Source organism: Vibrio sp. TRT 21S02 (genome assembly GCF_050113675.1).
GTDB lineage: Bacteria > Pseudomonadota > Gammaproteobacteria > Enterobacterales > Vibrionaceae > Vibrio.
This window is the reverse complement of record NZ_JBNJOI010000002.1, coordinates 286,934-344,604: the sequence shown is the minus strand read 5'-3', so window position 1 is coordinate 344,604 and position 57,671 is coordinate 286,934. Positions and strand designations below refer to the sequence as shown.

The window sequence follows — 57,671 nt, the reverse complement described above, 5'->3', positions numbered from 1 at the left end:
GGTGGCAAATTTGTGCAAGCTTGGAGTAGTTTTCCTGCTCAAAAATGGGAAGATGTACCGTTATCAAGCCTAAGTCATAAAGATCTAAATCATGGTTCTGAGGAAGAAATGCCATGGAACTTAGAACAAACGCCAGTTCCAACTTCTCACGGTCATCATCAAATGGGAGAGAATGGGAGAGACGTTGTAGAAATAGTGAATCAAGTCAATTTAGATAGCATTGTTAAACAAGCCAAACTCTTAGGATTTCAGTATTATCGGGTTCATTTTCCTCGCTCTGAAACGGGTGTGTTTACTGTTTCTGCAAATACGATGAGCGGCGATATAACCAATCCGACTCATGATCGAACCGTTCATATCGATCAGTATTCAGGTCAGTTATTGGCCGATGTGACATGGAATGATTATAACTTGGTCGCTAAAGCAATGGCTGCAGGAATCGCTTTGCATCAAGGAGATGTTAGTGTGTATAACAAGGTGGCTAATACACTGATATGTATATCGTTCATTGTTCTCGCAATTACAGGCTTGTTTATGTGGTGGGTACGAAGACCTAGTGGACAGGGCAAACTCGGTGTTCCGCCGACCTTTTCTTCCGCAGGTGTATGGAAAACAGGGGTAATATCGATAGTTATTGTTTCAGTGCTTTTCCCTCTAGCTGGGGTTTCTATTATCCTAGCTTTGCTGGTGGACTGGCTGTTATTTAGTCGCTTCGGGCGGTTAAAACTGGTGTTTAGCTGATAAGGTGTAGTGATAAAACAGAAAGCCTCGGAAGAGGCTTTATTGCTCATATATTTCTAAAGGTAAGCCGTCAGGATCTTGAAAGAAGGTAAATTGCTTTCCTGTGAACTCATCGGTTCTAATTGCTTCAACTGATACACCATGTTTGCTCAGGTGTGCAGTGGTTACATTAATGTCTTCTACAGCAAAAGCGAGATGGCGTAAACCCTGAGCTTCAGGATAATTGGGGCGTAGTGGGGCATCTGGAAAGCTGAACAGTTCAATTTGGCTTCCGTCTACAAGGGCTAAGTCCAGTTTATAGGAATCCCGCTCTTGCCTATAATGCTCATGCAAAACCTTTAAGCCTAATACTTCAACATAAAAATGCTTAGAAGTGGGGTAATCGGAACAAATAATTGCGACGTGATGAAATTTATTAAACATGATTTGTAACTGCTTTATATCTGTGTGGTCAGTTTATCTGCTCTACACCTGCTGTCGTATGTTAAATTTGAGAACGGATACAAATAAGCCCGGCCTAAGCCGGGCTTTCTATTAAATAAAGTCGAGCAGTTGAGGAGAAAAACTCCCAATATTAGGGAAGACCTTATCGATATCAGTGGGTGCCACCCCCATCCATTGCGCTAAGGTTGCTCCAATTTGATCGACTGACGTAGTTGGTAGCAAACGGCCTGATGAGTAATCATCTGGGCCCCCATATTCAAGTGAAGGCCATACTCCTGTCGTTCCAGATCTGGCGAGCCCACCATTGATAATCAATTGGTTATTACCCCAACCATGATCAGTCCCTGTTGCATTAGGTACGATACGGCGTCCAAAATCAGACATTGTTACCGTTGTTACGTTGGGAGATACTCCTTCACCGTCTAACGCGTCATAAAATTTAGCTAGTGAAGCGCTAAGCTCGTTCAATAGTCGAGCATGGTCACCTTTCTGATTTGCGTGAGTATCAAAACCATTGAGGCTTACGTAAAAAATTTGACGATTTTGACCGGTGATTTCTCGATGTTGTATAAATTTAAATACGGCATTGAGTTGCTGTGATAAGGAACCAGAATGATTGGCAAGTAATGGATCGCCATGTGTTTTTAGAATGTTTCCTGTTGCTTCTCCTAAAGAAATACTATCCTTCATTACAGTACGAAAATAGTTATGGATATCAGATGAACCTTGTTGTTCAAGTGTATTTACGAAGCTCTCTTTCAACTGGTTGTTTGAAAACCTTAATGTTGACGTTTCATTGGCTGGTAATACATTAATATTGTTGATCCCTTGATACAGTTTAGTACGACCCGAAAAACTGTATAAAGGTGGTATATTGGAAGATCTTGTTGCTAAGTAAGTCATCAACCTAGCACCCCAACCACTGTATGTTTTGTGGTTAGTTGCATCCCCCGTTAGCCACTCTGCTGATTGTGAGTTATGTGAAAAGAGTTCATATGGAGCGAAATCAGTCTGTTCTTTTGACATTGGTTGCTTTAAAACACCACAGTTTAGTACAGCATTGACATAACCTTTGTCGAAAAGGGGCTTGAGTGCTGCCATAGATGGATGCAAGCCTAAGTTTAGGTTTACACCGTCTCTATCTGTTGCTTGAAGTTGTGTAGGTATTAGCTCATGGTGTTTAAGTGCAATGTGTTTGCGAGCGTTTGAATAAGCTTGATAATGTTCTTCATCGGTTGGAATGAGAGTGTTAAACCCATCGTTTCCTCCGCCAAGAAAAACACAAACCAATGCTTTGTAATCACCAGCTGTAGTTTCATTCGTCCAGCCGATGTGGGGAATTAAAGAGGTAGCGGCAATACTACGTAAAAAAGTTCTTCTACTAATACTCATAACTATTAATCCTGAATAAAGAACTCGTCTGAACTAACAACAAGCTCTAATATAAATCTAACCAACCAAATATTATTCTTAACGCCACCACCACGATTATTATTGTCTACATATTCAGTGATTTGTGTTAGTAGCGGCTCGGGCATATCACCACCAAAGAAAACAGTGTTAATTTGTTGAACAAAGAGTTCCGTATTATCTGTTGAACTTGCAAAATATCCATATTCTGGTTTCATGTTGTATGCGTATCCCATTGCAAAAGCTCGGAGATACACGTAGACATCAACATAATCAGGCCAAGATATGATCTCCATTTCTGGTGCGTACTTATTGCTTGGCTTGATTACGTGATCAGGAGAGTAAAAATTAAAAACAGATTTTGCGAGCAATGGTCCCTGATCAACGGTGTAATAAATATTGGTTGCTCCGCGTGCAATTCCCTTGTCAAATTGGACATTCATCGCACGTTGTAGATTCAAAATGGTGATTAGAGGCTCTTTGACTTTGATTGGAGCTGCCTCTGCATTTAATCCAAGTGCTTCTTCATCCAATAGAATAGCTTTAAAAACAGCACCTAAATCACCTCTTATGCCTTTTCCATTATCGATAAATACCTGAGCAACTCTTTCAATGTACTTTGGTGATGGGTTAGAAGTGACTAAACGCTTGATCATTTGTTCCGCAAAAAATGGTGGCGTATTAGGATGATTGAAGAGTATATCGAGGACTTGCGCTATATCCTCTTCGGCAGTTTGTCCCGCGGGTAGCGTGTGGCCAAGAATGTGTTTTTCGGAAGTGTCGTGAAGAGACTCATTTGCAACAATTTGTTGTAATAGCTCTGAGTCTCCGGAGGCAGTATTCCATCCACTAAAGGCTTTCGCTACATTACGGACGTCTTCTTGAACATATGTCTCAATTGGCTTACCTTGATCATCAAGAATAATAGATCCATCATTATTGATGAGATTTAAGCCAATAGTGAATAATTGCATGATTTCACGTGCGTAATTCTCATCAGGTTGAGCTCCGGTTCGCTCATTCTCTTTTTCACTACCGAGCAGAGTAAGGTAATAAGCCATTGCGGGATGCATTGACACATCTTCAAGTAGCTCCCGAAAGTTTCCAAATGCATGACTAGCTAACATATCATTATAATTCGCAAGTGATTCTACGCGGTTGTAGAGGCCACTTGATTGGGAAACGACAAATAGTTGGCTAAGGGCGAACGCAATTCTTTGGCGTAGCTGATCTTCGCCTTTCAATGCTATTTGATACCATGCATCCGCTCGATCTTCACGGCGTCCACCAAACTCCATGGTCATTTGCTGATGGGAAGAAGCAGGGATTTTCATTTGATGATCAATCCATTTCGAAAGATTAATTACTTTACGCGTGGAAAGATCTGAAACGGTTGGTCCAAATGTCGCTTGCAAAAGAAAACGATGATATTGCTTATCTGTTACTTGAGCTGAGTCTATAGATACCTCAGAAACTCCTGCTTGGCCTGTTTCATCGAAATAAGAAATAGTGACTTTATGTTTGCCTGGCGCAAAAAAGCGTAATGCGATCGAATCTAAAGAAATATCGGTTAAAATACCTTCGCTTGAATTAATCTCTGCATTTGTGATAGTGATTTTTTCTTTGCCTATATCTTCTGCTAATGCCGAAGAATTTATGACGATTTCTTGGCCGTAAGGAATAGCTTGTGGAAGGGAATACCGCTCAGTAATCAATGGTTGGATATTATTTGACTCTGGTGATTCAACTGGTGAGAAACTTGAACCATTAGTGGCTTCGCTGTTACAACCCATTATTAACCCAGAGGTTATAAGAAGTGTGATTGCACTACTTAACGTTGTTAATTTCATGCTTACTCCGATTTAATACTTTTAGATTATTTGTTCGTATTTCTGATTGCTTACAAGGCTCGGATTTAGCTTGTCTATCAGTGTTGATTAATGTGTTAATACATTAATTATGGGCTGCAATTTCACCATTTTATTAGGGTCGTAGGGGTGTTTGTTGTGAAAAGTGGAATCAATGTCATGCTAAATAATACTAACTAGAATGCCACTAAACTATAGTGCTAGTATGGAGATTGCTTATTCCAATGGATAATAATGTCTATATATAAAAGATGTATGGTATGGTCTTATTTTTGGGTCTTACTCTGTCTCAAGTTTAATACGTAAGTGGTGCATTTTTACTGATATGAATTAATTTCAAGTGATACTGTAAATATAAATTCATTAAAGGTTTGCGAAGACGTAATTAAGATTATTGAGGAGAAGGTTTTTGTGTGGCTAATAGAACAAAAAAATCGTTCTTAATGTGGTGAATTATTACCAATTTTATTTTATTAAAAGTTACTGATTAATATAGCGATAATAAGAAAAGGATTAGAATTTCATCTCATGTTGCGCAAAGTCGATAAAAGCTCTTAAGCGAGCTGGTATGTATTTACTTTGTGCGTATTGCATCGCTATTGCACCATGGTAATTGCTCTTTATTGTCCAGTCAGACAGTACCCTTTGAACATTCCCTTGCTTCAGTGCATCTCGTATGACAAAGTCATGGAAGATGCCTATCCCTAAACCCGCTTTGACGCCATTTAAGCGCATTTGTGAATGATTAACAGCATAATGGCCTGATACTGCTACAGAGTGGAAATCATCATCTTTAAAAAACGACCAAATATTGTCCCTGTCATTTTCTGCAAGGTATAAGCAGTCATGTTGGGTCAGTTCAGTGGGGTGTAATGGCTCTCCTTGTTTTTCCAAATATTGAGGGGAAGCGCAAAGAACGAGATTAGTTTGAGCGATTTCTTTCAACACTAGGTTTTCGTCTGGCTTATCCGTGAGTTTGAAGGCAACATCAATGCCATCACGAAGTATATCGATCTCACCATCTGCGACTCTCAGTTTTAGCTGAATTGCAGGGTATTTCTTTAAAAACGGAATAACAAAAGGCTGTAGAACGGAATTTAAAAAGGCTTCAGGAGCTGCAACAGTCACTGAACCTGATGCTTCATCATGATCGCGAGCAGAAAGCTCTACGGCTTGTTGTGCGGCATTGAGCATGACGACGGATTGCTCAAAAACCTTCTGCCCAGTTTGAGTAATGAGTAATTTACGCGTTGTCCGTTGAAAAAGCTTTACTTGAAGCGCCAGTTCTAAACGTGTTACGAGTTTACTTAACGCTGACGGTGTTACCCCCAGTTTTTTTGCAGCAGCGGTAAAACTGCCTTCGTTTACAATTTCGACGTAAGCAGCAAGGTCGGGCAACAGGGCCAATAGTTTTTGGTTGACCATAGTAAGAACTCAGTAACAAATTACTGGTAAGAATTATTCCTTAAAACGATACAAAAATCACGTTAGAAAAAAGCCCTGAATGACAGGGCTTTGTGAGGTTAAACTTTGAATTCCGCGACTAAGTCATCCAACTTCTGACATTGCTCTGAAAGACTGATACAAGCGTTGTCCGCGCTGTTTACCATCTCGACCATTTGATGGCTATTATCGGCAATTCGTTGAACATTCGCATTTACTTCGTTACTGACATGAGATTGTTGAGTTGCAGCAGTTGCGATCTCGGTGTTCATCTGATTCATTTGTCCTATCGATTGACGAATAACGCTAAGCGAATTAGTTGCGGTTTCTGCCATCGTTATCGTGCTATCACTGCTGTTTTTACTTGAAGCCATGACAGTAACAGCTTGTTGCGCTCCTGCTTGAAGCTTTTCGATCATGGCCTGAATCTCACCGGTACTTTCCTGTGTACGACTGGCTAGGGAGCGGACTTCGTCAGCAACGACAGCAAAACCTCTACCTTGTTCACCTGCGCGTGCTGCTTCAATGGCTGCATTTAGCGCGAGTAGGTTTGTTTGGTCAGCAATACCACGAATAACATCCAATATAGAGACAATATTATTGACATCACTATCGAGGTGATGAATTACGTTGCTCGCATTTTCAATATCTTTGGAAAGTGCTTGAATCGATGTAACGGTGTCTTGAAGTGTCTGGTTAGTTTGGTTGGCCTCAAGGCTTGCGTTATCACTCGCTGTAGCGGCTTCATTTGCATTTTGGCTCACTGTTTGGCTCGTGACTTCCATTTCGTTAACGGCGGTTGCTACAGCATCACTTTCTTGCTGTTGGTCACCACTAAATTCGGCGATGTGCTGGGTCAGTGATTTAATATTCTCCATTTCGGCACGTACGGCGTTTGATGAAATAATCACTTCTTCTACTGTAGTGTGGATTTTACTCACAAATTGATTGAAAGAAGACGCCAACGCACCAAGTTCATCCGACGTGTTCACTGGGATTCTTTTCGACAAGTCTCCTTCGCCTTGCGCAATATCAGCCATCATATGTTCAATTTCTTTAATCGGTTTGATTACGAATTGTCTTGCGATGAAAAGTGCAAATAGTGCAGCGATAACAATGATTGCCGACAGTAGGGAAGAAAATAGTGTGGTTGTTTCAATTGACTCAGAGACTTGAGTTCGAAGCCTATCTTGCTCTGTTTCGATCAACTTACTGATCGTTTTGAGTTGTTTTCGAATAATGATGAATTGAGCTTCAAAGTCATTCAGGTTGTTTTCATAGTACTCAAGAGCTTGGGTAGGGTCTGCAAACATAGGTTCGTAGAGGTTTATCCATTTAGATGTGGCTTCAACCAATTTGCTCAGTTCCGCAGCCCCTTCACTAGGCAAAATTCCTGCTTCGAAAAGTGTCGCGACTTTTTTCATTCGTGGTACGGCTTTGTATGCGTTGTCTTTAAACTCAAAAGTATGGTGCTCAATTTCTTGGTCGTTTTCTGCCTGAGCCACTCCGTTTGCGGCAACCATAACTTGATAAAGATCGCGATAGGCATCCTCTAAACTTCCAAATACGGGTTGGACCTGCTCATTAAGCTGAGAGTTTAACGCCTTCTGCTTTTGACCTTGAAAGACAACCATACCAGCGGAAATGATCGCCACGGTGAGTATGACCGACATAGGTATAGTAATTTTGTTTGAGATAGATAACTTCAACATAAAACTTCCTTGTGTGAATTCTGCTGGTTCTATAAGAATAACTTAAAAGAAATTTAACGATGTTAATGTGACCAAACCGTATATTAAACAGTTAGATAGAGAAAAATGTGTCATGTATGACACACGGTAAGATGAATTTGTGCCCATCATTCATGAATGTTTTTCCATTTGGCAGGATAATGAAAAGCCACAGCTTGATTTACACTCGAGTGAACGACAAATGGCTATTAAGAGCCAGAAAAGCAAGCCACACGCTTGCGCTCACAATAACTAGGAAGGAATTTGAAATGTCTTCTGCATTCTACCAACAGATCCAACAACAACTTGAAGAAGTAAAGGCTGAAGGTCTTTATAAATCAGAGCGTGTCATTACCTCTCAGCAACAAGCGGAAGTAAAAATCTCTACTGGCGAAGAAGTACTGAATTTCTGTGCCAACAACTACCTTGGTCTTGCAAACCATCCAGCACTTATTGAAGCGGGTAAAGAGGGTATGGATGTACATGGTTTTGGTATGGCATCAGTGCGCTTTATCTGTGGTACTCAAGACATCCATAAAGAACTAGAACAAAAACTATCTAAGTTCTTGGGTAAAGAAGATACTATCCTTTACACCTCTTGTTTCGATGCTAATGCGGGTCTGTTTGAAACCATTCTTGGCAAAGAAGACGCGATCATTTCTGATGCACTAAACCACGCCTCAATCATTGACGGTGTTCGTTTGTGTAAGGCGATGCGTTTCCGTTACTCAAACAACAACATGGAAGAGCTAGAACAGCAATTGATCGCGGCGAAAGAAGCCGGTGCTCGCAACATCCTGATTGTCACTGATGGTGTATTCTCAATGGACGGCGTGGTGGCTAACCTTCCTGCAATCTGTGACCTTGCAGATAAGTACGGCGCACTCACTATGGTTGATGATTCACACGCCGTTGGCTTCATGGGCAAAACAGGTGCTGGTACTCACGAATACCACGATGTTGTAGACCGTATCGACCTAATCACAGGTACGTTAGGTAAAGCGATGGGTGGTGCTTCAGGCGGTTACACTTCTGGCAAAGCGGAAGTGATCGATTGGTTACGCCAGCGTTCTCGTCCATACCTATTTTCTAACTCAGTGGCTCCTGTAATCGTCAATGCTTCAATCCGTGTTCTTGACCTGCTTGAAGAAAGCGGTGATCTGCGCGACCGTTTATGGGAAAACGCAGCGCATTTCCGTACACGTATGGAAGCGGCTGGCTTCACTATGGGCGGTGCTGACCACGCAATCATTCCAATTATGCTTGGTGACGCAAAAGTCGCTGCTGAGTTTGCTGAGCGCGCTCTTGAGAAAGGTATCTACGTCATCGGCTTCTCATTCCCTGTAGTACCAAAAGGTCAGGCACGTATTCGTACACAAATGTCAGCTGCACATTCTCGTGAACAGCTAGATCGCGCTATCGATGCGTTTATCGAAGTAGGGCGTGACATGGAGATCATCAAATAATGAAAATTAAAGCACTATCAAAACTAAAGCCTGAAGAAGGCATCTGGATGACTGAGGTTGAAAAGCCGGAAGTTGGTCACAACGACATTCTGATCAAAATTAAGAAAACTGCAATTTGCGGGACTGATGTCCACATCTACAACTGGGACGAATGGTCACAAAAAACAATTCCAGTGCCTATGGTTGTTGGTCATGAATACGTGGGTGAAGTGGTCGAAATTGGCCAAGAAGTTCGTGGCTTTGAAATCGGTGACCGTGTTTCAGGTGAGGGCCATATTACATGTGGTCATTGCCGAAACTGCCGCGGTGGTCGTACTCACTTATGTCGCAATACAGTGGGAGTTGGCGTAAACCGTGAGGGGGCATTCGCCGAGTATTTGGTGATCCCTGCATTCAATGCATTCAAGATACCGGAAGGCATTTCTGACGATTTAGCCTCTATCTTCGACCCGTTTGGTAATGCTGTACACACCGCACTTTCTTTTGATTTAGTCGGTGAAGATGTACTGATCACAGGTGCAGGCCCTATTGGTATCATGGCTGCGGCAGTCGCGAAACACGTTGGTGCTCGCCATGTAGTGATCACTGATGTGAACGAATACCGTTTAGAGCTTGCTCGTAAGATGGGCGTAACACGTGCCGTCAACGTGGCTGAAGAAAAATTAGAAGATGTAATGGCTGAATTAGGCATGACCGAAGGCTTTGACGTAGGTCTAGAGATGTCAGGTAACCCAGCTGCATTTAACTCAATGCTAACGACGATGAACCACGGTGGCCGTATTGCACTACTAGGTATTCCGCCATCTGACATGGGGATCGACTGGAACCAAGTTATTTTCAAAGGCTTGGTTATCAAAGGCATTTATGGGCGTGAAATGTTTGAAACTTGGTACAAGATGGCTTCATTAATTCAATCAGGCCTAGACCTAACTCCAATCATCACACACCACTTCAAGATTGATGATTTCCAACAAGGCTTTGATATCATGCGCAGCGGTATGTCAGGCAAAGTGATTCTAGATTGGGAATAACTTTCATAAATGAAATCTTCAAAAGGCCAAGCACAAGTGCTTGGCCTTTTTCTTTCTCCTGGGGCAGACGCGGAAACACCACTGAAAACAAAGTAAATTATTAATTTCAGTTAAACATCGCTATCAGTTCCATTTATAACCTGAAAACAAAGTTTGTATGTTGTCACTTTTGCGCTTGGTGTGTTTACCATAATTCTGAAATTCAGTTGGTCTATTGCAAGGAGATAATAATGAAGAAGACAACAGTTGCTTTTTTGGTTACGGCATTAACAAGCGGTATGGTGAGCGCTTCTGAGTGGGGATATAAAGGAGATCATGGTCCGGAGCATTGGGGGGAATTTGCAAGCGAGTGTGCAGTAGGCAAAAACCAAAGTCCAATTAATATTGAGAGTGGTGTTGAAGCCAAGCTAAGCAAGCTCCATGTTGATTACAAAGGCAATGTGGTTGGTCTAATGAATAACGGACACACACTACAAGCCGTTGTTGATGGAAAGAATACGTTTACTATTGACGGTAAAGAATTCAAATTAGCACAATTTCACTTTCATACGCCGTCAGAAAATTTAATTAAAGATAAACAGTACCCATTAGAAGCGCACTTTGTTAATGCGGATAAAGATGGAAACTTAGCGGTCTTAGCCGTCATGTTTGAAACGGGAAAAGTGAGTACAGAGCTCGCTAAGTTAACGGAGATCATGCCAAATAAAGATCAAACGGTGACATTGAAATCTTCTTTTGCGGTTAAAGATTTATTGCCAGAGACGGGAGAATATTACCGCTTCAATGGCTCTTTAACGACGCCACCTTGTAGTGAAGGCGTGCGTTGGTTTGTATTGAAAGATGCACAATCACTCACCAGTGAGCAACAGCAACAATTGGTGAATGTTATGGGGCAAAACAATCGTCCGGTCCAAGCGAAAAATGCACGAATTGTGCTTGTTAACGATTAAAGCCGACTAAGAAAAAGAGCCCACACGGTGGGCTCTATAAATTATGGAACAACAGTTCGAACCTCAGTGTTACCATCGCTTCTTGATACCTTTCTACGTCAGGCTCTTCCTTCCAGTTGTACTCTGGGCGAATTTCGTAATAGAGCCAATCACGCCAAATATTTTGTCGATAGCTGATGGCAATCCGCGTATTTTCCAAATAATGATAGGGACGATTTGTACCTGAGATACTTGCTTGGTAGTTGATGGCTTGTTTATCAGAAATATGCTGGAACAATGTTACACCACTGCCTAAGTTCCAGCCTTTGATATCGTCTTCGTACGTGGCCAAATTTGTCCAACGTAAGAGAAACGTTGGATTCAATGAATGGTCAATGTCTAATTGAGTCGATTCACCCGTCAGGCGCTTTTTTTGGTATATCTTCTGGGTAATCCGCGCTAGCGTGTCATCCGAAAAGGGATAAGTATAGCGATATCGGGCCTCGATACCGGGTCTGGCGGTCACTTTGATATTAAAGCTCTGCTTCGCTTCACTATACCAGTCATAACGTAGGCCTAACGTTTCTTCCGCATCTGAGCGTGTGGAAGGTAATAGCTCAGTAAGGTCATCTTTCTCATCGGATTCAAAAACAAGCTTGAGTCGTTTCGTTGCCTTAGGTAAATGCAGACGAAAACGAAGTTTAGTTTTAAACTGATACCCTTCATTTTCAATATATGAAAAATCGTTGTACCAACGGACGACAGTTCCTGCTCGACCATCTTCATCGGCCCGTTCATCAACAAAAAAATTATCAAACCAGAGGGCAGGTTGGCAAAACTTGGTATTAAGGTAATGAAAGGCTTTATCAAAGAGATGTGATTGGTCCTGTTGACTGTGGCATAGATCTGTTTCGTTTGGTTCGTTCGAAGCATTGTTAGCCCAAGTCGAGGTAGCGTACATACCAACAAATAAAATGGAGATGGATACAACAGAAGTGTGCATAGGGGAGACCACCATCCTTGGTGACAACTGAATCATATAAACAACGATAACTTAAATAACACAATAAGTTGTCGATAAACCTTTATTTTTGGGATGCGTCATTCTGTTGCTCATGGATTTTCGCGTATTGATGGAGCAACTCGGTTAGCTCTTTCGTCCAAGCAAACGCATCTTTTGGTGCTTTTTTGATGATGAATTCCACATGATTGCAATGTGTTTCAAGTGGGATTGTGTTTGCAAGATGGAAAGATACGGCATAAAAATGCCACAACAACAATCGCGTCATACGCAGTGTATTTTGCTGCGCATTTTCTGATCCGGAAAACAGAGCAGGGACTTCGCCCAGCGCAATAGCCGTCATGCGCAACATGGCATCAAATTGAGCCGCCTGATATCGCTCCTCATTGGCAACTTCCTCTTGCTCGAAGGTAAATAACTCAGACATCGACTCTTCAGGGAGCAAGCGATGAATTAATCGCATGCTCAGTGTTTCTAGTTCTTCAGGCGATGCTTGTTTTAACGAGGCGTATGTGTAATCGCGTTCCATTGGTGTATTTCTGTGACGGAAAGGGGAGGCATATTGTAGAGAAGTGCAGAAAAATTACCACTTCAACGATTAATTGGATGTTTGCAACCTTGGCTGTATCTAGATCCTAAGGTGAATAATTCAAGAGCTAACGTTAGATAAAAAATCACTAACACTTGATGATTGATAGATTTGATAATTAGCTGAATTAAATAAAAAATCCCCCCAGCAAGCTGAGGGGAAAGAATTGGTACTAAGTGTATTATATGGTTACTACTTGACGTTGTTAGGAATCAACTTGTAGTACGTTAGTTTGCGTTCTTGTAATTTAGCGTCCAAGGAAAAAAACCACAAACTAAATCAGGGATTTGCTTCAAGTTGTAGCTTTAACTGTGATCTTAATTCATAGTTTAAAGATGATTTTTTAGTAAAAAAGTGATCTGTTAATAGTCAATTTATGTGCATCTTAATTATGAGACTTGATTTTTTTGTTCAAACTATAACCGCTTGAACGTTTGCGTTAAAAAATGTGATGAATCTCTCTTTTTCTTCGTTATACTTTCCGCCCGGTTAAGAGTCTGACTCTGCCAATACAAGCCGTCACAGGGAATAGTGAATGACCCCACGGACCGGACCAGCTAAATTTCTCTGCTTGTATAAGGTGATCATAAGTGAATATTTTATTCGGATTAATCGGTGTTGCTACCTTGCTTTTGTGTGCGGTGCTGTTGTCGGAAAGTCGTCAATCCATCAATTGGAAAACAGTGTCTCGTGCATTACTACTCCAAGTGGGATTTGCCGCTATCGTGCTTTACTTCCCATGGGGACAAGCTGCTTTAACTAGCTTAAGTAGTGGCGTTTCTAGCTTATTGGGATTTGCTGATGAAGGTATCGGCTTTTTATTTGGCGATTTAGCTAATACTGGTTTTATCTTTGCCGTTCGTGTCCTGCCAATTATTATCTTCTTCAGTGCACTTATCTCCGCCCTTTATTACTTGGGCATCATGCAAAAAGTGATTGCGTTTATTGGCGGTGGAATCCAAAATTTCCTTGGTACAAGTAAAGCGGAATCTTTGGTTGCGACGGGTAATATCTTCCTTTCTCAAGGTGAGTCTCCACTTTTAGTTCGTCCTTTTCTCTCCCGAATGACTCGTTCTGAGCTGTTTGCTGTAATGGCAGGTGGCATGGCCTCTGTTGCTGGTAGTGTTCTTGGTGGATATGCGGGCTTAGGTGTTGAATTAAAATACCTGATCGCAGCAAGCTTTATGGCGGCACCCGGAAGCTTGATGATGGCAAAAATCATCGTACCAGAACGTGATACACCGATTGATCAATCAGATATTGAGATGGATAAAGCACAAGAAAGCAACGTTATTGATGCGTTAGCAAGCGGTGCGATGAACGGTATGAAAGTAGCCGTTGCTGTTGGTACGATGCTAATTGCATTTGTGAGTGTGATTGCCATGGTCAACACGGGCTTAGAAAGCTTAGGAGAGGTTGCTGGATTTAGTGGTATTACCTTACAAGCACTATTTGGCTACTTGTTCTCTCCATTAGCATGGGTCATCGGTGTTCCAACAAATGAAATGTTGATGGCTGGTTCATATATTGGCCAAAAAATCGTAATGAACGAATTTGTTGCTTTTATTGATTTTGTTGAGCACAAAGCCATGTTGTCAGAACACACGCAAGTTATTGTTACGTTTGCGTTGTGCGGTTTTGCAAATATTGGTTCAATTGCAATTCAGCTAGGATCAATTGGTGTGATTGCACCTGAGCGCCGTGCAGAAGTGGCAAACCTAGGGATAAAAGCGGTTTTAGCTGGTACGTTAGCGAACCTGATGAGTGCCTGCTTAGCGGGTATCTTTATTCTGCTTTAAGCCAAGTATCAAAAACTATTCAATACAAATGCCCGAAGCTATTCGGGCATTTTTGTATCAATCATTTTAATAGTGATGAGCTTTGGCGTTGGTTGAGGTTTATTCATATTAAGCGTCATACGCCAGTGATTGCCTAAAAGATGATTTATAGCAAAAAAAATCAATATTTAAGGCGTAGTATGATCTGACAGTCATACAAAATATTTAAACCCAAAATGGGTTGTCTTGATATCTGAGAGATTGTTATGAATAACCTTGTTACCCGCTTTCTGCATTACGTTACCTTTGATACCCAATCCAAACCTTCAAAAACATGTTGTCCTAGCTCTAAAGGGCAAATGGTCTTTGCTGAATATCTAAAAGATGAACTAATCGCACTTGGTTTAAGTGATGTTAGTTTGGATGATAACGGTTACCTCATGGCGCGTTTACCTTCGAATGTAGACTATGACGTACCGCCCATTGGTTTCGTTGCTCATATGGATACGGCGCCTGATGCATCAGGTAAGCATGTAAAACCACAAATTGTTGAAGATTACCAAGGTGGTGATATCGCATTGGGGAAAGGGGACGAAGTCCTATCACCGATACAATATCCTGATCTACACAAGTTGCATGGATATAACCTGATCACGACAGATGGTACAACACTACTTGGCGCAGATAACAAAGCCGGAATTGCGGAGATAATAACTGCAATTGCAACCTTAATTGAAACGCCGTCGATTCCCCATGGTGACATCTGTATTGGCTTTACGCCTGACGAAGAGATCGGTCGTGGAGCGAATTTGTTCGATGTAGAAAAGTTCGGTGCGAAATGGGCATACACCATTGATGGAGGCCCTGTTGGCGAACTTGAGTATGAGAACTTCAACGCGACCAGTGCAGATGTTATTTGTCATGGAACCAATGTTCACCCTGGTACGGCAAAAGGAAAAATGGTGAATGCGATGAATATCGCGGCCCAATTCCAGTTAATGATGCCAGCGCAAGAAACGCCGGAATGCACTGAAGGGTATGAAGGGTTTTATCACTTAAAATCAGCCGAGATGTCAGTGGCTAAAAGTGAATTGGGTTATATCATTCGAGATTTTGAACGCGATGGCTTAGAAGCACGCAAAGCCTTTATGCAGCAAAAAGTGGATGAACTGAATGCTCAATTAGAAAAAGGACGGGTAGAGCTGCGTTTAACCGACAGCTACTTCAACATGAAAGAAATGGTTGAGCCACACCCTCAGGTGATTGAGTTAGCCAAACAGGCGATGGAAGCATGTGATGTCGAGCCAATGATTAAGCCGATTCGTGGTGGTACAGATGGGGCAAGATTGTCATTTATGGGGTTACCATGTCCAAATATTTTCACTGGCGGTTACAATTTCCACGGTATTCATGAGTTTATTACAATTGAAGGCATGGAAAAGGCAGTGGACGTAATTGTGAAGCTGTCAGAAAAAACAGCATTAAACTTCAAATAAATACAACCAATTCACCTGATAAATTACAACTTTTCGTGTACATTTGAGTCATAAATAAGTTTGACGAGAGTGCATCAGCGTGAAGACTGTTTTCTTAATCCTTTCACACCTTATTTTTGGTGCCTTGGGCTTTGCGTTAGGAATATACGCATTGCCCATTCTTACTCAACCAACCTCACCCTCTATGGCAATCATAGAGCGGGTCAACCACGAAGCTTTATACACAGGATCATTTCAACGAGATCGAACCGATAGTGATTTCCTCCATTGGGGAGTCGGTTCTGTTGCGATAAGCAAGAACAATATTGCGTTTGTCGGTGAATTAGCACCTGGCCCGGACTACAAACTCTATTTATCCCCTGTATTTATTGAAACAGAGCAGTCGTTTGCTGCAAATAAAGATCAAATGGTACGCATTGGCGACGTGAAAACGTTTGACCGTTTTACACTGCCAGTAGATGAAGAGGTGAATGTATCCAATTACAACACCATTGTCATTTGGTGTGAGACATTTGGTGAGTTTATTTCTTCGGCTCGTTACAAATAAAGCATTAAGTTCAACATTATCCATAGTAAAAAATGGTGCTTCTTAATAGTGCTACATTTTTGACACAGCAGTGACAATAATATGGCTGTTGCATAGATAATGCGACATTGATCCATATTTGTCATCTCCCCCTGACAATTCAGAGCAAAAAATTAACCTTAAAAAATCAAAGCGTTATCAAGCAGGAAACAGTAGTGAGTCTAAGCAAAACAGTAAACCGTGTATTGTCTCTTATGTTCGTTTGTCTGATCTTTTTAGCTTCTGCGGCACAGGCAGCGGGAGAATTGGTGGTTGAAGTATCACCTCGGACAATGCAGTACGAAAGTGGTAAGGAGATCACCTACACGGTGACCATCCAAAATACAACCACATCACGATATACCGATATTTCTGTTCAGGATTTACTCTGGGATTCGACTGCCACGACGGAATCTGGATCTGCTAAAACGTTTTCTGAACTCACGATCACTTCTAGTCACAGTTGGGGATCGGATGAAGGTTCTTACTCAGACAATAACACCAACTTAAAAGCAACGGGAGTGACGTTAGCACCTCTTGGAAAGGTGACCTACACCTTTGTTGGAAAAGTTTCTGATGAAATCACGGGATCATTTGAGCTTAATACGACAAAGGTGAATGCAGATACTGATGGAGATGGAGTAGGGGAGTTGTTTGTTCCTTCTACGTTTGCCACTTTTACTCCTGTACCTTACTCCTACTCAGTCGACCTATCTGTTGATAAAGCTCAGTATCAGATTAATCAAACGCTAGTTTATACGCTTAGAGTCTCTAATACTGGCAGTTATGCTGTACGTGGCCTTGATATTTCCCAGCCATTTGCTTCCCTTGTTGCAGAAAACAGTGACGGGGTAAACATTGCAACATTTAGTGATGTTGCCATTGTTGGTAGCAAAACGGGCTCTGAAAGTGAACTTGGTAACTATAGTGCCGCGGGAGATCTGTTGGTAACAGATGCCACGATAGGTCTTGGCAGAACGTTAACTTATACCATTACGGCGAAAGTGAGTGATGGGTTAGTTGGGGATATTATTACTTCGGCAAGTGCGCATACAAAAGATGGTGATGTGAGTTCTAATGTGATCACGACGCCTCCTATTGATGCTTCAGTTTCAATTTCACAACAGATAAATCATTCGCAGCCATACCTTATTAATGGTGAACGAGTGTTTACGGTGAAAGTTGAAAACACGGGGTTGGGAATTGCCCATGATTATCATGTTAAACACAATATTGCCTCTTTAGAGTCTCGTTTAGGTTTAGGCAACAACTTACAACCGGCATTTAATCATGAGGATGTTTCAGGCAATTTATTTGTCAGTTGGAAAATCAAAGTCATTGACTCAGGAGCCAATACGACGTCTGCCTATTTAACTGCAGGTGAGCAAAGCAATATAGATTTTGATGACACAGTATCGATTTATCCGGGCGAGTCGATTACTTATGAAATTCTAGCAACTCTCTCTCAAGTCGCGATTGGCAATATTCAAGGTGCCAATGCCGCGTTATTTGATAACAACGGTAAGTTTATTGAAGATGCTCAGATCTCAGACAGTATTCCCGCTGAAAAAGTACTGAATGTCGAAGACCCAGAGATCAAACTGAAGAAAACGACAAGTGCTTCCCAATATACTCCAGGGAATGAAGTCATCTACGATATCTATGTTTCGAATAGCTCTTCAAAGTACTTTGCCAATAACTTGGCAGTGATTGATGACATGACCTGTATTCAGACAGAGCAAGCGGGTGGAGCTGGTCCGGGGCAAGCTTTCTCTGAGTGGAAACTGGACGTGGTGTCTGGTGAAGATGCTTTGGGCTCTGATCCCGGAACGTATAACTATGGGACTTGGTTAACCTCTCCAGTGACAGTGTCACCCGATATTGCTCCGGGTAAAGAAATCCACTACAAACTCACCGCCAAAGTAAGTGATACCAGTGTTGGACTGATTTTAGATAATAATCCAGCGTGTTCTGACAACATTACTGAAGATGGCTCTGGTATCCAAATGCCAGAAGATAACTTACGTGCAAGTAAGGACGTCGACACGCGCTACTATTCTTCTGGAGATACCCTTACTTACACTATCCGCATTGACAATGATGGGGATGGCTACGCGAACCAAGTTCGAGTTGTTGATGACGTTTCTAAGGTTGAAACGGTCGATATTCATGGATCATCCATCAATGCATTTCGTAGCTGGACGATTACAGCACAAGCGTTCCATGCAGACGGTACTGTTGCTACGTCAACGGATACTGGTGTTTCGGGTTCGATCACGAGCCCAGACATTCTTGATGTAGAAGCAACCATTGAACCTCATAGTTACATTGTTTACACCATTCAGGCACAAACAGAGCCATTAGCTAACGGACACATTCAAAATAGTGTGACGGTGGATGATACGGTTTATGCTGACCGCGGTTCCGATCCCAAAGACTTTTCTATTGCTCTCAATAAAACAGTGAAAACCAACACTGACACTGGTTTTCATGGTGACAAAACCAGCTACTCAAAATTAGAGAATGAGATTTCGTACCAGCTACATGTGAAGAATGAGAAAGGGAATGGTTTTGCTACCAATGTAAAGGTCAAAGATCCTATTTCATCGATTCAAGCAGGCATATTGGAGCCGGATAGTCAAAGTAAGCCCGTCTTCAAGTCTTGGACGATTTCTGCGGAAATTATTTCAGACAATCCGTTGCTAAATGGTAATGCAACATACACGGATGTTGGTACGTTTTCGGATAACGCAGATTTAGATACCGTCGCTCAAATTCCACCAAACGTAGAGGTTGTCTACACCATTAATGGTCAAATTGATCGTAGCAATGAAGATGAAATCATCTACAAGAAGATTGAGAACACGGCAACAGTAGAAACACCGGATTCAGATTCACAAAGTGAGACGTCAGATCGTGTTGTCGTCTATCCAAAAGAACCCAACGTAGTTGTTATTAAAACAACACCGGATGAAGCGTTGATTCCGGGCCAATGGGTGACGTTTGATATCACCGTGTATAACCGTGGTGCCGGTTATGCGAATGAAGTGTCTGTTAATGATGACATTATTGGATTGGATGCTTTTTCAAAGTGGACAATCACATCTAATACGGATGACAACAATACGCCCTATAAAACAGGCAGTTATGCAGGTTCGAAGTCGAATTATCCTGATAACGGTAACATCAATACCAAAATTGATATTGACCCCAAAACCCCCGAAGGCATGGGTTTTGTTAGCTATACCGTATACGGCTTGGTGAAAAACGATTATGCCAAGCCTGAGATCGCAAACACGGTAGAAATACATGACCCAGTGAATAACCTTGATCAATCTGCATCGGCTGAGATTGGCGGTTCTGGTCTAGATTCATTGAATGTCTCTATTCTTAAAACAGCAGATGTGAACCATTTTGTCCCGGGTCAGTTTGTCGAATACAGCATTATCTTGCTAAACAACAGCCCAAGTGTGGCGGACAAGTTAAAAGTTGTTGACCCGCTTACCGCGATTAAGTCTGTTTTGGCCAATAAAAAGGATAACCATTTCGCAGACTTTGAAGATCAGTCGCCATTCGAATATTGGCAATTTGACTACGGTGATGGTGCTGGGTGGCATGGCAAAACAAATGAAGATCTGATTTATCCTGAAGGTGATAAAACGCAAACATTCTCTCTAGCAGGGGGAGCGCAGCGAGTCCTAAAAATTAGGGCAAAAATCAAGGACAACGTCATTGGTTCGCGTAATGCGGGTGGCATTCTCGAGCAAAAGATTGCCAATGATGCGTATGTCTATAGAGAGTTTGGCTATGTGAGTCAAAAGTCACACGTTTCCCATCATGAAATGGAAAAAGCCCAAAATGGCGCTGATGTGGTTAGAAAACTCTATGTTAATGGTAAAGAAAGCCGTTATTACGCACCGGGTGATACTTTGAAATATACCGTCAAAGTGTCTTCGCAAACGGGGTATGAAAATAATCATCGCGTGACAGAAGACATCAAAGGCGTTCAAGTTCAGCTTCTGGATGGCAGCAAAGCGAATCCATTTAACGATATTTTCACCGTTGCAGTGGAGCGAGAAAATGACAATGGTGGCGATGGAACAACGGATGGCAAGCTCGATGGAACGGTTGCTAACAATACGAACATTGACACTACTATTGACGTAGCTGGAAAAGACTATGTGTTGTACACGGTTGAAGGCATTGTACGTGAAGATGCTACCGGAGATATCACCATTGGTGGTATTACGGTTAACCCATATGAGTATCATCTGAAATTTAGTAAAACGGTTGATCAAAAGAACTATGAGCCGGGTCAGAATTTGGTATATCACCTGACCGTAAGTAATGATGGGAAAGGAAATGCCTATCAGATTGCGCTCGTAGACAGAATTTCAAACATAAAGACAGAGTTGCTGGATGGTTCTACGGGCTTTGCTTTTAATTCTGGTTGGACGATTGAGCCGACAGTCGTTGGTGGTAGTAAATGGGCTCAAGTCGATCTCGATGGCACTATTGAGAACAACAAAGATATTGATACACATATTTCTGTTCCGGCTGGTGAAACCATCGATTACAAAATCACCGCCAAAGTAAATTCACAAGCTGTAGGTAGTATTGTTAACCTGCTTTCTGTTGATGGAGATACGGTTAGTGCTGAAACCAAACCGAATACACAGAAGTTTGATTTCGAAAAGCATGTCGCTAAGTACCTTGATAAAGATGGTGTGACAGAACTTTCAGGTGGCTACACGCCGGGCGGTTATGTGGTCTATCAGATTGATCTTAAAAATAAAAACAACGTCCACTTAAAAGACATCTCGATTAAAGATGATATCTCGGGGATCACGACCGATTACTTTGACGGCACGACAGGCCCTGCATTTACCAACTGGACAATAAAGTCAGAGGTTGACTCTAGTTCATACAGCTCTGCTGGCACCGTTAGTGACAACAGTAACATCGATACCCACTTTAACCTTGCAGGTGCCTCATTTGTACCCGATGGCACTTATGTGCGTTACGTCATTACAGCGAAGGTGTCTGATAAAGCGGTAGGCGAGTTCCGAAATAGTGCCGTTGTGGATGGTAGGCACACGCTAAATTCTGAGCGCTCAAGCATGTTGCCTGCAGAGTTAAAGAAAAAGCACGCAGCTTATACTGATGCGGCGTTTGGTACGTTAAAGAAAAACTACAATCATCTTCCTGAAGAGCAAAAAGTCGTTTATCACCTAAGAATTGATAACCAAGGTAAAGGGACAGAATACAACGCTAACTTACTGGAAGAATTTACTAAGCTGAAAGCCAAAATTGCACAAGACGCAGCGGGTGAAGTGGATAATCAACATGGGGTTGTTTATGAACCAGCAACTTGGCAGGTCAGCGTTACTAAGTCTGATGAAATCACCACAAATATCGGCACATTTGTAGGTGGTGCAAATTTAGATATTGATATTCCAAGGCTCTCTATTGCTGCTGGTGGTTGGATTGACTTTAAGGTCGAATCGCAAATTCGCGATGACGCAATGACCGCTATCACCATCCAACCTAAATACAATGGCACCAGATTTGGTAAATCTCAGATTAACCCAGATAAGTCAAAGCTAGACGTTGCTAAAGAGATTATTTCCATTGGGGGGCGACCGTATTCCTCTGGTGCGACATATAAACCGGGTGAAGAAGTTGTTTATCGATTTACGGTGGCAAATACAGAACCAGTTTGGAAAGACAATAGCGTCTTGAAAGATCTACTTTCTGCTGTAACGGTGGAAGTGTTAGGTGGTGGTGTTGAACCTGCATTTTCTCATACGGAAATTACGCATACGATCTCGCAAGGTATTGATAGTGATGTAGATACTTATCTCCCTCGTTATGACACTAACGGTGATTTAGATATTGTTTCAGATATTGCGCCGGGTGAAACCATTACTTTCACCATTAAAGGGACGATACGAGATGATGCCCTTGGTGTAATTGCAGCAAACCGTGCGACTGGTGGGCAGCATAGTGTTGATACCGACGAGATACCGCCAGTTGCTCCTAATCTTACCTTTAATAAGGTCGTCACGAACACCACTGCTGACGGTAACCACTGTACGTTCCCGTCATCAACCGGAACCGGATGTGAGTATAATCCAAGTGGTCAGGTCGAGTATCAAGTTACGATTGAAAATAACGGTGAGGGCATTGCAAATGACGTCCATGTTGTTGATAAACTGAACGCAATTATGACCTCAACTGGTGCTAAGGCATTCAATAGTATTTCCACTACGATTATTGAACAGCCACCAGCGGATCGTTTTTCCATTACCGGCAACTATCACGGCGACAAGCCGCTTGATGCAACCTTTGATCTCATGCCGGGTGATAAGGTGGTCTTCGCACTATCTGGTACCGTTGATGATGACGCAACAGGAACCATCGCCAACATTGCAAAAGTGAATAATCTCGATTCCAATGAGGTGGTGTTGGCGCAGGGCGATGCTGAAGTCCTCGCGATGAAAATGACGGATACACCAACCTATACCCCAGGTGGTGAAGTGCGCTACACCATGTATATCGCAAATAAAGCCGATACAAACGCAGATGTACAAGTGTTGGATGAGATTTCCAAATTCCAAGTAGAAACTGCAGATGGAAGCATGCAAACTGCCCTCGAAAGTTGGACCATCAGTGCCAATGTCATCAGCAACGTAGGTGCTGCTCACAATGATATATCTGCAATTCCAACTAGCGGCGACATTAATGCTCTGGTCAAACTGGGTGCGGCAACCACCGAGCCAACGGTGGTTAAAATCGATGTTGTTGGTAAAGTGCGAGCTGATGCGGTAGGTAAGTTTGGCAATACGTTATACGTGGACGGCAAGCAATATAACCTACAACAACACTTCATTTATCCGGTTCCCGGTGCGATTTCTGTGGACAAAGAAGCGTCTATTTCTCCAGCCGTGTATGCACCTGGTGATGAGATTGGTTTTGATATTGTCGTTGAGAATACTGGAGCAGGCTACGCAAAAAATGTACGCATCGAAGATCTTGTCACAAGTGTACGTGCAGATGCGGTTGGCAGCTTAATCTCTGCTCGCGTGTTTGATAAATGGGACCCATCGAAGAGCACTGTCAAGGTTGTGGATGCAGGTAGCAGCAAAACCCATGTTATTTCTGAAACCTCAATGGACGCGACTGACGCTTTCACTGGTGTCTACAATTTGGCTCCGGGAAGTAAAGTTGAACTGCATCTAGTTGGAACCGTGGCCTATAACATTGTTGGCGAGATTCGAAACCAAGTTGATGTAACAGCAGATGATATCGATGCGGCGAGTGATGATGCAATATACCAACCCGTTGATGCGGTGCTGAGTGTGTCGAAAGTCGTAGACAAGCCTGTCTATCTGAGTGGTGACACACTGACTTATACCATTGTTATTACGAATACAACACGAGCTTGGGCGTCTGGTGTTCAAGTCCAAGACTTTGTTAATCGCATCACCGCCGAATCGATTCATGGCGATACAATTTCAGCCTTTGAGTCTGGAAGCATTCAAATTACAGGGCGATCTGATAAGGGCACTTTGCTTCCAACGTCGGTGGATGATTTTATCGATGAAACCATAGATATTGCTCCATCTGACACCATCACGGTCACCATTAGTGGCAAGCTCAAGCAAGAAATCGTTGGTGACGTTACCAATAACGTGAGCGTCGAATTTAATGGTAATACGTTGACTGATGAAGCTGTAAGTTCTTTGTTGGTACCAAATATTACGATAACTAAAACACCAATCGACGAGTATTATTCGCCGAGAACAGTGAATGGATTCAAGATCCTTATTGAAAATAAAGATGCGGCATTTGCGAACGATATTCGATTGGAAGACATCATTACCAATTTGAATGTCGATACAACAGAAGGCAGCCCACAACCAGCTTTCTCCAACTGGTTAGTAACTTATAAAGCGGGTGATCCGGCGACAGAAGTTGACGTATCGACGTATTCTTGGAATCAAGATATTCGCCATACTATCGATTTAGCACCAAACGATACGATTGAATTTACCGTGCGTGGTGAAGTTAACAAGAAAGCCATCGGTATTATTGATAATGAAGCCAAAGTAACCTTTGACGGCAAAGCCCAAACAAGTGCTGCACAGCTAAAACCAAAACCTGCGGTAATTACAATCAGTAAGTCTGCTGATCGCGAGTTCTATCAAGCGGGTCAATTAGCACAATTCAAGGTTCGTATTGCGAATGAAGGGGATGGTTTTGCTGACAATGTGGCCATTCAGGATTTGATGAATGACGTCACAGTCAGCTTGGTCGACGGCTCAACAGGGACTGCCTTTGAATCATGGGATATTGATACGTATGTCAGCCATCCGCAAACAACGGTTGCGACAATGCCTGATGGTAAGAACCCGAATATTGATACATTGGCAGATATTGCGCCAAATAGTTACATCGAGTTCACTATCCTTGGCACGGTTAACCGTTATGCAACGACGGATATCATTAACCAAGCAAAAGCTCAGTACGCAAGCGAGCCTGAACAGACGGCACACGCGGTGATCAAACATCGCCCAATATCCCTGACTCTTAATAAGTATGTGGGTGAAACTGGCACAGAAACTGAGATGACTTATGAGCCAGGAAAGTCTGCAACATTCCGTGTTGTCTTAGCCAACCAAAATGAAGCATTTGTTGCTGGTATTCATTTAAAAGACCTAATCTCATCGCTCAAAGTCGATACAGTCAATGGGACGTCTGAGCCGATTTTTTCAACGTGGTCGATAAAGGTCAATAAAGGCGATGCGCTAACAACTGTCTCACCGGATCCCTCAGGAAGCGGTAAGGACATCAATGCAACCATCGATTTAGCACCGAATGACACTGTGGAGTTTGTCATCCAAGGTATCGTCAACGGATATGCGATTGGCCGAATTGATAACAAAGCAACCATGTCCGTGAATGCGACCCGTGCTCAGCGCTTTACTGCTGAAGCAAGCTTATTGCCAGAGCCAGATCATGTGGTGATCACTAAAGAGGCGGATGACCCTATCTATGTGGCTGGTGAACAAGCGGTATTCCGCATCAAGCTGTTGAATGACAGTAAAGGATTTGCAAATGATGTACTGCTGCGTGATGCCATGTCCCGTATTAAAGTTCAAACTCAACCGGATTTATCTACGGGTAATCGTGAGGTGGTGAATGCGTTTACTCAGTGGAATGTTGAAGTAAAAAGCAGTGATCCAAGAACGGTGGTTGATGCCGGTTCCTTGGGCGCAAACAGTGATATCAATGCTGCTATGGATATAGCACCGGGTGATACCGTCGAGTTTATTATTACTGGGACGATAGACCCGCGAGCAATGGGTGAAATCGTTAACACCGCACATAAAATTGATGAGTCGGCGACAGCGACAAGTGCGATCTCAAGTCGACGAGCAAATGCGGCTACCAAGCAACAAGCCAGTATTGAAAGTGTGAGCGCGATGATCACGCCAAGAGCGGTTCAGCTTGTTGTTGATAAAACGACATCCAAAGGTGAAAACGCTGAATACACCAATGATGATTCAGGGCTAACTTACCTATTGCGTGTCAGCAACCAAGGTTCTACCCAAGTGACGGGGGTGCAAATGGTGGATGAGATCAGTAAGCTTACTGGTTCAAACGGCAACCCACTATTCACGTCTTGGAAAGTTAGCATCAAAGAGTGGCCTTCAAACCAGATTAAAGCTGAGTTCACTGACAAGGACTTAAACTTGCCAGAGGGCGGCGTATCACTCGATCTCTTGCCTTATATGGGTAATGGTTATGTCATTGAAGTCACGGGTGAGCTCAACAAAGGGTTGGATGACGATATTACGAATACGTTTAGTGTTACTGACCCAGCGACGGGAAGTACAGCGTCGGATGATGTCACCATTCATGTCAAAAAGTTTGCTGACAACGAAGGTGAATTATCAGTAACCAAAGAAGCGCTGAAAACAGATGCTCAAGTTGGGGACGTGATTGAGTATGAAGTGATCATCCAAAATAATAATGACTCAGAGTTTAAAAACGTCAAGCTCGTCGACCGTTATCCTGCGGGCTTCGAGTATGTCTCAGGTTCGACGGAGATAACCAACAGTGGCCCAGACGGTGCTTTTGATACGGGCGATGATGTTGTGAGTACTGAAGAACCCGCAGTGACCAACTCACTTACGTTCAACATTGGTGACATGCAAGCCTACGGAACACCGGAAAAAACCATCACGGAACAAGTCCGTGTGCGTTATCTGCTGCGTGTTAGCGTGGGTGCGACGTTTGGCAAGTATGTAAACACTGCTGTTGCAATGGCGCCACCAGAAGGTCAAAGCTCGGGCGCATTAGAGCCAAAATCTAAAACTGCATCAGCAACGGTGGAAGTGGTCCCTGATAAGGTGTTTGATACAGCCTCGATCATTGGCAAAGTCTTTGAAGACCACAATAAAGATGGATTCCAAGCCGACGCCACCGCATCTAATATCAACGTGCAAGCGTATGTTGCACAAGCTGACTACGTACCGAACTCAACCGTGATAGTTAAAGATGGCAAAGAACGCACTATCAAGGATTTAGCCTTTAAAGCTAAATATCATGTTGGTCATGTCTATGGCTTAGAGCAAAAGTTAGAACAGCAAGCGTTTAGCTATCTGCATGGAAAAAATAAAACGGTGCGGCGAATGGACTCACCTCTGGTAGCTGGCGTGGAAGTAGACGAGTTGATGGGAATTTCGTCGAATCGAACTTTACCTGAAAGCAACCAAGTAGCGTTCCAACTTAAGACGCGCTCTCGTCATGGTTTTGATGTGGTCGTGACCACAGATTCGGGTACACGCATCGAATTCGATGCTGAGGGACATATTAAAACAAACCACAGTGGTGATCGTGCATCAGGACTCTCTGCTGAGAACTTAAATATCACGCGTAATCTATATAAAGATGGCGATCAGTTCCTTTGGGAAATCGTCATTGAGAACAAGGGGATCTATGAAGATGGTATTCCTGGAGTTCGTTTATTGACCGTTGAAGGCATTGTGATTGAGACGGATCAATATGGCCGTTACCACGTTCCGGATCAGTGGGTGCTTGATAAGAAAGGCAAACAGTTCCTAATCAAAGTGGATACGGACTCTTTGCCAACCGGTATGAAAGTGATCAGCGAAAACCCGAAAGTGCAGCGCATTTCGCCAAACCAGTTAACCAAATTTAACTTTAGCGTTTCGGTCGAAGAAATCGAACAACCGTAATAATAACAATGACAAGGGCTCATGAAACATGAGCCTAAACTCGGTAAGTATTTATGAAAACGTTTAAAAAGACTCAACTAGCAGTGTGTGTATTTGCAGCGTTACCTGTGGCGGCGCTGGCTAAAGATACGAGTAAACTTGAAAAGCTCGATACCGATTCAACGAACATCGAAGTGACGCCTCATAAGCAAGAGGAAAGCTCGCGCATTTATCTCGAAGAAGGGGCGATATGGGCCAGTCGTGATATTACCCGTTTTAATCCGGTTATGGATGTGAGCGTTGGCGATGAGTTGGAAGTGGCCGATGGAAAGTTGAATGATGAAGTTAGCTTTACCATTACCACAAACTACAGTTACTACATTACCCGCTATCAGCTTGAAATTTTTCGAGGTGAAGATCGCAGCCTTTCTCAACCATTAACGATCATTACGGGTGAGAAGCTCGCAAACGATTATGACATCAGTTGGGATGGTAGTAGTGATGTCGACTATCGTTTTATTTCGGGTAACCAGCTACAGTTTCGCTTCAAGGCTTGGGATAAAGACGGAAATATGGACGTGACGACCATTGGTGTGATGGATCTAGTGCGTCCAGACTCCGAAGTGGAGCTTGAGCGTAACGAAGGAGAAGAACCCATTGGGCGTAGTTTTGGTAAAGCCAAATTGATGCGTCACAACATTCCAACCAATGCTGGCTTAGCAAAGTTCATGGGAACAGGGTTAAAAGGCGTGGATAAAGTACAAATTGGTGAGGATGAGTTTGAAGTTGAAGATGGTGAACTATATGCAGAACAGTTCCTACCCGCGGACGCTTATCTATTCCCAACCAAAGTGACCTTTGATAATGGCGATGAACGTCGTTATCAATTGTATGTTCGTATCCCCGATACCTACTACTCGCAGGCTGGTCTTGCAGACTTTTACATCGGAAAGAATAAAGTTACGGGCAATACTGGGGCGTTAGGAGTTAACGAACAATATCAAGATGATGTCTACAACCAAGGTCGTTTGGCGTATTTTGGACAAGGTAAATTTGGTGACAAGTTAAGGGTAACCACCCATTTTGATACTAAAGACAGCGATATTAGAGATATGTTTAAGCACCCGTTTGCCGCTGATGATTCGAGCGTGTTTGATATTCTAGAAGATGACGACGAGCTGTATTACGGTGATTATGGTGATGGTGCCAATATTCACAAGGTAGTGAACACTAAAGGCAAGGTGTATCTCGACTTAGAATACGATAAATCGCAGGCGCTTTGGGGGAATTACAACACAGGTTTAACTGGGACGGATAACAACGATTATAACCGTAGCTTATATGGTTTCAAAGGTGACTATCGTACCCGCTCGACCACCAAGTTTGGTGAAGATCGTTTGAACATTGTGGGCTTCACTGCATCGTCTGACTCACTATTTGCTCATGACGAGTTTTTAGGTACGGGTGGCTCTTTATATTTCCTACGTCATGGTGAAGTTATTCCCGGCAGTGACAAGGTTTATGTCAAAGTCATTAATAAAGACAGCGGGATCTCGGAACGTGAAGTGCCTTTGCAAGAAGGGAAAGATTACGAAATTGATGCGTACCAAGGTCGAATTATTCTGACTCGTCCACTCAATAACATTATTTCAGATAGTTTTGGGAGTGTTATCAATGACGATCCAAGTGACGGGTATGAAAACTATCTGGCTGTTGATTACGAATATGTGCCGCAAGGTAAAGATAGCAAAGACGCTCTAGCCTATGGTGGCCGTGTTAAAGGTTGGTTGAACGATTACATCGGGCTCGGTGGTTCTTATGCAACGGAAGAGCGTGATGCTCAGGATTATGAGTCTTATGGTACGGATTTTACCTTAAGAGCAACAGAAGGGACGTATTTGAGAGCGGAATTTGCCCATAGCAAAGGGCGCCAAACCGATTCGAATTACGTGTCGTTTGATGGCGGTTTAACCTTTACACCAATTGCGACGGATTTAGAGCAGCGCGAAGGTGACCTAATTCAGGTGAAAGGTGTCGCGAACCTCTATGATATAGCGCCAACAATTTTCTCCGCCGTTGGTAACGATGTAAAAGCTTGGTATAAATCCAAAGATGCCGGTTATAGTTATGCAAGCCAGAGTGACAACCTAGCTCAGGAATCATTTGGTACTGAGCTGCGTCTACAAGCGACGGATCGCATTAGTATTGCGACTCGTTATACATCGATGGAAGAAAAAGAACTTGATGGCACGCTTAAAACCGATACTGAACAAGTTGAATTAGAAGGCCAACTTAAAGTCACTGAACACATCAAAATCTCCGCTGCAGGCAAACAGGTCGAAGAGCTAAATCGCGACAGTATCAAAGGTAAAGGTACATTGGCGGGGCTACGGGCTGATTACATATGGGACAGTGACACGAATGTCTATGTAAAAGGTCAAACCACAGTCGATAAAAACGGTGGCTATGAAGATAATGACAGCCTGTCAATTGGTGCTGAAGCGCGACTGTTTGAAGACGTTAAACTCGGCGGGGAATACACCACTGGCGACAGAGGTGATGCCGCTGAAGCAACACTGACATATGATGTGACCGATGATTATTCTACTTATCTGACTTATCAGGACGATAACTATGAAGGGAAGAATAATGTTATTGTTGGTCAACGAGCAGATCTCACATCTAATGTGGATTTTTACCAAGAAAATCAATTTGTTGATGAGAATAACGGTAAAGGGCGTATTGACTCATTCGGATTTGGTTACGACATGACCGATGATGTTGATTTTGGTATTGGTTATCAACAAGGTGAGATTGAGAAAACAAATGAGCTGGGTCAGATGGAAGTGACAGAACGACGGGCCGTTACCTTTACCGCCAACATCGATATTAACGATGTTAACCTCAAACATAAGGCCGAATATCGAGTCGATAAAGGAAATGACAATGTTGACCCAAGCCGCCGACGAATTGATCAGTTTGTTACCACCAACCGATACACACACTATCTAACCGAAGAATACACCCTGTTTGGTAAATACAATTACTCGAAATCAGTGAGCAAAGACACTGATGAAACTTTAGAGCGATTTGTAGAGGCCACGGGTGGCTTGGCTTATCGCCCCATTTATAATGACCGCCTCAACCTATTAAGTCGATACACCTACATTGCCGATCAAGATAACCTTGACCGAGAGGTAGATTATACCGATGAAGAGAGCCATATCGTTGAAATTGAGGGGATCTATTCAGTCAATGCCAAAGTTGATGTGGGAGCGAAATATGCTCATAAAGACAAGAAAGAAGATTTCGAGCGCGCCTCTGGCAATGTAGAAGTGGTTGAAAGCAACATCAATCTTTATGGCGTGAGCACCTCCTACCATGTAATGAAAGATTGGGAAGTCACCGGTGAATATCATTGGAAAACTGACACACTCAATGATGAGCTAGAACATGGTGCTCTTGTGTCGTTCAACAAGCATCTTTCAGACAACTTTAAAGTGGGAGTGGGTTACAACTTCTCTGGCTTTGATGGCAATCTCGTTAATGACGATGATTATGATGCAAAAGGTGTATTTATTAACTTGGTTGGTAAGTTATAAGGGCTTCGTATGAATTTCAGTAAACTGATCCAAAATATCTTGTTGGCGTTTGCCAGTTTAGTGTTGTTTGGATGCTCAACCGATACTTACGTAAGTAAAGAAAATATTGATAAGTTTGGCGATCCTAAAGTTGAAAAATTCTTAATCAGAGAATGTATTGTGCCAGAGCGCGATATCCGTATCGCAATGGCATCACACTTTGATTTTGACAAAGCAGAACTCAAGCGAGAAGACAGAGCGTCGATCGATAAACTCATTGAAGGTATTCAAAAGCTTCATGGGCAAATTTCAATCGTAGGGCATACCGACTATCAAGGGAGTGATGCCTATAACGAGAAGCTATCGTTACGCAGGGCAGAGGCGGTTAAAGCCTATATGCAAAGTAAGCTTGACGCGACTCGATATGATTGGGAAGTGAAATATTATGGTGAATCGCGCCCGGTTGCATCTGGTGATTCATTAGAAGCGAATGCTCAAAACCGAAGAGCGTATGTACTGTTTGAACAGACGCAAACCCAACAAGAAAATCCGTTCTGTGATCCTCCGGAACCAGAAAGGAAAGTACTGATGGTGATGACGTCGCATTTTGATTTCGACAAATATGTGTTGCCCCAAGCTGATCTCGCGTCATTAAATGAATTTGCTGATAATTTAAAAGGTTTGCAAGGCAGAATACTCATTGCTGGGCACACCGATTTACAGGGTTCGATTAGTTACAATGAAAAGCTTGCAGAGCAAAGAGCCGAATCTGTGTTGCATTATTTGCAGTCAAAGCTAGACCCTAGTCAATATGTATGGGAAGTTAAGGCTTTTGGCGAGCTTGATCCTTTGACACAGGAGCAGAGTGAGGATGCGAATGCGCTAAATCGACGTGCTTTTGTGGTGTTTAAGGAAGGTAAGCTGCCAATTGACGTAACTACATCAAAATAAGAATCAAAGGGGCCAATGAGCCCCTTAATCATAACAGGAGTTGGGTATGGAGAAGTTTCAGGCCGTAATCGATTTTCTTCTCACTCATAAATTGGTCTTTACTGCGTTGATTATTTTCCTCATTTGGGGAATTAAGCGCATTACGCTTTCCAAGATTCGAGGCGAGGCGGCTTTCGTTTCAGAAGAGCAGCGCATGTGGATGTCTCGGACCAAAAACGGTGCATTCACTATCACGATTTTAATACTGTTTATTCTATGGCAGTCAGAAATAAATGAATTTGCACTGTCGGTGACTGCGATTGCGGTAGCGATCGTTGTGGCATCGAAAGAAATCATTCTTTGTTTTACCGGGTCAATTCAACGAGCAAGTTCGCGTTCATTTCGTATCGGAGATTGGATTGAGGTAGGGAAATTATGTGGTGAGGTGATTGAGCACAATATGATGGCAACGGTCATACAGGAAATCGATCTGCATCATGGGCAATATCATTACACCGGAAAGACCGCGACATTACCCAATAGCATGTTTTTTACCTACCCGGTGAAAAACCTCAATTTTATGAAACGCTATGTTTACCACAATTTCTCGATTGTGGTGCCAAAATTCGTCAACCTTTACCCACTTGTTCCAGAGATCACGAACAAGATTGAAGAGCATTGCAGTTATTTTATCGATGTCGCAAGACGTTACAACACAATGATAGAGAAGCACGCAGGGGTCGATTTGCCGGGTTCAGAGCCTCATATTCATATTACCAGCGCTTCAACAGGGGAGCAGCAGGTGCACTTTATGATTTTCTGCCCTACGGATAAAGCTGTACACTTAGAGCAATTGATACGGGAAGATTTTATGACGCTTTACGCGGTGGCATTTCCTGAGGAAATATTAAATCCAACGACTTGAAGCGATTCAAATATATAATTCATTTGTTAAAGGCATGTTTAATTAAGCATGCCTTTGTTTTATCTGATATTTAATATGATGAAGAGAGAGAAAAGGGATGATTGCATTGGTCGTGTAGTCGATTGAAATATTCTTCTCGTTTATAGCTTAATATTTCTTTAATTATTTCTTGTTTAGCCGATTCACCAAAATGTGTTGCGTGATATTGGATACGTTCAATATCTGGTGGAGACAGGCGATACACTTCTTTTTGGAGTTTCTGCTGTGCTTCGCTTTTGATGAGGCCTTGAGATTGAAGCAACTGAATAAGTACTTTATCAAATGGGTGATTTCTTTTTGACATAACATCACTGCTAGTTTTATTTCATTTTACTTAAATAAAATATTATAAAAAACTTAATTAAATTCAGAGTTTTGTTAGGAATTTGTATTAAATTGGTTTTCTAATAATTGATATTTTAACGAATATTAAAATATATTACTTATTTTAAAAGATGCCATTCATATTAGAAAGTAAAAAAAACTTATAGGCCGATAATTAATTTATCGATACGATAAATTATTTGAATGGACGAAATGAGTGCAAACAGATAATGTGCGCGCGCGTAACCTGAGAGACCATTTTTCCTTAATTACTCAAACATGCTTGTCGTTCGACAAAGAGTAGCAGGGAGTCAGTATTATTAAGAATTCACCAAAGAGTGTCACTGAAGGATTCTCAGGGAGCACCAGTTGGCGCTGTTGAATGATCAACCTATGCAACAAGCATTGAAACTCATGGACTTAGTTTGCGACGGTTTCCGATTAGGCTTTGCCTGAATGTTGTTGGATTATTAAGTCATAAATGAACATAAAACCTGTTTACTTCTTTCTTACGAAAGTATCTGAGAACGCGTACCTAAATGGTCTATGTAACGTTTTCGTAATGCTTTTGCCGGTCTCTTTAATGTCGGTATTTACTATGCTGCTTGGCAACGGTGCAATGCTGCTGGGGCTTGAGGGTGTCTCAGCGTTTCTGATTAACACTAGTGGGCTGACCTGGAAACTATTTCCATTTTTGCTAGTTGTTTACTTCTCGAACTTTCTGTCGACGTATCATAAGTTTTCGCGGGCAACGATTATCACTCCAGCTTTGCTGATCTACGTTATCTTGTGCTCTGAGTGGGGATGGTTACATCCGGGAACGGTGAGTCCAACGAACTATCCGTTAGCCATCATAGTGCCGCTTTTGGTGTGTTTCTCTGTAAGGTTTATGCACCGTCATAAAGTGTTCCTAGAGTCAGAATTACCTAACGTTGTCGATCAGTCGCTGAATCTTGTTGGTGCGACGATTTTGTTAGTAATTTTCTACTCTTTGGTTGGTTATGCCGTGAAAGAGTTGGTTGATGTGCTAGGTGGTATTAGCCGGTTGATCCCTGACTTGAATTCGTACGCTTTGTCTGATGCGCTGATTTATGAATTTTTGCGTAACTTGTTTTGGTCAATGGGTATCAATGGTCACATCATTTTTTCACCATATAAATCAGAGTTGTATGAGTTTACGCGTCAAAGCTATGAATTACATGAAACGATGGGGGCTCCATTACCGATCCTCACCAGTAATTTTTATGACATTTATGCAGGTATGGGTGGGGCAGGTAATTGCATGAGCTTAGTGCTTTGCATGTTGTTCTTCACGCGTAATAGAGGTTACCGAACTTTAGCTGCCGCAGTGCTCGTCCTCAGCATTTTTAATATCAATGAGCCCATTTTATTTGGCTTACCTGTGATTTTTAACCCGGTGTTAGTCATCCCATTTTTAACGGTTCCGTTAGTGAGCCTGACAGTGGCGTATTTTGCAACGCAACAGGGCTGGGTACATCCGGTGTCAGAAATCATCAGTTGGATGACGCCTCCGCTTGCAAGCGGTTATATTGCAACGGGTCATGATTGGTCTGCGGTTGGGTTACAAATCATTATCTTGGTGATAGGAATCTTGATCTATTACCCATTTTTTAAGCAGATGGATAAGGTGGTTGGAAGTCATACCGTGTTTTCTAAGGGCATGTCGGATAACTTTTTTAACTATCAAGAATTGGGCAGTAGCCGAAATGTGATGGGGCTGCTACCGCAAATGAGCAGCAACTTGGCGGCGCAGCGTCATGTGAGCGATTTACAGAAAAACGGGGACTTTATCTTGTTTTATCAGCCACAATACGATTGCGGCAAAGACTGCATTGCATCATTGGAGGTGTTGATTCGTCACCGAAGCAACGATGGAGTCATTAGCCCTCCATCTTTCCTCACCAGTTTTGCCAAGCTTGGGTTAAATAGTGAAATGGATATGTGGGTGCTTAAGACAGCCTTGGAAGAAGTGGCACCACTTGCTAAAAATCCAGTCTTCCGGATATCGATAAATATATCGCCAGAGACCTTTCTGGTTCCCGATTTTGCACAAATGGTGATCAAGCTGATTAAAAGGAGCGCTCTGTCGTTTAATCAAGTGGAGTTTGAAATCACCGAAGAGTTGCTCATTCAAGATGAAATAACAACGTGGGCGGTATTTCAAGAACTGCGAAGTTATGGGATAAAAATTGCGTTAGATGATTTTGGATCAGGTTATTCCTCCATTGGTTACTTGAGCAAATTTGAATTTGATAAAGTGAAAATTGACCGCTCTTTGGTTCTCAATCTGAAACGCAAAAATGGCAGAGAAATGTTCCGCTTAACCAGCAAGCTGGTTAAGTTAACGGGCGCAGACATTGTTGTAGAAGGGGTTGAAACACGAGAGGAAGTGGAGTTTATCCTTGAGCAAGGAATTAAACTTATCCAAGGTTACTACTTTTACAAGCCCATGCCATTTGAAGACGTCGTGGCAAATTTGAATTTTTGCTGCTCTGAAGAGGATACAGAATACGAACACTACACGATGTAGTATTGAGCCCACCTTTGGGTGGGCTCTGTGCAGTTAATAAAGTGAAATCATGGCTGTTGGGTGATCCCCATTTTATGTGGATAGCGTTGCTTCATTTTAAGTGCAACGTTAACCAGTGCGATTAACACGGGTACTTCAATCAATGGTCCGATAACGCCAGCGAATGCTTGGTCTGAGTTGAGTCCGAACACAGCGATGGAAACTGCTATTGCCAGCTCAAAGTTATTACCAGTAGCAGTGTAAGCGATAGACGCATTTTTATCGTAAGCAATGCCCATTTTTTTGCCAATAAAGAAGCTGGTGAAGAACATCAACACAAAATAAAGCGCGAGAGGGATAGCCACTCGAACAACGTCCATCGGCAATTGCAGGATCATCTCGCCCTTAAGGCTAAACATCAATACAATCGTCGCAAGTAGGGCGATCAGAGTGATTGGTGAGATAGCAGGAATAAAAACCGTGTTGTACCAGTATTCGCCTTTTATCTTGACCAACCATTTACGACTTAAATAGCCAGCTAGGAATGGAATACCTAGATAAATTGCAACGCTTTCAGCAATGTCTAACATAGAGATATCAACGGTAAATCCTTGATAGCCAAGTAGCGGTGGCAATACCGTAATAAATAACCAAGCCATAAAGCTATAAGTTACAATTTGAAAAGCACTATTTAATGCGACGAGAGCAGCGCCGTATTCTTTATTTCCGCCACCAATATCGTTCCAGACCAATACCATGGCAATGCATCGAGCAAGCCCTATCAAGATAATACCGACCATGTAACCCGGCTTGTCGGCAAGGAAAGTAATGGCTAAGACAAACATCAGAATTGGGCCGACGATCCAGTTCATAATCAAAGAAAGCGTGATGGCTTTGCGATCTTTAGATACTTCACCTAACAAACCATAATTCACTTTAGCTAAAGGTGGGTACATCATAAGAATTAACCCAATGGCTAAAGGGATGTTTGTTGAGCCAACACTCATGGCTTCGTTCCATTCACTCACTTCAGGGAATAGGGCTCCGATTGCAACACCGATTGCCATTGCGAGGAAAATCCACAATGTGAGGTATCTATCAAGGAAGCTCATATTTGGCTTTGCGTTGTGATTCATAAGGAATCCTTAAAAATGTTCAATTGCTAACTAGTAATCGTCAATCGTCGTTTAACGATTATTTAAAAGAGATTAACCACCTATGGTTAGATAGGGCATCAACTGTTAAGAGAAAATACCGTTAAATAGCGTTAGGTATTGAGATAACTGACCTTGGTTGATTCGGTAACAGGTCTTTGGTGGCATCGGTTCTGTCGTAATAAAGCCAGCCGATTTTAAAATGCGAAGGTGCTCCGATACGGTAGATTGTGCTAAACCCAACTCAGAGACCAAGTCGCTATTTAAGCAACCATCGACTTTGTCTAAGGTGTAGAGAATCTTAAGGATGCGGATACGGGCAGGGTGCGAGAGCGCTTTTGACTGAAGAGCAAGTGTTTGTTCATCAAACAAATCTGATTCGCTTGTGCTCAGTGCAGAGTTATTCGTTGTGTTACATTTTGTCATAATAGATAGTTAATCGTCGAAAGGCGATTTATTCTGACCTGATTCCACATGAATAACAAGGAAAAGATCGCCTAAAATAGATATTTATTAATTATATAATATCAACGTTTAGTTTTATAAATGATACATAAGTGTGGGTTATATTGTCGCGATACCAATAACAAGCAGTATGGCTATGAAAAAACTATTTCTTTTGATGTCCTTATTTATGTTGGGGTGCTCGCAGTCCAACACATCTACGCCGATAGAGGCGGACCCGTTGTGGGCTCAAGGTGAGCTAGATAACGGTTTGAAATATCACATTCGCTCTGTTGATGATGCGCCTGTTTCATTAAGACTTTTTTTCCATATCGGTTCTTTTGAAGAAACAGAGCAGCAACTAGGCTACGCCCACTTTGTGGAACACATGGCTTTTAACGGTAGCAAACATTTTACCGCAAATGACGTCATCACCTTATTTGAGAAATCTGGTGCGACATTTGGTGCGGACATCAACGCTCATACTGATTATCACGAAACCGTTTACAAGCTCGATCTTCCTGATAAAACGGATCTAGATACAGCTTTACTTTGGTTTAGAGATATCGCTGACGGTTTAACGTTTCCCGCTGATGAAGTAGAGAAAGAAAAAGGCGTTATTCTTGGCGAATTCCGCCGTCATCACCCGGAAAACAAGTCACTTGCGGAAAAAGTCTATGAAAAAATGATCGCAGGTAGTGGCTATGAGCATAGAGATCCGATAGGAACCAAAGAGATTGTTGAAGCGGCCACGTCTGACTCGTTAAGTGCGTTTTACCAACAGTGGTACCAACCCCAGTATGCAGAAATTGTTCTAACGGGTGACATTTCTGCTGAGCAAGCAAGGGCAATGATTGCGGAGAAATTTAAAGATTGGCAAGCAACGCACGATGAACCACTGCCGAAAAAACCAAAGCTGAAGCTAAAAACACAAGATTTTGTCGATGTTGTCAGCGAATTTGAATCGCCAAGCTTAAGTATCAATATTCACCGTGGTGATGGGGTTACTAACACCCGTTCATCTTTGATCGAATATTGGTTAGATGACATCGCCCAACAGTTGATTGCTCAACGTTTAAATAATGCATTCACAGACGCAGCCATTCCAGCGCAAAGCATATATTCTGAAACCTACTATTCACATGGCGAGCGTTATAGTGTCACTGGTACATCATTTCCAGCAGCCGATAGAGCAGCGGCTCAAGGGTTATTTATCAGGGAATTGGCATCACTAAGAGATCATGGTGTATTTCAAAGTGAAGCGGATGCAATTTTGTCGTACTACCATGAGTTACTCAAGCAGGTTGCGTTTGACTGGAGCAAACTCACCGCAGTGGATTTTGCAGAAGAGCGATTAATCTTCTTGTCTGTCGGCCAACTGAACCAGTCTGAAGATGATTATCGTCAAAGCCTAAAACAGCTACTTAATGAAGCAAGTTTGGAGCGACTAAACCAGCAAATACAGAGTTTATTGAGTGGAGAAAAGAGCTTTGAATTAGGGCTGGATGAAAGTGAATCCATGGTTGAACTACAAAGCTCATTGCCTGATTTGAAAGCAGAGTTTGCCCTTGCAGGTGTCATGCCGCTTGCCATGGCGGTCAAAGAATCTGGTTTGAAAGAGCCAGAAAATATGGGTGTTATTGTTTCAAGAAATGATGAAACGGACAATTTTGTGATTTGGAAATTGTCGAATGGCATCGAAGTTTGGTTTCAACAGGACCAAACAGCGGGTGATACTGCAAATGTATTCTTGACCAGTATCGGTGGTAAGGCGGCTCTGGAGCCTGATTTATTTGCCGCTGCTGAGCTGGCGATCCCTGTAGTGACACGCAGTGGTATTGCAAACTATTCAGGTGCGCAGTTTGATTCTTACCTGAGAACCAACAACATCAGCGTGCACCCGTTTATTGGTTTCACTCGTCATGGTATTGAAATTGTCACCCCAAAAGACAAGATCGGTGAGGCATTAAAGGTACTTTATAATATTCATACGGATATTAAGGTAGAACCTAAACAAATAGAAACGGTTAAAAAGGAGTTCTATCAAGATCTTGACCGTTATTACAACTCGCCAGTAGGGCAGTGGAATAGACAGATAAACGCCAATACTTATCAACCACTAAGTCGGCACCATGCATTGACCAATCCTGATCTTGCCTTGGTTACTGATAAGCAAATCCAAGACGTACACACTCAATTGTTTGGAAAGTTACGTAACAATAAGTTGGTGATCATCGCGGATTTAGAGCCCTCTCAACTGATTCACGTATTACGCACCTATGCTGCGGCAATCAGCTTTGAACCTGCTGATATTCCGAGCTTTAATGTTGCTTATATAGAGTCACCGCAATCACGTATTCAGATGGCAGTAAACAACGAACAAAGCACTAACTATTTATTGCGAGTAACCAACCGTAGTGCCACGCCGGGTAATGCAAGGCTGGCATTCGTCGATGATTTGATCCAACGTTTATTGGTAAAAAGACTTGATAGTTATGTGCGAGAAGAGCTTGGGCTTGATTATGCTCCCACTGCTTTTTCAGCTAGTCAAGATAGCGAACCAAGCACGGACTGGTTTATTGAAGCTCAGGTTGATCCAAGCGATGTCGTGAAAATTGAAACTGCCATCGACAAAGTAGTGCATACGTTGGGTGATAACATAACTCAGGAAGAACTGAATATCGTTGCTAAGCAATTGGCAATCGCTCTTAGAAGTTTAGAAAACGAAACGGCAGATCGAGGTTGGTTTTATAGCCGTTACCTGATCCACGGTTATGGTATTGATATACTTCAAAATGTTGAGGCATCTTCATACAGCATCACTTTGGACGAAGTGAAGCAGCGGCTTAATGAGGCATTTGGTCAGGATGCGATGTTTGTAAAGTATGTATTGAGTCCTGAATAGCATTATCGAGCGTCACTAAATCCCAAAAGCCCTCCTACGAATGGAGGGCTTTTTGCTTATTGCTTTAAGCTGAATAATCTTTGAGAAACTGCTTCAATATTGGTAGGCCAGATATACCATTTTGTTCTGCTTTTAAGCAGTGATATATCGCGGTTTCATGAGCTGCGATCAGAACAAGTGCTTCATCATCTGATGCTTCTTGTGACCATAAACGGTATTTGTTTTCGTAAGGTTCAACCCAGCTGGTTAATGTGTCAATTAACGCGTTATACGGGAGCTCTATCCATTTAGCTGCATCAGCAATGCCTTTGTTTATCATGTCTGCATCATGACGGTTGTAGCTGATGTGATGTTTTTCTAACTCGATTTCTAGTAGATCTGCTGTTCGTATCTCAACATCAACTAAGTGCTGCCAAAACAATGAAGGAGATGCGTGTTGGTAGTGATTAACAAAGTGCGTGAAAAAAGCAATGCCATAGACTTCGCCTTGATAGGCACTGAAGATACGTTGAGTCATAAGGAAGCTCATCAGGACTAAAGGGCTGATGGTAAATGTTTGTGTTAATGAATGGAAGTGATAGTCAGAGCGGAGTTTAACGGCGCAATGAAAGATTGTGAGACTAAGTGATAGCGCACTGTTTTATGCTAACAGTGGCTTATTATATAGGATTCAAGGATTTAGTCGCAGTGACTTTCCGTAGTGTGTGGTCACGGGAGTATATGGATGAAACTGATAACCCCTTCGTTTGAATTAGAAGCAGAGTTTAGTGCGTTTTATCATGACTTGTTGCTCAATGATAATGAAAACGCAGAATATTACCAAGATAGTGCCGTGGATTTTGACCATTATGTCCAGCGTTTAATAGATGAATCGCTTGGTCTGAATTTACGTGAAGGGTACGTACCTTGTAGTCACTTCTGGTTGGTGGATGAGTCACAAACAATCATAGGTATTGTCCGTGTTCGACATAATATCGATACCGATTTTCTTGCCCGGGAAGCAGGGCACATTGGTTATTGTGTTGCGCCTGCTTTTCGTCGTAAAGGGCTTGGAACTTTGATGTTAAAACTGGCTTTGTTAGAGGCTCAGAAGCTGGGGATCCAATCCGCTTTATTAACCGCAAATGAGTTTAATATTGGTTCACGAAGGGTGATTGAGGCTAATGGAGGCAAGTTTAATAAGGTGATTCAGGGAGAAGTTATTCGAGCGCCCATCGTTCGCTACTGGATCTCCTTATGAGGAAACCTATACAGCCAGCGTTTAACGTTGGCTTTATAGGTTTCTACAACTTGATCAGAGTACTTGCTGTTTTATCACAGTTAAAACGCCCGCATCGATATTGCTTGGCGCTTCAAATCGAGCGATCTCTTTGACTTTTGGGTGTGCGTTTTCCATCGCATATGAATGATAGCTAGCTTGTAACATCTCTAAGTCATTCAAATAGTCACCAAAGCTCATGGTTTCTTCATAGGAAAAGCCTAACGTATTTTGCAAATGTGCTATGGCTGCGCCTTTTGACGCTTTAGCGTTCATGACATCAAGCCAAATTTTTGCGCTGACAACCACTTGATGACTGTTGCCAAACTGTTGGTTGAACGAAGGGTAAACTAACGCTTCAGTTCCACCAAAATGACAAATCGCGACTTTGATGAAAGTGTCTTCAACAGAAAGTAAATCTTCAACGTATTGACAGCGTTTGTAATATTTATTGAATTCAGTCAACGCTTTAGGATCTTGTGTTTCAATATAGGCTGAGTTTTTTCCGCAAAGCACAATGTACGCATCAGGGATAGCTCTGGCTTGTTCAACGATGTTTATAATTTCTTCTTTACTAATCGAACAACTGTAAAGCTCCTCGCCTTTATGCATTACCAATGTGCCATTTTCGGCAATAAACATCATGCGATCTTTTATTGGTTCAAAGGTGTCGATGAGGCTGTAATACTGTCGACCAGAAGCAGCGGCAAAGATAACGTTGTTTTGCTCTAATTGTTGGTGGAGGTCAAAAAACTCAGGGTTTAACTGGCTGTTTTCATCGAGTAGGGTTCCGTCCATATCGGCGGCGATAAATTTTATATTGGGCTGTGACATGAAATAGATACTTATTTTATTATGTTGAATTGTGACAGGTGCGTTGTGCTGCAGTCATACTCCGTTAAAGTACAACAATTCTTCGATTTCTCAACCATTATCTAAGCAAATATTTGAATGTCTCACCTGCATCGTTGCGGTGAATTAATGATGCTGCGAATGTCGAAACTCATCGTTGCGAATAAAGTATTCTATTTGCTTTGGTACAAAGGAGCTGTAGATAATGCTGGTATGAGTTTGTGGGATTTCTAAGTGATCTGTCATGCCATCAATTTTTGTTTCTTCAATGGTTACAGTACCATCAGAAAGGTCATTGCCATCCATCATGAGTAAGGCTCTTGCCCCAAATGGTACCGTTCCAGCAATGCTGCCAAGCTTTTGTGGATAAATCCATTTGTCTTCATGTGTTGTTAAACCATGTTCTGGGGAGTTTCCAAGCATGGCACCAAACCCCAGATCTTGTATTCGTTTAACAATGGAAGCCCCCTGAAGCGGGGAGCCCAATGCAATAACATGAGAAATTTGCTTAGCTGTTGGCTTCCGTGCAGCAAGATAATGCTTAATCATTAATCCACCAAGACTGTGGCCTACCAACACGTTAGTTTCAATTTGGCTTAACGCTGCGTCTATGGCATCAAAAACTTTATGTTCATTAATAGCGAGGGTGTTATAGGTGAGTACTTTGGTTTGGTAACCTAGCTTGCGAAGTTTTTGGCTGAGTGGGTGCATCACTAGCCCGTGCATATATAGGCCATGGAGAATGATGATTTTCATTACTGCCTCCTTCCCAAATAAGTGAGCGCTTCTCCAAGGAACACGTTAAGCTTTGTTAAAGTGTTTTTGGATACAAATACCGTATTGAAAATGCAGAAAAAGAGCAATGGAAAAAGTGTCAAATTTTGCCCTGATTCCATTGCTTAGACTGAGTTTTATATTGCGGGTTAAATAAATATTTTACCGTGAGAGTAGAGCACCGCATCACCTGAGATTAAAACTCGCTCTTCAAGTAAATGACAGTATAAGACGCCGCCACGCTTTGACGCTTGGAAGGCTTTCAGGTTGGATTTGTTGAGCTGCTCTCCCCAGTAAGGGGCAAGTCCGGCATGAATTGAGCCCGTTACAGGATCTTCATCTCCACCATTGGCAGGCCAAAAATAACGAGAAACAAAATCAAAGCCAGTTTCAGAAGGAGCACTCACGACTACATCATAGGGAGCCAGTTTTTTTAGCTGTTCACTGTTGGTTTGGATGCTCTTCACCTGCTGCTCATTTTCATAAATAGCGAAATAAGCTTGCGAGCTTTTTAGTACCTTTACCGGAGCGATGGAAAGTCCTTCCAGAAGTTCGACTGGTGGTTGTGCCACATGTTCAGGCTTACGGTTAGGAAAGCTCATATGTATACGGCTGTCCGGTGTCTGTTCTACCGTCAATACACCAACAGAAGCAGTGTCAAAGGTGATTTGCTGGCTGGCATCAAAGTGCTTAAACAAAACAAACGCAGCAGCCAAAGTTGCATGACCGCAGAAATCGACTTCGGTTAATGGTGAAAACCAACGAATCTGATATTCATCATGACCTAATTGCTTTACAAAAGCGGTTTCAGAGAGGTTATTTTCAGCCGCAATATTTTGCATTAATTCATCGCTTAACCAGTCCGCTACGAGAATGACTGCTGCTGAGTTTCCTGAAAACTTCTGGTTGGTGAATGCGTCGCACACAAATATTTCTAGTTCCATTTCAGCTCCTTTGAGTTGTGATGCCACAAACATATGAGTTTTTATGCATTTTATAAGTGATAAAATGTAACGATGCGAAGCATGTTGCCCAAACTGACGATGAAAGAGGACTTAAGTAAATTCAGGCCCTAAAGCATAGAGCCTGAATTTTAAAGAATGGGCTATTTTGCATTGGATACTTCATCAACCAAATACAATATTGATTGGTAAGGCACACCACTGTGGTGAGATAAGCCAATTTCACACGTGCGACTGTTACTAAAACCACGCTTACAGTGTGACGGGACTTGAGATTTCAATGGATGCACTGCCGCTTCATTTAATTCTGGTGTGGTAAACCCTTTGTCACCAGCCCAGCCACAACATTGGATGTGTTCTGGAACAATTACCTCAGACACACACGCTTGTGCCAACTTCAGCATGTCGTTTTCCAACCCCATTCTTCGTGAGCTACACGTGACATGAAGCATGACGGTTTCTTGTTGTGGTGTGATCTCCAAATGTTCGAGCAAAAATTGGCTGACAAAACCTGTCGGCTCATAAATTTCGATTGGTTTACTAAATTGCTCAATACTGCGTTTCGCACATGGGCTGGTGTCCATCAATACAGGAAGTTGGCCTTGCAAAGTCGCATGCCAGAGCAGTTCTTCGAGTTGCTGGGATTTGCGCTTTGCAATGTCGTTCATACCTTTGCTGTCGTAGGGCATTCCACAACATTGTTCTGTGAGTTGATTAGGAATAATAACGTGGTATCCGGCTTTCTCCAGTAACGAAAGAGTCACTTCAGTCAATGGCCGTTGATCGGCGGCACTCACTTGTTGTCCCATATTCCGGCTAGCGCAAGAAGGAAGGTAAACAACACGTTTTTCTTGAGTGTGGTTTGTGATGATTTCTGGTTTATGAGTATTGGCTTGTGGCATCTCTGCTAGCCAGAAAGGGGTTGCACCTTTGGTTAAGGTTCGTAACCCATTAGTGAGTTTGCCGACGTTGTTTTCCCCCAAGACTTTAACGGCCAGTTGATTGGATTTTAAGCCGGCGCGGGCAAGGGTGGTCGTAGTGGAGAAATGGTTAGCGGTCCAACGCGCAATTGGTGTGAACTTCTCATACTTTATTGTACGGAGTTGTTTTACCAAATCGCCTGTGTTGATCCCAACAGGGCAACGATCAGCACATAAACCTGTGGCTGCGCAGGTATCAAGTCCCTGATATTCGAATATTTTAGCCAGTTCAGATGCTTCTGTTTGCTCTCCGGCCGCTTGCCTACGCTGAAGCTCGCGATAAAGCACAATACGTTGTCGTGGTGAGAGTGTAAGGGTTCGAGAAGGGCAAACAGGTTCACAGAAACCACATTCGATACAACGGTCGACTATCGGGTCAGCCGCAGGCATCGGTTTTAGGTTTTCGATATGTGAGTTCGGGTTGGTATTGATGATTACACCAGGGTTTAGCAAGCCTTCAGGATCGAATAAGGCTTTGATTTTTTGCATCAGCGCATAGCCATCTTTTCCCCATTCAAGCTCCACATACGGGGCCATATTTCGGCCTGTTCCATGTTCCGCTTTTAAGGATCCTTGATATTTGACGGCGACTAAATCGGCCACATCATCCATAAATCCGCCATAGCGTTGGATTTCGGTTTGTGAGTCGAACCCTTGGGTAAACACAAAGTGAAGGTTACCTTCAAGCGCATGACCAAAAATGATGGCTTCATTGTATTGGTATTTATCGAATAACGCTTGTAAATCACGAACTCCATTGGCCAAGTTATCGACAGGAAAGGCGACATCTTCAATGATCACCGTTGTACCCACTTCTCGCACAGCACCTACTGCGGGGAACATACCTTTGCGGATACCCCAAAGCGTGGCGACGGTTTTTGCTTCAGATGTAAAGGAGACAGACTGAATGATGTTGTAACTGGCAAGTGAAGCCATAATGGATTGGCATTGAGTATCCAATTCATCTTGGTTTTTTGCATGAGACTCAACGAGCAGCGCAGCAGCTTCTAAGTCTAACGCTTGCATAAAGTCAGGCATTCCAGCTTTGTCTGCTACTGAACGCATTGCGCGACCATCCATGAGCTCGACGGCAGCAACAGGCGTTTTCGATAAAGTTGTTACAGCGCGGCTCGCTTCTTCGATATTTGAGAAAACGAGCAAAGCAGAGGCTTTATACGCATGTTCAACAACGGTGTTGTAGGTAATTTCAGCGATGAACCCTAACGTACCTTCTGAGCCAATCATAAGGTGTTGTAATACATCGATTGGGTCTTGATAGTCGACCAACGCATTGAGGGCATAACCGGTGGTATTTTTAAGCCGATATTTATGGCGGATACGCTCAGCCAGTTCAGTGTTGCTGGTCGTTTCTTGGCAAAGCTGCGTGATGCCTTCAATAAGATCAGGTCGGGCGGTTTTAAATGCAGTCACACTTTCTGAGCAGGCGGTGTCTAGCACTGTTCCGTCACAAAACACAACTCTCATACTATCAATGGTGCGATAGGAATTCTGCGCTGTACCACAGCACATACCACTGGCATTATTTGCAGCAATACCGCCAATTTTGCAGGTATTGATAGAAGCCGGGTCCGGCCCAATTTTTCTCTGGTAGGGTGCTAGGTATTTGTTGGCGTCAGCGCCAATCACACCGGGTTGCAATAGAATTTTGTTCCCATCATCAAGGATTTTATGATCGCGCCAGTCGTCGGTTAATGTGATTAGGACAGAGTCCGATACCGCTTGTCCTGATAAGCTGGTACCAGCGGCACGGAAGGTGAAAGGGATACTCAGCTTTTGGCAGCATTGGATGGTATAAATGACCTCTTCTAAATTCTTAAGCCGTAAAACGACCTTAGGTATCAGACGATAAAAGCTTGCGTCAGTGCCATAAGCGAGGCGCTTAGCCTCCTGCGTGATAATACGTTGTTTGTCTATCTGCAGCGCAAGTGTTTCCTCTAATTGTTTGTATTTAGCGAGGTCTTGTATGTCTGCCATGCTTTGCTTCCTTGTGTATTGATTCTTGCTTTGCCCAAATCGCCTTAAAGCGCTCAGGTGTATTGTTATTTTTTGTTTTAAATCAGCAAGTAAAAGGTGTCACAGATAGAAACGATTTGCTGTGACACCCAAAAGGTTTACTTCATTTGCACCAATGAATCTTGAGAAAGATCAGAAATCTGCTTGGCTCCGGTTAAAGTCATGGCAACTCGCATTTCCTTATCATAGAGCTCAAGCAGGTTTTCAACACCGGCTTGACCATGGGTGGCTAACGCATAAACAAATGAACGTCCGAGTAAGGTGCAATCGGCACCGAGGGCAAGCATACGAACCACATCGAGCCCGGTTCGTATTCCCGAATCGACTAAGATTTTTAAATCACCTTTGACGGTATCAGCGATTGCCGGAAGCGCTTTTACAGAAGACATAACGCCATCTAATTGTCTTCCTCCATGATTAGAAACCACAATGCCATCAGCTCCAAAACGCACGGCATCTTTCGCATCTTCAGTATCTAGGATGCCTTTGATGACCATTGGACCATCCCAAAAATCACGAATCCATTCTAAGTCTTTCCAGCTAATTGATGGGTCGAAGTTAGCGCCTAGCCATCCGATGTAGTCTTCTAATTTGGTTGGCTCACCACGATAAGTGGATATATTTCCGAGCTCATGAGGTTTACCGAGTAGCCCAACATTGACCGCCCAGCGTGGATGGCGCATTGCTTGGAAAACACGTCTCATCGCTGCATTTGGGCCGCTCATGCCAGAATGCATATCGCGGTAACGTGCACCGGGGACCGGCATATCGACAGTGAAAACCAGCGTTGTGACCCCAGCGGCTTTTGCGCGCTCCAATACGTTTTTCATAAAGCCTCTGTCTTTAAGAACGTAGAGTTGAAACCACATTGGACGAGCGATAGTGGGCGCGACTTCTTCAATAGGGCACACCGAAACCGTTGACATGGTAAAGGGAATCCCCTTGTTATCTGCGGCTTTTGCTGCTTGAACCTCTCCGCGGCGCGCGTACATTCCGGTCAGACCTACAGGGGCTAATGCAATGGGCATCGACAGGTTTTCGCCAAACAGTTCTGTTTCTAGGTTTAATTCGGACATGTCATTGAGAACACGTTGACGCAGTGCAATATCGGCTAAGTCGCCGGTATTTCGTTTTAAGGTATGCTCGTTATAAGACCCGCCATCAATGTAATGGAACAAAAACGGGGGGAGCTTTGCTTTTGCCGCCGCACGGTAGTCAGTTGAAGCAGAAATAATCATAAATTCAGTCCTGAAATATCAAAATAACCAAATACGCCACAGAGTTGGAAATTAGGTCACATATACAAAAAGAGGTAGTGCTGATACCCGCGGTTATACATTCTCAATTAACTGGGAATGTTGGTACTTGTCGGGGATTGGATATCAGCACCAATGTCGCTATCACATAAGCGCGTCGGTGGCGCCGAAGCTGTAAATAACCAATAGGCCAATCACCCCTGTTACAACTAAATAGTAGAAGGTTGGAATAACAGTCTTGCGCAGCGTTGCGCCTTCACGTCCGAGTAATCCAACAGTGGCTGAAGCGGCAACAACGTTGTGTATGGCAATCATATTGCCTGCTGCGGCTCCCACCGCCTGAAGTGCAATCACGACGGCACTAGAAATACTGAGGGTTTGTGCAACTTCAAATTGAAATTGGCTAAACATCATATTGGAAACGGTGTTTGAACCAGCAATGAAAGCCCCTAAAGCTCCAACGGTTGCACTAAGGGCAGGGAAGGCCTCGCCAACCAATCCTGCCGCAAAATTAGCAGTGGTGACTGGCATGCTGGCGAGTTCTGCGCCGTTGACACCTGAGTTAATGAAAATACGCACCATCGGGATAGTAAAAATCAATACAAAGCCTGCGCCGATTAAGGTTTTGCTCGATTCACCAAATGCTTTGCCCAGATGCGCTAGGCTGCGAGACTGGATCATGACAGCAAGCAAGGCGACAAAAACCAGAATGCCTCCTGGTAAATACAGCGGTTGAATGGCGGTACTTACTCCTGCTTCACCAAGAATGTTACTGAAAGAAAGGCTGACACTTTTAAGCAGATTTTTGAAATCAGCACTGACGCGACTGGCCACCAGAATTACGGCAAGTAACACGTAAGGTAACCAAGCTACGACCATGTTCATTGGTTTGGTTTTGTGCTCATCCAAGTTGATTTTGAGTGAACCCAACCATTCTTTGGGCCATAGTGCTTCTTTCTCAAAATCCCATGTTGATTTTGGAACAAGAAACCCCCTTTTGGCAGCCGATACGACAATGGCAAGGCCAACTAAACCGCCAATCAAAGAAGGAAATTCAGCGCCAAGGAATACACCGGTTAATGCATATGGAATTGTAAATGAAAGGCCAGCAAAAACGGCAAAGGGTAAAATGTCTAAGCCTTCTGTCCAGCTTCGATTTTTGCCGAAAAATCGGGTTAACATCATGGCCATCAGTACGGGTATTAACGTACCAACACAAGCATGGAACAGTGCGACATTCGATGTGATTTGTTGCAGGTAGACTTCCCAGCTTGAGCCGTTTGTAGCTAAGGTCTCACTGATATTATGAGTGTCCAGACCTTTGTTTACACCAACTATGATTGGCGTACCCACTGCACCAAATGATACAGGTGTAGATTGGATCATCATTCCCATGAGCACGGCGGCTAAAGCGGGAAAGCCAATCGCAACCAGTAGCGGGGCGGCAATGGCTGCCGGGGTACCAAAACCGGAAGCGCCTTCTATGAAAGACCCAAAGCACCAAGCAATGATGATGGCTTGAACTCGTCTATCGGCAGAAATATTGGTGAAACCGTTGCGAATGGTAGTGATGGCGCCAGTATGTTTTAAGGTGTTAAGCAAAAAGATAGCACCAAACACAATCCACAACACAGAAGCGGTAATGCCTAAACCTTGAAAGATTGAAGCAAGAATACGGCTGGTTGACATGTCCCAAAATACAGAAGCAATGACAACAGTTATTACAAATGCCACTGGCATGGCTTTTTTAGCAGGCCAATTAAGGCCAACTAATAATATGGCGGCGATCACAATGGGTGAGAAGGCCATCAAGGCTAATAGGGTTTCGTTCATCGGTACATCCTCGTACGGGCTGATCCTTCCTTCTTCCGGAAGCTAAGTTCACTTAATTTTTATAGTTGTGATGTTTTTGTTAATACGGAGTAAATTTACTTCTTCCTTTTTTTTCGATATAGAGAAATAATGAAAATGATTAATTCCAAAAATGACATAATAAGATGCGAGCCGACGACTTAATCTTATTTTCACAGGTGGTGGAAATGGGCAGCTTTAGCAAGGTGGCTGAGATAAATAACCTTACAAATTCAGTAGTTAGCAAAAGAATTGCAAGATTAGAAGAAGATATTGGTGTTCAGTTATTATATCGAACTACGCGTAAATTGACGCTAACTGAAGCTGGCAAGGCATTATTGGCTGGCGCAAAAAATGTGAAGCAAGCCGCTCAAGAAGCCATGGATGCCGTCTCCGGTTTTGGTGAACGCTTGAGTGGACACATTAAGATGTCCGTCCCTACAATCTCAGGAGACTTAATTCTCGCTGATGCGGTAGCTGAATTCTGTAACATGCATCCGGGTTTGTCAGTGGACATGTCGTTAGACAATCGCTTTGTTGACTTAATCGCTGGTGGTTACGATCTGGTTATTCGTACTGGATATTTAGAAGACTCAAGCTTGATTGCCCGCCACATACTCGATTCGCAATGGGTGGTTTGTGCATCGCCATCTTACATTGCTAAAAATGGTAAACCGTTGCAACCGCAGGATCTTTCTAATCACAATTGTTTGCAATACGCATATCAAACGACTGGGGCGTCAGAATGGGAGTTTAAACGCAGTAGCGGGAACTACATTGTTAGAGTCGATGGCAGTTTTTCAACAGATAATGCTACTGCGCTGCGTAAAGCGGCATTGGGGGGCCATGGTATCGCTTATGTTCCTCGTTGCTTGGTTTATCATGATATTCGAAATGGCCAATTGGTGGATATATTTCCAGAGCAAGTGGGTAAAAAGCTTGGGGTTTATGCTGTCTATCCATTTACCCGACAACCACCGCAAAAAGTGAAATTATTAATCGAGCATATTAAGACGAGGTACTTGGCCATCTCACACTATTTTTAGAATATTAAACTGCGTAAAGCAAACTAACGACTGCTAATGATAGTTAATGGCTTTTAAATTGAACTTTATTGCTATGTTGATATGGTTTAATTGGGTATTTGGTCAATAACTTATCCAGCTATATGGTCAGATGATTGAAAGACGCATTCTAGGGATAGTGGAACCTCATTATGAGTAATTGCGATATTTTTTCATATAGAAATTATCAGGACGCAGCCAATAAAAAGAGAAAAAAAGACGTTCAACTGAAAGAGAAGAAAAAAGCGGAGACGCGAAGAAAAATAGAGCTCAAGCTAGAGGATATGGCTTTAGACAAACAGTTTACTTTGTAATCTTTCACGAGAAAAATGCCGCATCCATGCGGCATTTTTGATTCGGCGGCCAAACCGAAGTTTTCTTTGACGTTGTTATGGTATTAACTAAGCAGCCACGCTTTCTTCATCATCAATATCAAATGAAGCATTGATGAGCTTTCGCGTGTAGTCATGCTTTGGTTGATGGAAAATTTCTTCGGCAGTGCCGTGTTCCATCACTTCTCCTTTTTGCATCACTAGTACGCGGTCAGATAGCGCTTTGACAACGCTTAAATCATGACTAATGAACAAGAAGCCGATGTTGTGTTTCTTCTGAATATCTTTCAAAAGATCAATGACGGTAAGTTGTACTGAGCGGTCCAACGCAGAAGTCGGCTCATCAAGCAAGATGAAGGAGGGCTCAAGTATCAACGCACGTGCAATTGCAATACGCTGACGTTGTCCACCTGAAAACTCGTGCGGATATCGGTTAATAGAGTGGGGCTCGAGTCTTACTTCTTCCAGCGCTTTTCGTGCACGTTGCATACGTTCAGCTTTGCTTAGATGGGGTTGATGGACAGTTAACCCCTCTGTGATGATATCACCGACGGTCATACGTGGAGAAAGTGAGCCGTAAGGGTCCTGAAACACCATTTGAATGTCTTTCTTTAATTCAAACTTTGCTTTTGCAGATAGCTGGCCAATATCTTGCCCTTTATAATGAATGTCTCCGGTGCATGGTAACAAACCGATTAGCGCGCGGCCCAGTGTTGACTTCCCAGATCCCGATTCACCGACAATACCTAAAGTTTCACCTTGTTTAAGTTCGAGGGAAATCCCTTTAACAGCTTCAAAGTATTGGCTTTTACTGGCAATAAAATGAGGTTTGATTAGAAACTTAACACGAATATCTTCTGCTTTTAGCAGTGGCGTTGCGCTCTCTGCGATCGGTTCTTTCTGCCCGCGAGGGACAGAGTTAATTAACATTTTGGTGTAGTCATGCTGAGGCGAAGCAAATATTGGTCCGCAATCTCCAGTTTCAACTACGTCGCCCTTACACATCACAATAACACGGTCAGCAAGGTGCTTTACAACACCAAGGTCATGGGTGATGAACAAAATCGCCATTCCCATCTTGCCTTGTATCTCTTTAATAAGGTTGAGAACCTCTGCTTGAACCGTTACATCAAGTGCTGTTGTTGGTTCGTCAGCTATCAAAATGTCGGGCTCATTGATGAGTGCCATTGCGATCATGATCCGCTGCAATTGGCCACCGGAAAACTCGTGCGGATATTTGCTGTATGCGGTTTCAGGATTTGGTAAATGGACTAAATCAAACAGCTCTAAGACTTTTTTCTTTGCTTCTGACCGACTCACTGAACGGTGACACATGATGGCTTCAGCAACCTGAATACCCACGCGCATGTAAGGATTGAGTGAAGTCATCGGCTCTTGGAAAATCATCCCAATACGATCACCACGAATTGCTTGCATCTCCTTTTCGCTTTTCTGAAGCAACTCTTCACCTTCAAAAACAATACTTGCGTCTGGATTCACGATGGCGTTATTTGGTAACAAGCGCATAAGTGCGTTTGTCGAGACTGATTTACCGCTTCCGGACTCACCAACAATCGCCAGCGTTTCACCGGTAAAAAGATCAAAGCTAATGTCTTTTACCGCATCGACGATACCGTCATTGGTTGTAAAACTAACGGAAAGGTTCCGAACATTGAGAATAGTGTGTTGTGACATTGTACGTCCTTATCAATTGACAACATGGGAATAGCAAGACTCGGGTTGGTAGCTCTTTAGGGCACTGAAATGGTGATGAGCTTTCTGAACATGTTCAAATTCCAGCATCCATTCAGCATTTCTCTGTGCACTACAAAATGCACCTAAATGCTTCATGAGATCTTCACTATGCTTATGAAGAATGTTGGCAGCGGATTCAACCAGAGGCAGCGTCTCAATTGAAATGAATTGGAGCAAAGCGTAAGCGTGATTGAGCACATCAAACGCGTGTTGTTGTTGCCCCATTCGGTTAAGAATTTCTGATTGGGAAATGGCTGCGTCTCTCAACCCTGTGAGTAAACAGACAAACTGACATGGTTTGGTCTCTTCACTGTGTAGGGCAGTTTGGATGTGTCCGGGCATATAGTTGAGAACTTGTTCAAACAAATAGTTGGCTTCCGGCCAATGGCCTTGCTCTAAAAGTTGCTCTGCTTTGAGGTAATGTGCCCAGCACTGATGTAAATCCATGAATTGACTCCGCCAACAAGAAACATGGATATTTAAATGCAATTTATTAACTAATGCAAATAATTATCATTTAATTGTTCAATTAAGTTAGATTTGATGGTTATTTGAGCACTTAAACATGATTTGGCTGTAAGTCACTAAAATTTAAATGAAAGTCATCTAGACTCAATGAATAGGAACCACAACCCATAATTAAAATAAGGAGGGAGTGATGGCGATACAAAGATTGATGGCAGACCAGCTATATCTGGATACGGATTTAGAAACTCTGCCAAGTAAGTCGACCAAAGAATTGGCTCCCATTGACGAGATTGTCGGTCAGGAGCGAGCTCAGAAAGCGGTAGAGTTCGCAATGTCGATCAAAGAGAAAGGCTACAACATCTATGCGATTGGGCAGAATGGGTTAGGTAAACGTACCATGATCCTTCGTTACCTTAATCGCCACCAGCATGAAGCGGACTCTCTATTTGATTGGTGTTACGTCTCAAACTTTGATGATACACGTACACCGAAAGTGCTTAAGCTGCCGCGTGGCGTTGGCGCTAAACTAAAACAAGACATTGAAAAGCTGGTGTCTAAATTGGTCAATGCGATGCCTCTAGCGTTCGATAACGAACTGTATTTTAGTCGCGCTGACAAGCTGAAAAACCAGTTAGCCCAAAAACAAGAAGCCGAGCTTGAATTAATCAGTCGCGATGCAAAATCGAAAAGCATCAGTTTGACGATCACACCTCAAGGTGACTATCAGTTTGTTGCAATGAATGGGGAAGACCAACATACCGAAGAATCCTTTGAAGAACTGACGAAAAAAGAGCAAGAGCAATTTGGTGCCGCTATTGATGAGCTCGAAGTACAGTTACGCAATATGGCGCGCCAGCTGACGGAGTGGGAAGAAAGCTACAGCGAAAAAATTAAAAAGTTGAATGATGATGTCACATTAGATGTGATTGCCCACTTTATCAAACAACTCAAAACGGATTACAGCCAGTATCCGGCAATCAAAGGTTATTTAACGGATCTGCAAAAAGACATCGTCGAAAATGCAGATATTTTCTTGGAGCAAGGCAGTGAGCAAGCGGAAATCGCAAACGCCTCTCTAGACAAGAAACTACCAAGAAGATACAAAGTTAACGTTTTAGTAAGCCGTAAAGATGACAGTTTTCCGATTGTCGTGGAAGAAACGCCAAACTACCATTCTCTATTTGGATATATTGAAACAGCGACCTTTAAAGGCACGGTTTTTACTGACTTCTCATTAATCCGTCCGGGCAGTTTGCACAAAGCAAATGGCGGTGTGCTATTGATGGATGCACAGAAAGTACTTGAACAGCCATATGTCTGGGATGGGCTAAAACGTGCATTGCGTGCTCGCCAACTGAGTTTCACTTCCTTAGAAAAAGAAGTCACACTCACCGGTGCGGTTTCATTGGATCCGGAGCCGATTCCACTCGATGTGAAAATCATCTTGTTTGGTGATTATCGTACTTATCAGCTACTGCAACACTACGATCCAGAATTTAGCGAGCTTTTCCGTGTAACCGCTGATTTTGAAGATGAAATGAAGCGCACTGTTGACTCTGAATTGCATTACGCACGCTTTATTTCCAGTGTGGTGCATGACAATGGCATGTTGCATTGCGATAAAAAGGCGATGGCACGGATCATTGAACACAGCGCTCGTTTAGCTGGTGATCAGAATAAATTGTCACTCCATTCGGCTCACATTGCGAATTTGCTTCGTGAGTCTAATTACGTTGCGCGCCAAGCAAACTCGAATATGATCCGCTCGAGTCATGTCGAAGAAGCATTGAGTAATCAGGAAATGCGAGTTAGCCGCTTGAAAGACAGTGTTATGGAAGGGTTTATCAACGGAACCACTTTGATTCGCACTGACGGACATGCGATTGGGCAAGTGAACGCGCTTTCTGTTTTAAGCACCAGCGAGTATATGTTTGGTGCGCCAAACCGGATTACGGCAACAACTTGCTATGGTGAAGGTGATGTAATCGACATCGAACGAAGCGTTGATTTAGGTGGCAGTATTCACTCGAAAGGCGTGATGATCTTAACTGCGTATCTATCTTCCGTGTTTGGCCGTACCGCTCGTGTGCCATTAACCACGACGATTACCTTTGAGCAATCCTATGGTGGGGTTGATGGTGATAGTGCGAGTATGGCGGAGTTCTGTGCCGTGGTGTCTGCGTTTTCTAAACAACCCAACCGTCAAGATATCGCAATTACGGGGTCTATGAACCAATTTGGTGAAGCACAACCTATTGGTGGTGTGAACGAAAAGATTGAAGGATTCTTTGATGTATGCGAAATCAAAGGGCGTACTAATGAGCAAGGGGTTATTATTCCTCGTTCGAATATTCACAATTTGATGCTACGGCCGGATATCGTGAAAGCTGTTGAACGTGGTGAATTCCATATTTGGGCGATTGACCATGTGACCGAGGCCATTGAGCTGTTTACAGGAAAGGCGGCGGGAGAGCCGAGTGATGAGGGCAGCTACCCAATTGATACCATCTTTGGTATTGCTCAAGCGAAGCTCAATGCATTGCGTAAATAACCATTAAAACAAAAACACCGACAGTTATGTCGGTGTTTTTTTATCTTTCAATCTGACTAATTAGCAATGTTCATCGTTAGATGCAAATCAAGTGAGAGTTTCGATAGCTTGTCTTTTAACACTCGACGCGCTTTATCTAACTCAGCGACCTCAACGTTGTCATCTTTAGTGTATACATCCAAGTTAACTCTTAGCTCTTGACCAACTTTCGTTACGCCCGCAAGCTCAATATGTTGAGATACCTGACTATCCAAAGCCGATACCTCTTGCTTAACTGTACGGCGAATTTCTTTGCTTGGCGCCATCATCAAGAGCTCACGCACTGCGCCTTTTAGCATGTCGAAAGGTACTTTAATAAAGTAAAACGACATTAGAATCATCATCATTGGGTCGGCATAAACAGAATAGTGAGCCCATGGTGATAACGTGACCAACCAAGCGGCAATAAAGCCAAGTGTCACAGAAACACTTAATAGCGTATCCATTTGCCACTGTTTTGATTCAGCAACAATTAATCCTGAAGAAAAGCGTTTAGAGGTTTTGGCAATGTACCACCACGCGTAACCACAACCGATAACATTAATGATGCCAAACAATGTCGCGATAGACGCATCGACCTCACGACCACCGCTAAACATGGCTAAAACCGCTGAGTAAAGCGAATAACCAACCACTGAGAGAATCACCGCCCCTTTAATCGCAATAACGACAGGCTGAAGTACAGCCTTACCGAAAGGGAAATGATGTTGGCTAGGCTTTTGGATATAACGAGAAACTGCGAGCGACAATAAAGTTAACAGTAAACTGACGAGCGAATAAGCGCCGTCGAAAACAATAACCAGAGAACCAACGAGTAGACCGAGCACAAGCCCTCCAACCGCAAACCCAGAAGCTAAAAGGGCTGAGACGGTAAGGATTCGTTTTTCATTTAAGCTTGTCCTGGCA

37 protein-coding genes (2 of these 37 running past the window's edge) are annotated in these 57,671 nt (G+C 42.9%); 17 read left to right on the top strand and 20 right to left on the bottom strand.

The features are described 5' to 3' along the window. Window positions 1-741: the 3' portion of a PepSY-associated TM helix domain-containing protein gene (locus tag ACQEXU_RS03655; protein WP_427009725.1), read on the top strand. Its footprint begins 684 nt before the window's first position; the window shows 741 of its 1,425 coding nt (coding positions 685-1,425); its start codon lies off the left edge, out of view; its stop codon occupies window positions 739-741. A 39-nt stretch (window positions 742-780) separates the two neighbouring features. Here ACQEXU_RS03655 and gloA2 read toward each other — a convergent pair whose 3' ends face one another. The 5 genes from gloA2 to ACQEXU_RS03630 all read right to left on the bottom strand — a co-directional run bounded on the left by gloA2 (window position 781) and on the right by ACQEXU_RS03630 (window position 7,618). Then, window positions 781-1,164: an SMU1112c/YaeR family gloxylase I-like metalloprotein gene (gene gloA2, locus ACQEXU_RS03650; protein ID WP_367989632.1), complete on the bottom strand. Its 384-nt coding sequence runs from the start codon at window positions 1,162-1,164 to the stop codon at window positions 781-783. 111 nt (window positions 1,165-1,275) lie between these two features. Further along, a complete protein-coding gene (locus ACQEXU_RS03645; RefSeq protein ID WP_427009724.1) occupies window positions 1,276-2,577 on the bottom strand; it encodes a DUF1501 domain-containing protein in 1,302 nt (433 codons plus the stop codon). A 5-nt stretch (window positions 2,578-2,582) separates the two neighbouring features. Beyond that, window positions 2,583-4,445, bottom strand: coding sequence for a DUF1800 domain-containing protein (locus ACQEXU_RS03640; RefSeq protein WP_427009723.1), 1,863 nt, complete (start codon window positions 4,443-4,445; stop codon window positions 2,583-2,585). Between the two features lie 531 nt (window positions 4,446-4,976). After that, entirely contained in the window at window positions 4,977-5,888 is a 912-nt protein-coding gene (locus ACQEXU_RS03635; protein WP_427009722.1) for a LysR family transcriptional regulator, read from the bottom strand. 98 nt (window positions 5,889-5,986) lie between these two features. Continuing rightward, window positions 5,987-7,618 carry a methyl-accepting chemotaxis protein gene (locus ACQEXU_RS03630; RefSeq protein WP_427009721.1) on the bottom strand — a complete coding sequence of 544 codons (1,632 nt, stop codon included), beginning with the start codon at window positions 7,616-7,618 and terminating at the stop codon, window positions 5,987-5,989. A 287-nt stretch (window positions 7,619-7,905) separates the two neighbouring features. Between ACQEXU_RS03630 and ACQEXU_RS03625 the strand changes: the two genes are divergently transcribed. From ACQEXU_RS03625 to ACQEXU_RS03615, 3 genes are all read left to right on the top strand, one after another. Beyond that, window positions 7,906-9,102 carry a glycine C-acetyltransferase gene (locus ACQEXU_RS03625; protein ID WP_427009720.1) on the top strand — a complete coding sequence of 399 codons (1,197 nt, stop codon included), beginning with the start codon at window positions 7,906-7,908 and terminating at the stop codon, window positions 9,100-9,102. After that, entirely contained in the window at window positions 9,102-10,133 is a 1,032-nt protein-coding gene (gene tdh, locus ACQEXU_RS03620) for an L-threonine 3-dehydrogenase (protein WP_367989638.1), read from the top strand. The genes ACQEXU_RS03625 and tdh overlap by 1 nt, the downstream gene beginning before the upstream one ends. Window positions 10,134-10,363: 230 nt before the next feature. Next, the gene (locus ACQEXU_RS03615; RefSeq protein ID WP_427009719.1) at window positions 10,364-11,083 is read left to right on the top strand and encodes a carbonic anhydrase; all 720 of its coding nucleotides are present in this window, start codon (window positions 10,364-10,366) and stop codon (window positions 11,081-11,083) included. 34 nt (window positions 11,084-11,117) lie between these two features. Here ACQEXU_RS03615 and ACQEXU_RS03610 read toward each other — a convergent pair whose 3' ends face one another. Together ACQEXU_RS03610 and ACQEXU_RS03605 are read right to left on the bottom strand one after the other, a co-directional pair. Further along, entirely contained in the window at window positions 11,118-12,023 is a 906-nt protein-coding gene (locus ACQEXU_RS03610; RefSeq protein ID WP_427009808.1) for a hypothetical protein, read from the bottom strand. 124 nt (window positions 12,024-12,147) lie between these two features. Next, window positions 12,148-12,612, bottom strand: coding sequence for an exoribonuclease R (locus tag ACQEXU_RS03605; protein ID WP_427009718.1), 465 nt, complete (start codon window positions 12,610-12,612; stop codon window positions 12,148-12,150). Between the two features lie 650 nt (window positions 12,613-13,262). Between ACQEXU_RS03605 and ACQEXU_RS03600 the strand changes: the two genes are divergently transcribed. The 7 genes from ACQEXU_RS03600 to ACQEXU_RS03570 all read left to right on the top strand — a co-directional run bounded on the left by ACQEXU_RS03600 (window position 13,263) and on the right by ACQEXU_RS03570 (window position 33,193). Next, a complete protein-coding gene (locus ACQEXU_RS03600) occupies window positions 13,263-14,471 on the top strand; it encodes a NupC/NupG family nucleoside CNT transporter (protein WP_427009717.1) in 1,209 nt (402 codons plus the stop codon). 245 nt (window positions 14,472-14,716) lie between these two features. Continuing rightward, complete coding sequence (gene pepT, locus ACQEXU_RS03595) at window positions 14,717-15,946, top strand: peptidase T (protein ID WP_427009716.1); 1,230 nt, start codon at window positions 14,717-14,719, stop codon at window positions 15,944-15,946. 79 nt (window positions 15,947-16,025) lie between these two features. Beyond that, window positions 16,026-16,493: a DM13 domain-containing protein gene (locus ACQEXU_RS03590; protein WP_427009715.1), complete on the top strand. Its 468-nt coding sequence runs from the start codon at window positions 16,026-16,028 to the stop codon at window positions 16,491-16,493. A 311-nt stretch (window positions 16,494-16,804) separates the two neighbouring features. After that, a complete protein-coding gene (locus tag ACQEXU_RS03585) occupies window positions 16,805-27,778 on the top strand; it encodes a DUF11 domain-containing protein (RefSeq protein ID WP_427009807.1) in 10,974 nt (3,657 codons plus the stop codon). Between the two features lie 53 nt (window positions 27,779-27,831). Further along, entirely contained in the window at window positions 27,832-31,359 is a 3,528-nt protein-coding gene (locus tag ACQEXU_RS03580; protein ID WP_427009714.1) for a hypothetical protein, read from the top strand. A 9-nt stretch (window positions 31,360-31,368) separates the two neighbouring features. Further along, complete coding sequence (locus ACQEXU_RS03575) at window positions 31,369-32,289, top strand: OmpA family protein (protein ID WP_427009713.1); 921 nt, start codon at window positions 31,369-31,371, stop codon at window positions 32,287-32,289. A 46-nt stretch (window positions 32,290-32,335) separates the two neighbouring features. Next, window positions 32,336-33,193, top strand: coding sequence for a mechanosensitive ion channel family protein (locus ACQEXU_RS03570; protein WP_427009712.1), 858 nt, complete (start codon window positions 32,336-32,338; stop codon window positions 33,191-33,193). Between the two features lie 70 nt (window positions 33,194-33,263). On the opposite strand, the gene ACQEXU_RS03565 is transcribed toward ACQEXU_RS03570, so the two are convergent. Further along, window positions 33,264-33,536, bottom strand: coding sequence for a hypothetical protein (locus tag ACQEXU_RS03565; RefSeq protein WP_367989648.1), 273 nt, complete (start codon window positions 33,534-33,536; stop codon window positions 33,264-33,266). Window positions 33,537-34,037: 501 nt separating this feature from the next. Between ACQEXU_RS03565 and ACQEXU_RS03560 the strand changes: the two genes are divergently transcribed. Continuing rightward, the gene (locus ACQEXU_RS03560) at window positions 34,038-36,107 is read left to right on the top strand and encodes an EAL domain-containing protein (RefSeq protein WP_427009711.1); all 2,070 of its coding nucleotides are present in this window, start codon (window positions 34,038-34,040) and stop codon (window positions 36,105-36,107) included. A 47-nt stretch (window positions 36,108-36,154) separates the two neighbouring features. On the opposite strand, the gene arsB is transcribed toward ACQEXU_RS03560, so the two are convergent. Both arsB and ACQEXU_RS03550 read right to left on the bottom strand, forming a co-directional pair. Next, window positions 36,155-37,222, bottom strand: a complete 1,068-nt coding sequence (arsB, locus tag ACQEXU_RS03555) for an ACR3 family arsenite efflux transporter (protein WP_427009710.1) — start codon at window positions 37,220-37,222, stop codon at window positions 36,155-36,157. Window positions 37,223-37,327: 105 nt separating this feature from the next. Then, complete coding sequence (locus ACQEXU_RS03550; RefSeq protein WP_427009806.1) at window positions 37,328-37,669, bottom strand: ArsR/SmtB family transcription factor; 342 nt, start codon at window positions 37,667-37,669, stop codon at window positions 37,328-37,330. A 172-nt stretch (window positions 37,670-37,841) separates the two neighbouring features. Here ACQEXU_RS03550 and ACQEXU_RS03545 point away from each other — a divergent pair, with 172 nt between their 5' ends. Beyond that, window positions 37,842-40,589: a M16 family metallopeptidase gene (locus tag ACQEXU_RS03545; RefSeq protein ID WP_427009709.1), complete on the top strand. Its 2,748-nt coding sequence runs from the start codon at window positions 37,842-37,844 to the stop codon at window positions 40,587-40,589. Window positions 40,590-40,653: 64 nt separating this feature from the next. Here ACQEXU_RS03545 and ACQEXU_RS03540 read toward each other — a convergent pair whose 3' ends face one another. Next, a complete protein-coding gene (locus ACQEXU_RS03540; protein ID WP_427009708.1) occupies window positions 40,654-41,106 on the bottom strand; it encodes a hypothetical protein in 453 nt (150 codons plus the stop codon). A 207-nt stretch (window positions 41,107-41,313) separates the two neighbouring features. On the opposite strand from ACQEXU_RS03540, the gene ACQEXU_RS03535 reads away from it, so the two are divergent. Further along, window positions 41,314-41,829 (top strand): GNAT family N-acetyltransferase, encoded by a 516-nt coding sequence (locus ACQEXU_RS03535; RefSeq protein ID WP_427009707.1) that lies wholly within the window; start codon window positions 41,314-41,316, stop codon window positions 41,827-41,829. A 54-nt stretch (window positions 41,830-41,883) separates the two neighbouring features. On the opposite strand, the gene ACQEXU_RS03530 is transcribed toward ACQEXU_RS03535, so the two are convergent. The 6 genes from ACQEXU_RS03530 to ACQEXU_RS03505 form a co-directional block, all read right to left on the bottom strand. Continuing rightward, on the bottom strand, window positions 41,884-42,681 hold the full coding sequence (locus ACQEXU_RS03530; RefSeq protein WP_427009706.1) for a Cof-type HAD-IIB family hydrolase: 798 nt from the start codon (window positions 42,679-42,681) through the stop codon (window positions 41,884-41,886). 144 nt (window positions 42,682-42,825) lie between these two features. Beyond that, entirely contained in the window at window positions 42,826-43,455 is a 630-nt protein-coding gene (locus ACQEXU_RS03525) for an esterase/lipase family protein (protein ID WP_427009705.1), read from the bottom strand. A 167-nt stretch (window positions 43,456-43,622) separates the two neighbouring features. Beyond that, window positions 43,623-44,417, bottom strand: coding sequence for a PhzF family phenazine biosynthesis protein (locus tag ACQEXU_RS03520; protein ID WP_427009704.1), 795 nt, complete (start codon window positions 44,415-44,417; stop codon window positions 43,623-43,625). A gap of 161 nt (window positions 44,418-44,578) precedes the next feature. Next, entirely contained in the window at window positions 44,579-47,410 is a 2,832-nt protein-coding gene (locus tag ACQEXU_RS03515; protein WP_427009703.1) for an FAD-binding and (Fe-S)-binding domain-containing protein, read from the bottom strand. Between the two features lie 137 nt (window positions 47,411-47,547). Then, window positions 47,548-48,687 (bottom strand): FMN-dependent L-lactate dehydrogenase LldD, encoded by a 1,140-nt coding sequence (gene lldD / locus ACQEXU_RS03510; protein WP_427009702.1) that lies wholly within the window; start codon window positions 48,685-48,687, stop codon window positions 47,548-47,550. A 162-nt stretch (window positions 48,688-48,849) separates the two neighbouring features. Next, window positions 48,850-50,538 carry an L-lactate permease gene (locus tag ACQEXU_RS03505; RefSeq protein WP_427009701.1) on the bottom strand — a complete coding sequence of 563 codons (1,689 nt, stop codon included), beginning with the start codon at window positions 50,536-50,538 and terminating at the stop codon, window positions 48,850-48,852. A gap of 164 nt (window positions 50,539-50,702) precedes the next feature. Between ACQEXU_RS03505 and ACQEXU_RS03500 the strand changes: the two genes are divergently transcribed. Next, window positions 50,703-51,602, top strand: a complete 900-nt coding sequence (locus ACQEXU_RS03500) for a LysR family transcriptional regulator (RefSeq protein ID WP_367989661.1) — start codon at window positions 50,703-50,705, stop codon at window positions 51,600-51,602. A 170-nt stretch (window positions 51,603-51,772) separates the two neighbouring features. Continuing rightward, entirely contained in the window at window positions 51,773-51,934 is a 162-nt protein-coding gene (locus ACQEXU_RS03495; protein ID WP_367989662.1) for a hypothetical protein, read from the top strand. Between the two features lie 87 nt (window positions 51,935-52,021). Here ACQEXU_RS03495 and ACQEXU_RS03490 read toward each other — a convergent pair whose 3' ends face one another. Both ACQEXU_RS03490 and ACQEXU_RS03485 read right to left on the bottom strand, forming a co-directional pair. Beyond that, window positions 52,022-53,647: an ABC transporter ATP-binding protein gene (locus tag ACQEXU_RS03490; protein ID WP_427009700.1), complete on the bottom strand. Its 1,626-nt coding sequence runs from the start codon at window positions 53,645-53,647 to the stop codon at window positions 52,022-52,024. 12 nt (window positions 53,648-53,659) lie between these two features. Continuing rightward, complete coding sequence (locus ACQEXU_RS03485) at window positions 53,660-54,154, bottom strand: hypothetical protein (RefSeq protein ID WP_427009699.1); 495 nt, start codon at window positions 54,152-54,154, stop codon at window positions 53,660-53,662. 211 nt (window positions 54,155-54,365) lie between these two features. Here ACQEXU_RS03485 and ACQEXU_RS03480 point away from each other — a divergent pair, with 211 nt between their 5' ends. After that, a complete protein-coding gene (locus ACQEXU_RS03480) occupies window positions 54,366-56,726 on the top strand; it encodes a Lon protease family protein (protein WP_427009698.1) in 2,361 nt (786 codons plus the stop codon). A gap of 56 nt (window positions 56,727-56,782) precedes the next feature. Here the strand turns inward: ACQEXU_RS03480 and ACQEXU_RS03475 are convergent, their stop codons facing one another. Further along, window positions 56,783-57,671 carry the 3' portion of a cation diffusion facilitator family transporter gene (locus ACQEXU_RS03475; protein WP_427009697.1) on the bottom strand. The gene runs 5 nt beyond the window's last position, so the window shows 889 of its 894 coding nt (coding positions 6-894); its start codon lies beyond the right edge, outside the window; its stop codon occupies window positions 56,783-56,785.

Coding starts and splice junctions, on each gene's coding strand:
- gloA2 (WP_367989632.1), bottom strand. CDS start 1,164: ATGTTTAATAAATTTCATCACGTCGCAATTATTTGTTCCGATTACCCC.
- ACQEXU_RS03645 (WP_427009724.1), bottom strand. CDS start 2,577: ATGAGTATTAGTAGAAGAACTTTTTTACGTAGTATTGCCGCTACCTCT.
- ACQEXU_RS03640 (WP_427009723.1), bottom strand. CDS start 4,445: ATGAAATTAACAACGTTAAGTAGTGCAATCACACTTCTTATAACCTCT.
- ACQEXU_RS03635 (WP_427009722.1), bottom strand. CDS start 5,888: ATGGTCAACCAAAAACTATTGGCCCTGTTGCCCGACCTTGCTGCTTAC.
- ACQEXU_RS03630 (WP_427009721.1), bottom strand. CDS start 7,618: ATGTTGAAGTTATCTATCTCAAACAAAATTACTATACCTATGTCGGTC.
- ACQEXU_RS03625 (WP_427009720.1), top strand. CDS start 7,906: ATGTCTTCTGCATTCTACCAACAGATCCAACAACAACTTGAAGAAGTA.
- tdh (WP_367989638.1), top strand. CDS start 9,102: ATGAAAATTAAAGCACTATCAAAACTAAAGCCTGAAGAAGGCATCTGG.
- ACQEXU_RS03615 (WP_427009719.1), top strand. CDS start 10,364: ATGAAGAAGACAACAGTTGCTTTTTTGGTTACGGCATTAACAAGCGGT.
- ACQEXU_RS03610 (WP_427009808.1), bottom strand. CDS start 12,023: ATGTACGCTACCTCGACTTGGGCTAACAATGCTTCGAACGAACCAAAC.
- ACQEXU_RS03605 (WP_427009718.1), bottom strand. CDS start 12,612: ATGGAACGCGATTACACATACGCCTCGTTAAAACAAGCATCGCCTGAA.
- pepT (WP_427009716.1), top strand. CDS start 14,717: ATGAATAACCTTGTTACCCGCTTTCTGCATTACGTTACCTTTGATACC.
- ACQEXU_RS03585 (WP_427009807.1), top strand. CDS start 16,805: ATGCAGTACGAAAGTGGTAAGGAGATCACCTACACGGTGACCATCCAA.
- ACQEXU_RS03580 (WP_427009714.1), top strand. CDS start 27,832: ATGAAAACGTTTAAAAAGACTCAACTAGCAGTGTGTGTATTTGCAGCG.
- ACQEXU_RS03575 (WP_427009713.1), top strand. CDS start 31,369: ATGAATTTCAGTAAACTGATCCAAAATATCTTGTTGGCGTTTGCCAGT.
- ACQEXU_RS03570 (WP_427009712.1), top strand. CDS start 32,336: ATGGAGAAGTTTCAGGCCGTAATCGATTTTCTTCTCACTCATAAATTG.
- ACQEXU_RS03565 (WP_367989648.1), bottom strand. CDS start 33,536: ATGTCAAAAAGAAATCACCCATTTGATAAAGTACTTATTCAGTTGCTT.
- ACQEXU_RS03560 (WP_427009711.1), top strand. CDS start 34,038: ATGAACATAAAACCTGTTTACTTCTTTCTTACGAAAGTATCTGAGAAC.
- arsB (WP_427009710.1), bottom strand. CDS start 37,222: ATGAATCACAACGCAAAGCCAAATATGAGCTTCCTTGATAGATACCTC.
- ACQEXU_RS03545 (WP_427009709.1), top strand. CDS start 37,842: ATGAAAAAACTATTTCTTTTGATGTCCTTATTTATGTTGGGGTGCTCG.
- ACQEXU_RS03540 (WP_427009708.1), bottom strand. CDS start 41,106: ATGACTCAACGTATCTTCAGTGCCTATCAAGGCGAAGTCTATGGCATT.
- ACQEXU_RS03535 (WP_427009707.1), top strand. CDS start 41,314: ATGAAACTGATAACCCCTTCGTTTGAATTAGAAGCAGAGTTTAGTGCG.
- ACQEXU_RS03530 (WP_427009706.1), bottom strand. CDS start 42,681: ATGTCACAGCCCAATATAAAATTTATCGCCGCCGATATGGACGGAACC.
- ACQEXU_RS03525 (WP_427009705.1), bottom strand. CDS start 43,455: ATGAAAATCATCATTCTCCATGGCCTATATATGCACGGGCTAGTGATG.
- ACQEXU_RS03520 (WP_427009704.1), bottom strand. CDS start 44,417: ATGGAACTAGAAATATTTGTGTGCGACGCATTCACCAACCAGAAGTTT.
- ACQEXU_RS03515 (WP_427009703.1), bottom strand. CDS start 47,410: ATGGCAGACATACAAGACCTCGCTAAATACAAACAATTAGAGGAAACA.
- lldD (WP_427009702.1), bottom strand. CDS start 48,687: ATGATTATTTCTGCTTCAACTGACTACCGTGCGGCGGCAAAAGCAAAG.
- ACQEXU_RS03505 (WP_427009701.1), bottom strand. CDS start 50,538: ATGAACGAAACCCTATTAGCCTTGATGGCCTTCTCACCCATTGTGATC.
- ACQEXU_RS03500 (WP_367989661.1), top strand. CDS start 50,703: ATGCGAGCCGACGACTTAATCTTATTTTCACAGGTGGTGGAAATGGGC.
- ACQEXU_RS03495 (WP_367989662.1), top strand. CDS start 51,773: ATGAGTAATTGCGATATTTTTTCATATAGAAATTATCAGGACGCAGCC.
- ACQEXU_RS03490 (WP_427009700.1), bottom strand. CDS start 53,647: ATGTCACAACACACTATTCTCAATGTTCGGAACCTTTCCGTTAGTTTT.
- ACQEXU_RS03485 (WP_427009699.1), bottom strand. CDS start 54,154: ATGGATTTACATCAGTGCTGGGCACATTACCTCAAAGCAGAGCAACTT.
- ACQEXU_RS03480 (WP_427009698.1), top strand. CDS start 54,366: ATGGCGATACAAAGATTGATGGCAGACCAGCTATATCTGGATACGGAT.